At 35.5% G+C, this 57,671-nt stretch carries 65 protein-coding genes, 1 tRNA gene and 1 pseudogene (2 of these 67 running past the window's edge); 54 read left to right on the forward strand and 13 right to left on the reverse strand.

Annotated features, from left to right (window positions below; translation table 11 throughout):
• Positions 1-650: the 3' portion of an RluA family pseudouridine synthase gene (locus M3206_RS12025; RefSeq protein ID WP_251312833.1), read on the forward strand. It extends 247 nt beyond the left edge of the window; the window shows 650 of its 897 coding nt (coding positions 248-897); its start codon lies off the left edge, out of view; the stop codon is at positions 648-650.
• 67 nt (positions 651-717) lie between these two features.
• Here the strand turns inward: M3206_RS12025 and prpE are convergent, their stop codons facing one another.
• Both prpE and M3206_RS12035 read right to left on the reverse strand, forming a co-directional pair.
• Entirely contained in the window at positions 718-1,455 is a 738-nt protein-coding gene (gene prpE / locus M3206_RS12030) for a bis(5'-nucleosyl)-tetraphosphatase PrpE (protein ID WP_251312834.1), read from the reverse strand.
• Between the two features lie 65 nt (positions 1,456-1,520).
• Complete coding sequence (locus M3206_RS12035) at positions 1,521-2,678, reverse strand: FtsW/RodA/SpoVE family cell cycle protein (protein ID WP_251312767.1); 1,158 nt, start codon at positions 2,676-2,678, stop codon at positions 1,521-1,523.
• A gap of 151 nt (positions 2,679-2,829) precedes the next feature.
• Between M3206_RS12035 and M3206_RS12040 the strand changes: the two genes are divergently transcribed.
• The 3 genes from M3206_RS12040 (at position 2,830) to fabI (ending at position 5,798) form a co-directional block, all read left to right on the forward strand.
• Positions 2,830-4,674 (forward strand): monovalent cation:proton antiporter family protein, encoded by a 1,845-nt coding sequence (locus M3206_RS12040; RefSeq protein ID WP_251312768.1) that lies wholly within the window; start codon positions 2,830-2,832, stop codon positions 4,672-4,674.
• Between the two features lie 87 nt (positions 4,675-4,761).
• Positions 4,762-4,908: a hypothetical protein gene (locus M3206_RS12045; RefSeq protein WP_165389301.1), complete on the forward strand. Its 147-nt coding sequence runs from the start codon at positions 4,762-4,764 to the stop codon at positions 4,906-4,908.
• A 110-nt stretch (positions 4,909-5,018) separates the two neighbouring features.
• The gene (gene fabI, locus M3206_RS12050) at positions 5,019-5,798 is read left to right on the forward strand and encodes an enoyl-ACP reductase FabI (RefSeq protein WP_251312769.1); all 780 of its coding nucleotides are present in this window, start codon (positions 5,019-5,021) and stop codon (positions 5,796-5,798) included.
• A 120-nt stretch (positions 5,799-5,918) separates the two neighbouring features.
• Here fabI and M3206_RS12055 read toward each other — a convergent pair whose 3' ends face one another.
• Complete coding sequence (locus M3206_RS12055) at positions 5,919-6,257, reverse strand: hypothetical protein (RefSeq protein WP_251312770.1); 339 nt, start codon at positions 6,255-6,257, stop codon at positions 5,919-5,921.
• A gap of 282 nt (positions 6,258-6,539) precedes the next feature.
• Here M3206_RS12055 and M3206_RS12060 point away from each other — a divergent pair, with 282 nt between their 5' ends.
• The 5 genes from M3206_RS12060 (at position 6,540) to M3206_RS12080 (ending at position 10,342) form a co-directional block, all read left to right on the forward strand.
• Positions 6,540-6,779, forward strand: a complete 240-nt coding sequence (locus tag M3206_RS12060) for a hypothetical protein (protein ID WP_251312771.1) — start codon at positions 6,540-6,542, stop codon at positions 6,777-6,779.
• 108 nt (positions 6,780-6,887) lie between these two features.
• Positions 6,888-7,811, forward strand: coding sequence for a glycosyltransferase (locus tag M3206_RS12065; protein ID WP_251312772.1), 924 nt, complete (start codon positions 6,888-6,890; stop codon positions 7,809-7,811).
• 11 nt (positions 7,812-7,822) lie between these two features.
• Positions 7,823-8,590, forward strand: a complete 768-nt coding sequence (locus M3206_RS12070) for a sulfotransferase domain-containing protein (RefSeq protein ID WP_251312773.1) — start codon at positions 7,823-7,825, stop codon at positions 8,588-8,590.
• A 31-nt stretch (positions 8,591-8,621) separates the two neighbouring features.
• Entirely contained in the window at positions 8,622-9,554 is a 933-nt protein-coding gene (locus M3206_RS19095) for a glycosyltransferase (RefSeq protein WP_251312774.1), read from the forward strand.
• 17 nt (positions 9,555-9,571) lie between these two features.
• A complete protein-coding gene (locus M3206_RS12080) occupies positions 9,572-10,342 on the forward strand; it encodes a sulfotransferase domain-containing protein (RefSeq protein ID WP_251312775.1) in 771 nt (256 codons plus the stop codon).
• Between the two features lie 69 nt (positions 10,343-10,411).
• On the opposite strand, the gene M3206_RS12085 is transcribed toward M3206_RS12080, so the two are convergent.
• Positions 10,412-11,506: a glycosyltransferase family 61 protein gene (locus tag M3206_RS12085; RefSeq protein WP_251312776.1), complete on the reverse strand. Its 1,095-nt coding sequence runs from the start codon at positions 11,504-11,506 to the stop codon at positions 10,412-10,414.
• 207 nt (positions 11,507-11,713) lie between these two features.
• Here M3206_RS12085 and M3206_RS12090 point away from each other — a divergent pair, with 207 nt between their 5' ends.
• The 5 genes from M3206_RS12090 (at position 11,714) to cysC (ending at position 16,546) form a co-directional block, all read left to right on the forward strand.
• Positions 11,714-12,862 (forward strand): NAD-dependent epimerase/dehydratase family protein, encoded by a 1,149-nt coding sequence (locus tag M3206_RS12090; RefSeq protein ID WP_251312777.1) that lies wholly within the window; start codon positions 11,714-11,716, stop codon positions 12,860-12,862.
• Complete coding sequence (locus tag M3206_RS12095) at positions 12,859-13,605, forward strand: sulfotransferase domain-containing protein (RefSeq protein WP_251312778.1); 747 nt, start codon at positions 12,859-12,861, stop codon at positions 13,603-13,605. Before M3206_RS12090 ends, M3206_RS12095 begins: the two co-directional genes overlap by 4 nt.
• A 188-nt stretch (positions 13,606-13,793) precedes the next feature.
• Complete coding sequence (locus M3206_RS12100; protein WP_251312779.1) at positions 13,794-14,780, forward strand: polysaccharide biosynthesis protein; 987 nt, start codon at positions 13,794-13,796, stop codon at positions 14,778-14,780.
• A gap of 39 nt (positions 14,781-14,819) precedes the next feature.
• Positions 14,820-15,956, forward strand: a complete 1,137-nt coding sequence (gene sat, locus M3206_RS12105; RefSeq protein WP_425590735.1) for a sulfate adenylyltransferase — start codon at positions 14,820-14,822, stop codon at positions 15,954-15,956.
• On the forward strand, positions 15,953-16,546 hold the full coding sequence (gene cysC / locus M3206_RS12110) for an adenylyl-sulfate kinase (protein WP_251312781.1): 594 nt from the start codon (positions 15,953-15,955) through the stop codon (positions 16,544-16,546). Before sat ends, cysC begins: the two co-directional genes overlap by 4 nt.
• Before the next feature lie 33 nt (positions 16,547-16,579).
• On the opposite strand, the gene M3206_RS12115 is transcribed toward cysC, so the two are convergent.
• Together M3206_RS12115 and M3206_RS12120 are read right to left on the reverse strand one after the other, a co-directional pair.
• Positions 16,580-16,732 carry a hypothetical protein gene (locus M3206_RS12115; RefSeq protein ID WP_251312782.1) on the reverse strand — a complete coding sequence of 51 codons (153 nt, stop codon included), beginning with the start codon at positions 16,730-16,732 and terminating at the stop codon, positions 16,580-16,582.
• On the reverse strand, positions 16,729-17,739 hold the full coding sequence (locus M3206_RS12120; protein WP_251312783.1) for a hypothetical protein: 1,011 nt from the start codon (positions 17,737-17,739) through the stop codon (positions 16,729-16,731). Before M3206_RS12120 ends, M3206_RS12115 begins: the two co-directional genes overlap by 4 nt.
• Before the next feature lie 117 nt (positions 17,740-17,856).
• Between M3206_RS12120 and M3206_RS12125 the strand changes: the two genes are divergently transcribed.
• The 5 genes from M3206_RS12125 to M3206_RS12145 all read left to right on the forward strand — a co-directional run bounded on the left by M3206_RS12125 (position 17,857) and on the right by M3206_RS12145 (position 21,556).
• Complete coding sequence (locus M3206_RS12125; RefSeq protein ID WP_251312784.1) at positions 17,857-18,957, forward strand: hypothetical protein; 1,101 nt, start codon at positions 17,857-17,859, stop codon at positions 18,955-18,957.
• A 132-nt stretch (positions 18,958-19,089) separates the two neighbouring features.
• Positions 19,090-19,980 carry a hypothetical protein gene (locus tag M3206_RS12130; protein WP_251312785.1) on the forward strand — a complete coding sequence of 297 codons (891 nt, stop codon included), beginning with the start codon at positions 19,090-19,092 and terminating at the stop codon, positions 19,978-19,980.
• A gap of 64 nt (positions 19,981-20,044) precedes the next feature.
• Positions 20,045-20,221 carry a hypothetical protein gene (locus M3206_RS12135; protein ID WP_251312786.1) on the forward strand — a complete coding sequence of 59 codons (177 nt, stop codon included), beginning with the start codon at positions 20,045-20,047 and terminating at the stop codon, positions 20,219-20,221.
• A 115-nt stretch (positions 20,222-20,336) separates the two neighbouring features.
• On the forward strand, positions 20,337-20,567 hold the full coding sequence (locus M3206_RS12140) for a hypothetical protein (RefSeq protein WP_251312787.1): 231 nt from the start codon (positions 20,337-20,339) through the stop codon (positions 20,565-20,567).
• Positions 20,568-20,638: 71 nt separating this feature from the next.
• Positions 20,639-21,556, forward strand: a complete 918-nt coding sequence (locus M3206_RS12145) for an MBL fold metallo-hydrolase (RefSeq protein WP_251312788.1) — start codon at positions 20,639-20,641, stop codon at positions 21,554-21,556.
• Here the strand turns inward: M3206_RS12145 and M3206_RS12150 are convergent.
• The 4 genes from M3206_RS12150 to M3206_RS12165 all read right to left on the reverse strand — a co-directional run bounded on the left by M3206_RS12150 (position 21,525) and on the right by M3206_RS12165 (position 24,060).
• A complete protein-coding gene (locus M3206_RS12150; RefSeq protein WP_251312789.1) occupies positions 21,525-22,223 on the reverse strand; it encodes a DUF421 domain-containing protein in 699 nt (232 codons plus the stop codon). The genes M3206_RS12145 and M3206_RS12150 overlap by 32 nt on opposite strands.
• An 84-nt stretch (positions 22,224-22,307) precedes the next feature.
• The gene (locus M3206_RS12155) at positions 22,308-22,748 is read right to left on the reverse strand and encodes a GNAT family N-acetyltransferase (protein WP_251312790.1); all 441 of its coding nucleotides are present in this window, start codon (positions 22,746-22,748) and stop codon (positions 22,308-22,310) included.
• A 5-nt stretch (positions 22,749-22,753) separates the two neighbouring features.
• Positions 22,754-23,269: a YjcG family protein gene (locus tag M3206_RS12160; protein WP_251312791.1), complete on the reverse strand. Its 516-nt coding sequence runs from the start codon at positions 23,267-23,269 to the stop codon at positions 22,754-22,756.
• 59 nt (positions 23,270-23,328) lie between these two features.
• A complete protein-coding gene (locus tag M3206_RS12165) occupies positions 23,329-24,060 on the reverse strand; it encodes an alpha/beta hydrolase (protein ID WP_251312792.1) in 732 nt (243 codons plus the stop codon).
• Between the two features lie 353 nt (positions 24,061-24,413).
• Here M3206_RS12165 and M3206_RS12170 point away from each other — a divergent pair, with 353 nt between their 5' ends.
• The 23 genes from M3206_RS12170 to M3206_RS12280 all read left to right on the forward strand — a co-directional run bounded on the left by M3206_RS12170 (position 24,414) and on the right by M3206_RS12280 (position 42,023).
• Complete coding sequence (locus M3206_RS12170) at positions 24,414-24,971, forward strand: phosphatidylglycerophosphatase A family protein (RefSeq protein ID WP_251312793.1); 558 nt, start codon at positions 24,414-24,416, stop codon at positions 24,969-24,971.
• A gap of 92 nt (positions 24,972-25,063) precedes the next feature.
• Positions 25,064-25,139, forward strand: a tRNA-Val gene (locus tag M3206_RS12175).
• A 120-nt stretch (positions 25,140-25,259) separates the two neighbouring features.
• Complete coding sequence (locus M3206_RS12180) at positions 25,260-26,177, forward strand: tyrosine-type recombinase/integrase (protein ID WP_251312794.1); 918 nt, start codon at positions 25,260-25,262, stop codon at positions 26,175-26,177.
• A gap of 278 nt (positions 26,178-26,455) precedes the next feature.
• Positions 26,456-27,586, forward strand: a complete 1,131-nt coding sequence (locus tag M3206_RS12185) for a hypothetical protein (protein WP_251312795.1) — start codon at positions 26,456-26,458, stop codon at positions 27,584-27,586.
• Positions 27,587-28,033: 447 nt separating this feature from the next.
• Positions 28,034-28,243, forward strand: coding sequence for a BhlA/UviB family holin-like peptide (locus M3206_RS12190; RefSeq protein ID WP_251312796.1), 210 nt, complete (start codon positions 28,034-28,036; stop codon positions 28,241-28,243).
• 3 nt (positions 28,244-28,246) lie between these two features.
• The gene (locus tag M3206_RS12195) at positions 28,247-28,594 is read left to right on the forward strand and encodes a hypothetical protein (protein WP_251312797.1); all 348 of its coding nucleotides are present in this window, start codon (positions 28,247-28,249) and stop codon (positions 28,592-28,594) included.
• 13 nt (positions 28,595-28,607) lie between these two features.
• Positions 28,608-29,951 carry a glycoside hydrolase family 55 protein gene (locus M3206_RS12200; RefSeq protein WP_251312798.1) on the forward strand — a complete coding sequence of 448 codons (1,344 nt, stop codon included), beginning with the start codon at positions 28,608-28,610 and terminating at the stop codon, positions 29,949-29,951.
• Positions 29,948-30,229 (forward strand): hypothetical protein, encoded by a 282-nt coding sequence (locus M3206_RS12205; RefSeq protein ID WP_251312799.1) that lies wholly within the window; start codon positions 29,948-29,950, stop codon positions 30,227-30,229. Before M3206_RS12200 ends, M3206_RS12205 begins: the two co-directional genes overlap by 4 nt.
• A gap of 17 nt (positions 30,230-30,246) precedes the next feature.
• Positions 30,247-30,675 (forward strand): hypothetical protein, encoded by a 429-nt coding sequence (locus M3206_RS12210; RefSeq protein ID WP_251312800.1) that lies wholly within the window; start codon positions 30,247-30,249, stop codon positions 30,673-30,675.
• Between the two features lie 35 nt (positions 30,676-30,710).
• Positions 30,711-31,580, forward strand: a complete 870-nt coding sequence (locus M3206_RS12215) for an SU10 major capsid protein (protein ID WP_251312801.1) — start codon at positions 30,711-30,713, stop codon at positions 31,578-31,580.
• Between the two features lie 456 nt (positions 31,581-32,036).
• Positions 32,037-32,897, forward strand: a complete 861-nt coding sequence (locus M3206_RS12220; protein ID WP_251312802.1) for a hypothetical protein — start codon at positions 32,037-32,039, stop codon at positions 32,895-32,897.
• Between the two features lie 133 nt (positions 32,898-33,030).
• On the forward strand, positions 33,031-33,210 hold the full coding sequence (locus M3206_RS12225; protein WP_251312803.1) for a DUF5659 domain-containing protein: 180 nt from the start codon (positions 33,031-33,033) through the stop codon (positions 33,208-33,210).
• Positions 33,211-33,255: 45 nt separating this feature from the next.
• Positions 33,256-34,302, forward strand: coding sequence for a hypothetical protein (locus tag M3206_RS12230; RefSeq protein WP_251312804.1), 1,047 nt, complete (start codon positions 33,256-33,258; stop codon positions 34,300-34,302).
• A 262-nt stretch (positions 34,303-34,564) separates the two neighbouring features.
• Positions 34,565-34,816, forward strand: a complete 252-nt coding sequence (locus M3206_RS12235) for a hypothetical protein (protein WP_251312805.1) — start codon at positions 34,565-34,567, stop codon at positions 34,814-34,816.
• Positions 34,816-35,208, forward strand: a complete 393-nt coding sequence (locus tag M3206_RS12240; protein ID WP_251312806.1) for a hypothetical protein — start codon at positions 34,816-34,818, stop codon at positions 35,206-35,208. Before M3206_RS12235 ends, M3206_RS12240 begins: the two co-directional genes overlap by 1 nt.
• Positions 35,209-35,251: 43 nt before the next feature.
• A complete protein-coding gene (locus M3206_RS12245) occupies positions 35,252-36,856 on the forward strand; it encodes a terminase large subunit domain-containing protein (RefSeq protein WP_251312807.1) in 1,605 nt (534 codons plus the stop codon).
• Between the two features lie 49 nt (positions 36,857-36,905).
• Positions 36,906-38,270, forward strand: coding sequence for a phage portal protein (locus tag M3206_RS12250; RefSeq protein WP_251312808.1), 1,365 nt, complete (start codon positions 36,906-36,908; stop codon positions 38,268-38,270).
• 393 nt (positions 38,271-38,663) lie between these two features.
• A complete protein-coding gene (locus M3206_RS12255) occupies positions 38,664-39,119 on the forward strand; it encodes a hypothetical protein (RefSeq protein ID WP_251312809.1) in 456 nt (151 codons plus the stop codon).
• Positions 39,120-39,284: 165 nt separating this feature from the next.
• The gene (locus M3206_RS12260; RefSeq protein WP_251312810.1) at positions 39,285-39,716 is read left to right on the forward strand and encodes a hypothetical protein; all 432 of its coding nucleotides are present in this window, start codon (positions 39,285-39,287) and stop codon (positions 39,714-39,716) included.
• 41 nt (positions 39,717-39,757) lie between these two features.
• The gene (locus M3206_RS12265) at positions 39,758-39,952 is read left to right on the forward strand and encodes a hypothetical protein (protein WP_251312811.1); all 195 of its coding nucleotides are present in this window, start codon (positions 39,758-39,760) and stop codon (positions 39,950-39,952) included.
• Between the two features lie 142 nt (positions 39,953-40,094).
• Positions 40,095-41,048, forward strand: a complete 954-nt coding sequence (locus M3206_RS12270) for a DUF2845 domain-containing protein (protein ID WP_251312812.1) — start codon at positions 40,095-40,097, stop codon at positions 41,046-41,048.
• A 46-nt stretch (positions 41,049-41,094) separates the two neighbouring features.
• Complete coding sequence (locus M3206_RS12275; RefSeq protein WP_251312813.1) at positions 41,095-41,433, forward strand: hypothetical protein; 339 nt, start codon at positions 41,095-41,097, stop codon at positions 41,431-41,433.
• A gap of 14 nt (positions 41,434-41,447) precedes the next feature.
• Entirely contained in the window at positions 41,448-42,023 is a 576-nt protein-coding gene (locus M3206_RS12280; protein WP_251312814.1) for an Ig domain-containing protein, read from the forward strand.
• A 643-nt stretch (positions 42,024-42,666) separates the two neighbouring features.
• Here the strand turns inward: M3206_RS12280 and M3206_RS12285 are convergent.
• The gene (locus M3206_RS12285; protein ID WP_251312815.1) at positions 42,667-43,758 is read right to left on the reverse strand and encodes a GntR family transcriptional regulator; all 1,092 of its coding nucleotides are present in this window, start codon (positions 43,756-43,758) and stop codon (positions 42,667-42,669) included.
• A 310-nt stretch (positions 43,759-44,068) separates the two neighbouring features.
• On the opposite strand from M3206_RS12285, the gene M3206_RS12290 reads away from it, so the two are divergent.
• The 7 genes and pseudogenes from M3206_RS12290 to M3206_RS12320 all read left to right on the forward strand — a co-directional run bounded on the left by M3206_RS12290 (position 44,069) and on the right by M3206_RS12320 (position 52,101).
• The gene (locus tag M3206_RS12290; protein ID WP_251312816.1) at positions 44,069-45,679 is read left to right on the forward strand and encodes a xylulokinase; all 1,611 of its coding nucleotides are present in this window, start codon (positions 44,069-44,071) and stop codon (positions 45,677-45,679) included.
• A gap of 21 nt (positions 45,680-45,700) precedes the next feature.
• Positions 45,701-46,396, forward strand: a complete 696-nt coding sequence (locus M3206_RS12295) for an L-ribulose-5-phosphate 4-epimerase (RefSeq protein WP_251312817.1) — start codon at positions 45,701-45,703, stop codon at positions 46,394-46,396.
• A gap of 30 nt (positions 46,397-46,426) precedes the next feature.
• Positions 46,427-47,851 carry an L-arabinose isomerase gene (araA, locus tag M3206_RS12300; RefSeq protein WP_251312818.1) on the forward strand — a complete coding sequence of 475 codons (1,425 nt, stop codon included), beginning with the start codon at positions 46,427-46,429 and terminating at the stop codon, positions 47,849-47,851.
• 287 nt (positions 47,852-48,138) lie between these two features.
• Positions 48,139-49,533, forward strand: a pseudogene (locus M3206_RS12305) (sugar porter family MFS transporter).
• Between the two features lie 305 nt (positions 49,534-49,838).
• Complete coding sequence (locus M3206_RS12310) at positions 49,839-50,291, forward strand: CotD family spore coat protein (protein ID WP_251312819.1); 453 nt, start codon at positions 49,839-49,841, stop codon at positions 50,289-50,291.
• Positions 50,292-50,390: 99 nt separating this feature from the next.
• Positions 50,391-51,134 (forward strand): SDR family NAD(P)-dependent oxidoreductase, encoded by a 744-nt coding sequence (locus M3206_RS12315; RefSeq protein ID WP_251312820.1) that lies wholly within the window; start codon positions 50,391-50,393, stop codon positions 51,132-51,134.
• Positions 51,135-51,225: 91 nt separating this feature from the next.
• A complete protein-coding gene (locus M3206_RS12320; RefSeq protein WP_251312821.1) occupies positions 51,226-52,101 on the forward strand; it encodes a cation diffusion facilitator family transporter in 876 nt (291 codons plus the stop codon).
• A 6-nt stretch (positions 52,102-52,107) separates the two neighbouring features.
• Here M3206_RS12320 and M3206_RS12325 read toward each other — a convergent pair whose 3' ends face one another.
• Positions 52,108-52,467 (reverse strand): VOC family protein, encoded by a 360-nt coding sequence (locus tag M3206_RS12325; RefSeq protein ID WP_251312822.1) that lies wholly within the window; start codon positions 52,465-52,467, stop codon positions 52,108-52,110.
• Positions 52,468-52,472: 5 nt separating this feature from the next.
• Complete coding sequence (locus M3206_RS12330) at positions 52,473-53,204, reverse strand: sulfite exporter TauE/SafE family protein (RefSeq protein ID WP_251312823.1); 732 nt, start codon at positions 53,202-53,204, stop codon at positions 52,473-52,475.
• A 122-nt stretch (positions 53,205-53,326) separates the two neighbouring features.
• Here M3206_RS12330 and M3206_RS12335 point away from each other — a divergent pair, with 122 nt between their 5' ends.
• The 5 genes from M3206_RS12335 to M3206_RS12355 all read left to right on the forward strand — a co-directional run.
• The gene (locus tag M3206_RS12335; RefSeq protein WP_251312824.1) at positions 53,327-54,202 is read left to right on the forward strand and encodes a LysR family transcriptional regulator; all 876 of its coding nucleotides are present in this window, start codon (positions 53,327-53,329) and stop codon (positions 54,200-54,202) included.
• Between the two features lie 62 nt (positions 54,203-54,264).
• Complete coding sequence (gene dapD, locus M3206_RS12340) at positions 54,265-54,981, forward strand: 2,3,4,5-tetrahydropyridine-2,6-dicarboxylate N-acetyltransferase (protein ID WP_251312825.1); 717 nt, start codon at positions 54,265-54,267, stop codon at positions 54,979-54,981.
• 23 nt (positions 54,982-55,004) lie between these two features.
• The gene (locus M3206_RS12345; protein WP_251312826.1) at positions 55,005-56,129 is read left to right on the forward strand and encodes an N-acetyldiaminopimelate deacetylase; all 1,125 of its coding nucleotides are present in this window, start codon (positions 55,005-55,007) and stop codon (positions 56,127-56,129) included.
• A gap of 199 nt (positions 56,130-56,328) precedes the next feature.
• Positions 56,329-56,574: a YkuS family protein gene (locus tag M3206_RS12350; protein WP_251312827.1), complete on the forward strand. Its 246-nt coding sequence runs from the start codon at positions 56,329-56,331 to the stop codon at positions 56,572-56,574.
• A gap of 113 nt (positions 56,575-56,687) precedes the next feature.
• Positions 56,688-57,671, forward strand: the 5' portion of a protein-coding gene (locus M3206_RS12355) for a hemolysin family protein (RefSeq protein ID WP_251312828.1). 339 nt of this gene lie beyond the right edge of the window; the window shows 984 of its 1,323 coding nt (coding positions 1-984); its start codon is at positions 56,688-56,690; the stop codon falls past the right edge of the window.

A 57,671-nucleotide genomic window follows, 5' to 3' on the forward strand; every position in this document is an offset into this window, starting at 1 on the left:
TCGATATCGTTTTTGAAGATGAACACTTTCTGGCAGTAAATAAACCCCCTGGAATGCCTACGATTCCATCTCTTTATCAACCTAAAGGGTCACTAGCTGCAGGTGTTTTATTTTATTATCAGCAACATGGGATTCCGGGAACATTTCATGCTGTGAACAGACTAGACAAAGATACTTCAGGCATCGTCCTTGTGGCAAAACACCGTTATGCTCATTCTTTAATGTCCAAGCAGCAAAGAGAGAAGACAATCCAGCGTGAATACGTGGCACTCGTTCATGGAGATTTAGAACAAAACCGTGGAACGATTACGAGCCCGATAGGAAGAAATCCGGATAGTATCGTAGAACGTATGGTGCGTGAAGATGGACAGTCTTCCATCACTCATTTTGAAAAAGTACGTTATCTTTCTGATCATCTTATTAGTGCTGTCAGACTTAAGCTGGAAACAGGAAGAACTCATCAGATTAGAGTGCATATGGCGTCACTGGGTCATCCTTTAGTTGGTGATGATTTGTATGGGGGAAGCAGAGAACTTATTGGACGTCAGGCACTTCACAGCGAGACCGCAAGATTTGTTCATCCATTCACCGGTAAAGAAATCTTGATAAAGGTTGAACTGCCTGCAGATATGAATAGGTTCATGTCTTAATTATATTCCAAATCAGTTATTAAAGTAAGGAGTGCCGTTTTCAGTTTGAAAACTAGCACTCCTTTTTTTAATCATCAAATGAACGGAATTTTTCTGGAACAAACGGCATCGTGGAAGGTACACTAACCACTTTCATCTCGGGATACCTGAGTGCACTTAGCTTTCCACCAAAAACACATCCTGTATCGATATTCCAAGTGTTTTTAATATGGCGCACGTCTTCTACAGGAGTATGACCATAAACGATAGTTAAGTCACCATGGTGTTCCTTCGCCCAATCTCTTCTCACAGGTGTTCCATCCGGGTTGGTTTCACCGGTTATATCTCCATATAGGACAAACGTTTTTACTTTTTTGTTCGTCTGTCCTATATAATCTGCGCGAATTCCCGCGTGCGCTACAACCAGGTTTCCAAAATCAAGCTCTAAATAAAGAGGAGCGTTTTCATATAACGTACAAAAACGGTCACTTACTTTTTTCCTTCTTGCCTCATCGAGTTCTTTCAGTTCAGCAACAGTCGTCTCTAATCCATGTTTCACTTGAACATTCCTGCCGATCAAATAACGATATAGTTTATTACAGTGATTACCTGGTGTGTAAAGTGCCTGTTTCTGTTCAACGAGGTCACATACATGTTCCATCACTTTTATCGATTCAGGACCTCTGTCCGTAAGATCTCCGAGAAACACAAGTTTTCTGTCTTGTTGTTTAGGTAATCCATCCGTCCAACTGTAACCTAATGCTTCAGTCAGCTCCTGATATTCCTTAAAACAGCCATGAATGTCTCCGATAATATCATACTTCATCATTTTCACCTCATCTCCCTTAGGATACTTCAATGGCATAAGAAAAACACCTGAAAGATCAGGTGTTATTCAAACATATATTTGGTTGTTCTCGATCTAACGTTTAACACGAGGCCAAAAGCGATCATATAGGCTAGGATTGAGCTTCCTCCGTAACTGATGAATGGTAGAGGAATACCGGTAATCGGCATAACTTGAATGTTCATCCCAATATTTTGGAACACTTGGAAGGTAAGCATTCCTATGACGCCTGCACATAAGTAGCTGCCAAAGGCTTCGTTGCTCTCAAGAGCCGTGTTAATCATTCTGTATACCATCAGGAAGAATAAGGAGATTACGATACTTGTTCCTAAAAATCCAAATTCCTCTCCAATAATCGAGAAAATAAAGTCAGTCTGTGCTTCTGGCAGATAGACGGAACCTTCCGTAAAACCTTTACCAAAAAGCATACCGCTGCCGATAGCTAACAAAGCGTTCCGTGTGTGATATCCTGCATCTTTATGTTCATAAGGTTCCAACCAAGCATAGAAGCGATTCAACTGATATTGATCAAGAATATGATCAACGAAAAACTGTGGAAAGGTAAAATATATCCAAACTAGGATTGATATGAACAAAATAAAGGAAAGAATAAGGAATAGAATAATTCTCCATCTCACACCCGATACGAGTAAAAGACTGCCAGTGATCGCCATGAAGACGAGCGTTGTACCTAGATCGGGCTGCATAAGTACCAATAGAGTAGGGAAACCGGCAATTAGTGCTATTTTCCCAAGCAATAAGAGGTCTTCATGCATGGTACGAATAATATACTTTTCATTATGCGTTGCTATTGTATTAGCAAGAGCAATGACAAGCGATACTTTTACAAGTTCCGACGGCTGCAAGGCAAACGGTCCGAACCTGTACCAGCTCTGTGCACCGTTAATATTGGGAACAATGCTTTCTGGTGCTACAATTATACCTAAAAGCAAAAGTATGCCTAGTCCGTACAAATACCAGGAAAGCTTTCTGAACTGATCAAAATCTAATACCATTACTCCAACAACAGCGATACCGCCAATGAAGTACCAAACTAGCTGTTTAATAACAAAGTTGCTTCCGTATTGATCCATCATCTGAGCACTGTAGATGGCAATACAGCTTGTAATGACCATGAGGAACAAAATGAAAAGAAGATTGTAATCAAGCTGTTGCCATGGAGATTTATGGTTATTCTGCATGTGGAATCGACTCCTTAAAGTAAAACAATAACATGTATTATCTTACCTAAAAACAATGGGTTTGCAAATCATTTTAAGCACAATCGTTTGACTTTTCTTTTTGAGGTTAATATAGTAAACCAATAATAATTATGGAATTTACGGAGGTCTTATGGAAGAGCATGCTTCTTTTACTTCATTAGTAGTAGTAATTCTTACTGCATTTTTTATTCCGATCTTACTAAACAAATTTAAATTGCGTATAATTCCTGTTGTGGTAGCGGAAATCATCGCAGGAATTATTCTTGGAAAGAGCGGCTTCGATATCGTCGAGCATGACGCATGGCTGGAGATTCTCTCAGTCTTAGGGTTTATCTTTTTGATGTTTTTAAGCGGCCTTGAGATTGATTTTAGCATCTTTGCAGGAGGCAATAATCAAAAGAAAAATAAAGAAGCGAAAAAAGAACCAAACCGTATTTTTATTTCATCGGTTATCTTTTTGTTTATACTTATCCTTTCATATGGATTATCTCTCTTGTTTGTCTGGGGAGGATTCGCAGACAGTGCATTCTTTATGACTCTTGTTATCTCAACAATTTCACTTGGTGTAGTCGTGCCGACATTGAAAGAAGAAAAGTTATCGAAAACGACCATCGGTCAGATTATCTTATTAGTCGCTGTGATCGCAGATCTCGTTACAATGATTTTGCTTGCTCTTTTTGTATCCTTGGAATCAGGAGATCCGAGCAGAATGTGGCTGCTACTTATTCTATTTGCGGCTGGAATCCTCTTATACTTTGTCGGTAAACAGATGAGACATCAATCTTTTCTGGAAACCATGTCTAAAGGAACCATTCAGTTTGATACAAGAGCTGTATTTACACTGATTATTGTATTAGTAGGTTTATCGGAAACGGTAGGGGCAGAAAATATATTGGGTGCCTTTTTAGCCGGAGTACTTGTCTCGCTGCTTTCACCAAATAAGCATCTTGTACACAAACTTGATTCATTCGGCTATGGGTTCTTAATTCCTATCTTCTTTGTAATGGTAGGTGTTGAGCTAGATATCCGGTCCATTTTTTCAGATCCAAAAGCGCTTGCTTTGATTCCATTACTGCTTGTCGCTTTGTTGATTTCTAAGTTTCTTCCTATATTGTACTTAAGAAAATGGTTTGATTGGAAAACCGTGACTGCAGCAGGATTCTTATTGACCTCAACGCTTTCACTTGTTATCGCAGCCGCTAAAATTGGTGAACGTATCGAGATTATTGATGCAAGAACATCATCTGCCCTTATTTTGACAGCTGTTATAAGTGCGATCATCACGCCTATTTTCTTTAAGAAGTTTTTCCCGCGAAAAGAAGAAGGAGAAGCAGTCAAAGAACAGCTGGTTATTGTTGGGGCAAATCAATTCACCTTGCCAATAACGTCTGAACTTGATAAAACGAGATACGAACAAAGAATCTATCACACCAAACAAGAAGAAAAAGACCAGAAGCAATTAGAAAGCTTCAATATAAAAGAACTTGAAAATTATGAAGAAAATACATTAAAAGAAGCAGGTGTATTTAATACAGATGTTATCATCTGTGCAACAGGTCAGGATGATACGAATGAAAAAATTGCTCTTCTAGCAAAAGGAGAGGGAGTGAAACGAATTATTGCTCGGATAGAAGATCCATCAAAACGTGATGGACTTAAAAATGAAGGGATAGAAGTATACTCTGTTTATTTCTCATCTCAAGTACTATTAAAAGCATTAATTGAAAATCCTTCTGTTGTCGACATTCTCACTACTCAAGATAACAGCCTGAACGAGATCATCGTTCGAAACAGTTCATATCATCGAACGGCGTTAAGAAATTTCCCTTACCTGGGAGACAGTATCATCGTTCGGATCTATAGAGGAAAAGAGTCAATCAATCCTCATGGTGACACAGAGATTTTGCTGGGTGATAAGATGGTTGTGACAGGAAGCAAACAACAAATTCATCAGATGAGAGAGATACTTTCTTAATAAAAAGGTGCTGGTTGATACCAGCGCTTTTTAATTTGTAAAAAATAGAGCATGCTAGTAGTAAAACAATAGAAAGGTGAAGTGAACATGATCCCAATCGTTTATTGTCCGAATTGTGAGGCTCAGCATAATCTTAACGATGAAATCCTTATCGCTCAGTCGAACCAGAATGTGATATACCGCTGTCATGCATGTGGTTTTGAAGTGAAAAATATTGAGACTAGCAAAGGTTAACTAGTGAATATTCCTATCTTATCTGTTATACTAATTAGGACTTGGTACTAATAACAAATACTAAATACATGAATCTAGTGAATAATAACCCATGGGGAGGAGATTTTTTTATGTATCAACTATCATTACAGGATAAAACATTTGTCATTATGGGTGTTGCCAACAAAAGAAGCATTGCCTGGGGAATTGCTCAGTCTTTATCAAAAGCAGGAGCACGTTTAGTATTTACATACGCAGGTGAAAGACTTGAAAAGAATGTACGCGATCTTGCAGAATCACTTGATCGAAACGACTCGATCGTTTTACCATGTGACATTACAAATGATGAAGAGATCAAGAAGACATTTGCTACTTTAAAAGAAGAAGTTGGGATCATCCACGGATTAGCACACTGTATCGCATTTGCGAATACGGAAGAACTTAAAGGCGAATATCTAAACACTACTCGTGAAGGGTTCCTTCTGGCTCATAATATCTCTTCTTATTCACTAACTGCAGTAGTTAAAGAAGCTCGTCCATTAATGAAAGAAGGCGGAAGCATCATTACACTTACTTATCTTGGTGGAGAAAGAGTAGTGTCAAACTACAATGTAATGGGTGTTGCCAAAGCTTCACTAGACGCAAGCGTAAAGTACCTTGCTAGTGATGTAGGAAAAGATGGCATTCGTGTTAATGCAATTTCAGCAGGACCAATTAGAACACTTGCTGCAAAAGGAATTGGAGACTTTAACTCTGTTCTAAAAGAGATCGAAGAGAGATCTCCATTACGTAAAGCTAACACACAAGAAGAAGTAGGAGATGCCGCTCTATTCTTGATGAGTGATTTGGCTCGTGGAATTACAGGTGAAATTCTTCACGTGGATAGTGGCTATAATATCATTGCTCGTTAATTAAGAATATGCAAAAACCCCGAATGCTCACGATGGGATTCGGGGTTTTTTATTTGCATCTAGCTGCCGCTCACGATGGGGGCAGTCCTAGAAAAAGAGGATGTTAGTTTAAGCTAATGGTTAAGCTCCTAGGCAAACTACACCGCAAATGCAACGAGAATCCGTTACATATGTTCTATTAATTGCTGCGCCAGTTCCGTCTACATCAGCATATGTGAACACAGCAGTGTAAGTTTTAGGATCAAAACGAACTAGTGTAAATTCAGTAGGAGTAGTAGTTCCTAATAAATCTACTGGTGTGTTTGTACCTCTGTTCACAAGTAGAACACGACTTTGCTGTCCTAGGGAACAAAGGTTATTATTTGCGTTTGCTAGCTGATTCAACAATTCGCTAACACCGCTAAGTTTGTGGCCTCCTGCTTGTTCACTACCGCAACAGGAGTTGGTAAATAGGCTCATTAAAATTGCCTCCTTCGTTGAATTAGATACATGTACCTGATTCCTCAATCAGGTTAATATACTATATACATTATTAGGTAATAGTGGTACGAGGCATAAACCTATTTCTTTGAAAATATGTAGATGCCTAAAGGGTTTTATCTTTTAAATAGCTGATGGTTTACATTTTTATTTTTTTTTTATTTCTAATGGTATTCGTCCAAACAACATGTCCATCTTTCACATATAAAATAAGAACTAGTATTAATTACTAGGTTGTTAAATGAAAGGGGATTATTTAGTATGCCAATTGTAGACCGTTTAGCAATTAGAGCGCAGCTAGCATTCCTTGCTGCTTCTGGTCAGATCATTAATGAGGTTTATGTTTTAGGTACACAAATTCCAGGGGAACCACTACTCACAGCAGTTACAGTTAAAAAAGTTTCAGGTAATTTTGTTGTGTTTAACCAAGCTGGATCCGGTGGTCTTGGAGATGTTATCATCGTTATCGATAAGATCGTTGGGCTTGACACATTGCTTTAAAAACAAAAATGAAGGTCTCTTTTAAAGAGACCTTTATATGTTTTATGGGAAAGGTGTCTAAACCAAAATCTTGAACTCTCATATAATGCAAAGATAGAAGGTGATTGATTGGAAAAGTTAAAATTACTATTTATTACAAAGGAACGTTCAAATCAGTTAGAACGAAGCAGCTACTATTTAGCCCAAGAATTAACGAAACAAACGGAGCTTTTTATTTGGAAAGCGGATGGAAGCGTACATGATATTCTTTCAAGAATTCCATTTCGTCCAGATTTTATATTATTAAATGATTTTCATCCAGATTATCTGCCTAAAATTACAGGTCTTAGCAGCGTTCAAATACCAAAAGGAATGTTCATGCATGACCTACATTATAAAAAGTTTCACAGAAAAAGGTTTATAGAATCTGAAAATATACAATTGGTGTTTACTCATTACCGCGATGCATTCCTTAAATGGTACCCCGAACTCACTTCGAAAATGGTATGGTTTCCTCATTTTATACATCCCGAAATATTCAAAGATTATGGACAAAGTAAAACAATAAATTACTTAATGATGGGTGCAAATTATCCAAATATCTATCCATTAAGAAATAATTTTATGTATCAGCTAAAAAGAGAACCTGGCTTCATTTTCCATCCTCATCCGGGATATAGAGCATTCAGATCAGAGGAAAAAGGTATATATGCAGGACGACGTTATGCAATGGAAATTAATAAGGCAAAAATTTTTTTAACTTGTGATTCTATTTATAAGTATCCACTTTTAAAATACTTTGAGGTGTTAGCATGTAATACCTTATTAATTGCCAGCCCATCAGAAGAATTAAGAGAATTAGGTTTTATCGATGGAGAAACATTTATAGCCGCAAATCAATCAAATGTACTCTTTAAAGCAAGACATTATCTTAATTATGAAGAGGAAAGAAACCGAATAGCCCTTAATGGTTTTAAGATGGTAATGAAACGCCATACCACGGAAGTTCGTGTAAAAGAATTACTGCTTAAGATAAGAGAATTTATCAAATGAGGAAGTAGATAATGATTTATCGTACAAAGTGTAATCCATTCTATGTAAATACTATACCTAGAAGCGGAACACAATTACTTAGGGAGATACTACTATGTATTCCTAGATTAAAACATGATTGGGAAGACCAGTTTTATTTTGAAGAATTTCAAAAGATGGACTCAAGCTATAAAAAATATAGTGAACGGATAAAGCAATTAGATAATAATGAATTTGCCATCGGTCATTTGTATTTTTCACATTATTGGACTGATCTTTTGAACGAGATTGGTATGAAACGAATCTTTTTATACCGTGATCCAAGAGATGTAGTTGTTTCACTGGTTTACTTTGTTTTGAACCAATGTCGTACCGATCCTTTCTATTCATACTTGACTCAATTCTGTTCAAATCAAAGAGAGCGATATAAAGCAATCATCGAGGGTTTTCAGGAGGATCACTTATTTTTTCCTGGAATCGTTTCAATGTACAGACAATACATGAATTGGAAGAATGACAAAAACACACTAATCATTAGGTTTGAAGATTTACTCAGTAAAAATAGAAGAAATGAAATGGAAAGACTAATCGACTATCTGATTCCTGATCAACAAAAATACAAAGAAGAAATTCTTTCAAAAATGGTGTCCCAGGTTAACCGTACTGACTATATAACTGGGAAATATGGATTAATAGGGTGTTGGAAAGATGAGTTCGATGATGAATTAATGGAACGATTTGATAAGTTGTGCGGTAAAGTTTTAATAGAATTAGGCTATGAACCTTCAATTCATTTATAGAAAGGTCTCTTTTGGAAAGGGGGAAAAGTGTGTGTTAAAGTTATTATTAATTTCAAAAGATACTTCAACCTTTTTGAATAAAAACTACTTTTATTTGGAGAATGAATTATTTAAAAATACTGATCTTATGATATGGAGAGAATCGGGGGATATCGAATATATCTTGAAGCAAGTTCCCAAAATCCCTGATTTCATTTTAATCATTAACGATATAGGAACCGAATTTTATCCAATAATAAGCGGGTTACCCAAAACTCAAATTCCATTTGGGTTGGTTGTGAACGATTCCCACCGTTTTATAGCAGAAAGAAAAAAATATATTTCTCAGAATAACATAAAAAATTTCATTGTTCTTTCCAAGCAAAATTTTTTGAAATACTATCCTGAACAAAGAAATAAACAAATATTCTTTTTCCCGCCATTTGTAAATACCGAGGTTTATAAGGATTATAATCTTGATAAAAATATGGATCTAATGATGTTAGGTGACAAAGTTTCCCCTATTTACCCCTTAAGAAAAGCCATTGACAGATACTACAAAAGTGATCCCAGGTATGTATCAATGCCTCATCCGGGGTGGAAGAACTTCACTAAAGAGCAAGAGCAGAATACGTTGATGGGTAAAAATTACGCCCAATTCATAAATCGAGCGAAATTATTTTTTACTTGTGGTTCCGTTCTTCAAGTGCTTACGTATAAATATTTCGAAATTCCAGCTTGTAAAACGCTATTATTAGCACCTACTTTTCCTGAATTAGAACAAATAGGTTTTGTGCCTGGAAAGCATTTTGTAGATATAAATCTTCAAAATTTCGCCGCTAAAGCAGAATATTATTTAAAGAATACCGTGGAAAGAAATAGAATTACAGAAGAAGGGTTCAAATTTGTTCAGCAGTATCATTCACATATTTATCGAACCGAACAGTTAGTTAAAAAAATGATTGAAATATGCAATCAACAATAATAAGAGGAAGATCATCATTGAATAATAGAAGAAACCCATCGCAAGGAAATCATTTTGATAAAGTATTTCTCGTTTCATTCCCAAAGTCAGGAAATACTTGGATGAGATTTTTGCTTGGTACATTACTGTCTAATGAAAAAGTAGATTGGAAGAATATTAACCAATATGTGTTTGAAATAGGAACTCGACCAATTGCTCCTATTAAACATTTTAATCATGTACAATATTTTAAAAGTCATTCTTATTATGACCCTAGTTTTCAAAAGGTCATATATATGGTAAGGGATGTAAGAGATGTAGTTATCTCTTATTATTATTATTTATTAAAAAGAAATGTACTTATTGATCGAGTAAAACTTAATGAATTCATTCCACAATTTATAAAAGGAGATTTTGATTCCTTTAAATGGGATGAACATGTTAAGAGCTGGTTGAGAAATAGCCATAAAATAGCTAATGGTTTTCACCTAGTAAAATATGAAGATCTACAAAAGCAGCCGATCGTTGAAATGAAAAAAATAATGTCCTTTTTGAATGTCGATGTAAATGATGAAAAAATAATCGATGCTTTAAATTGGAGTTCATTTCGAAACATGAGAGCTTTAGAAATAGAACAGCAAAATTATTCGTACATGTTAAGGAAATCGAATAAAGCTATTCCTTTTATACGAAGTGGAAAAGTTGGGGAATGGAAAACTGAGCTGGATCAAGATCAACAAGAACTTCTGAAACAAGCGTACGGACAAACATTAATTGATTTAGGTTATGAAACTTCATTAGATTGGTAACTCATATAATAATTATAGACATCCGATTGTTCCAACAATTGGATGTCTATTTTTATAAATTAAATGTTTTTAATTAATACCTAAAAGGTCTAATGTATGAATAAGTTTGTTTATATCAATGGTCATGTTATTCAAGACAGGATGTATTCTAGAAATCGGGGGAGCAAGATTACATTTGAAAAAGGAAAAATCTAAATCTAAATAGTTACTTATTTTTATAAATTCATCTGAAGTCGTAGTGAATAATTGGATAATTTTTGTACCAGGCTTACAAAACATAATATTAGACATACCTGCACCATTTGTACCTATTATATATTTCGCAGAATTAAAAATATTAATCTGTTCCTGAACAGACTTGTTTTTTAGAACAACTTTCTTAAATCCTCTTTTTTCTAGTATTTGTATTACACGTTCTTCATTTATTACTTTTCTCCAAGAGGCATCATCACGACTAATATAGATCTTCTCATATTCATCCGAATTTTTTACAGTATTTTCATTTAATAATGAGTTTCTTAAGTAATCAATGGACCATTTTACTGATGTATCGATAGTAAATGGTACGGAAGGGAGAACTAACTTCTTAGCTCTTAAATGCATATTGGGTCTAAGCTGAATGATTTTATCCCTTGGAATCCCGAGCATTTGGAGTGTTTGCCATTGATAAGGATATCGAATAGGGGGCAAGAGATATTTATTGATTTTAATACCGCTAAGTTCTAATAAGTGAAATCTTGCAAGATTGTCATGTAACCAATGCCAATAATTTTTATGCCCTGCCCATGCGATCACGGCGACAGTTTCGTGTGTATAGGTTGCAGTTGGTATTCTTTCCTGATTAAAATATGGCCATAAAAGGTGAAATGTCATATCTCTCAATAGCTTTAATGTTGGAGTCATAACGTAAACCCTGCCGTTTCTTGTCCAATCAAACCAAACACTACCGTTATAAACAGTGGCAACATAAGCATTATCAAACTTTTGATCGATATTGTATGTTAGGGGCTTTACCCAATCTACCCATTGAGGTGGGTCTCCTTTAGGAGGCTTAAACCGAACAATTTGATTTGTATAAAACTCTTGATAAACTTGATTAATATTAGTTTGAGGAGTAACTTCATCTAACCATTCTTTTGTCTTTGCATAATATTTTTTCTCCATATTTCCTCCTTGTAATTTTCTTCTTTTTTATGCAATTTTTCTTCTTTTTTTATTCTATTAAATTAAAAAGAAAATTGTTCTGGTTAATTGTCTCTAATACGGTAAATTCAAAATTAATAAAACTAACCTAGGAGAGACACCCACAACTTGTCTGATAGTTTTCATATAATATAGAACACCATTATTTACGAACAGGGAGGCATCTATTTGAAGAAAATATTAGTTACAGGTTCTTCTGGATTTATTGGTAAAAATTTAATTGAAAGACTTCATCGTGAACCGGATCTAGAAATAATGTCCTTTACGAATGGAGATGGAATGGGAAAATTACGTAGTTATTTGGATCAGGCAGATATTATATTTCATTTAGCGGGAGTCAATCGGCCGAAGAACGAGGACGAATTTGAAAAAACAAACAAAGGACTTACTGATGAAATGGTAAACTACTTAAAAAAAATGAACAAGAAAACAAAAATTATCTTCTCTTCTTCTCTTCAAGCAGAACTAGAAAATCCGTACGGGCTAAGTAAAAAAAGGGCGGAGGATAGTTTGATAGCCTTTAGCAAAGCTACCAATAATGAACTTTCCATCTTTCGACTACCGAACGTATTTGGGAAATGGTGTAAACCTAATTATAATTCTGTAGTTGCTACTTTTTGTCATAATATTTGCAACGACAAAAAGATAACCATCCACGATCCAGACAAAGTTTTAAATCTAGTTTATATAGACGATGTCGTTGAAGGATTGGTTGAATGCATATATGAACAACAAGCAGCAGATGACTATTACCGTCATATTCATCCGGTTTTTCAAGTAAGTGTGGGTACTATTGCAAATAAAATTTATGAATTCAAAGATATTAGAAAATCACTTCTCATCCCCGATTTATCAGATAAGTTTACAAAATACCTCTATACTACCTATCTTTCTTATCTTCCACAAAATCAATTTGGTTATGATCTGCCTGTTCATAAAGATGATAGAGGCAGTTTATTCGAGCTTATAAAATCTCAAAATGCTGGTCAAATTTTTGTTTCCGTTTCTAAGAGTGGGGTTAAAAGAGGTAACCACTATCACAACACAAAAGTAGAAAAGTTTTGCGTTATAAAGGGAAAAGCTGCCATAACATTTAGGCATATTCATTCAGATGAAATCCTTGAATATGTTGTATCTGATCAAAATATTCAAATCATTGATATACCACCAGGTTACACCCATGCGTTGGAAAACCTAATAGATGATGAATTAATTGTTTTGTTCTGGGCTAACGAAGTTTTCGATCAAACGAAACCAGATACGTATTATTTAAATGTTGATAATAAAAAAATAAATAAAAAGGGTGATTCAATATGAGAAAGAGAGATTTTATTAAATTAAAAGAAAGTGATCTTGTAGCTGTAGCCTATCCAAAATCAGGGAATAACTTTCTTTTATTTCTGTTAGGTATGTTGTTGTATAGAAAAAAAATGGATTGGTCCAATAAAGCTAGCATGGTTCAAAATATAGTAGGAGATATCGTTCCAAATTTACCTTCCCCAAGACTTGTTTGGAGTCATGAAGGTTATGATCCGCAATACCCTAAAGTTATATTTCTAGTGAGGGATCCACGAGATGTTGTCATATCCTACTATTTCCACCTTATTAAATATTATTACAAAGGAGATAAAAGCAAACTAAGCTTTGACACTTTCTTTAATAGATTTATGGATGGAAAGTACGGGCCTGGCCAATGGAATAGTTATGTGGAAGGCTGGATAGACAATCAGAAAAATATAAAAAATGGTTTATTGCTAGTAAGGTATGAAGATCTTCTCAAGGATACTGGCAAGGAAGTGGAGAGGATTCTAGAATTCTTAGAACTAAAACGGTCTCAAAAGGAAATTGAAGATGCAATTCAATGGGCATCTTTTGATAATATGAGGGCTTTAGAGCAAAAACAAAAAATGTATTTAAACGGAACAAAAAATGTAGATGAGAAGATGCCATTTGTCAGAAGTGGAAAAGTAAATGGTTGGAAATCATTTTTAAGTGATGAACAGCAAAAAAGAATGGAAAAAGAGTTTAATAAAGCTTTACGAAAACTTGGCTATCTATAATTTTTTATAGATATAGAATGGATAGATATGTTTTTGCTGCGTTCATATTGCCTATTTTAAGTTTGAGGGTTAGTTGTCCATTGCAACAGTAGGTTAAACTCATATATTAAAAATAACCATTGATTAAATTAGATCAGGTTATATAGAAAAATTTATTCTTCTTAAAGATAAATTAGGAGGTCGAATTCTTGTTTAATAGCAAAATATTAATTACAGGTGGGACAGGTTCTTGGGGAAATGAACTTGTAAAACAGCTGTTAGAAAAAAATCCAAAAGAAATCAGGATCTTTTCAAGAAACGAAGCTAGTCAGGTAGCCATGCAAAGAAAATTTAACAACAACGAAAAAATTAAATTTATTATCGGTGATATAAGAGATAAGGATGCTGTATTAAAAGCAAGTGAACAGGTAGATTATATCTACCATTTAGCGGCTCTGAAACACGTACCTATATGTGAATATCAACCAATCGAAACGATTAAAACGAATATTATTGGAACGCAATTTATCATTGAAGCTTCCATTCAAAATAAAGTAAAAAAGGTAATCTATATATCTACGGACAAAGCTGCTAACCCATCAAACTTTTATGGAATGACGAAAGCAATTGGCGAAAAAATGATTATACATGCAAATTTATTAGGATCCGATACAAAATTTGTATGTGTAAGGGGCGGAAACGTCTTAGGTACAAATGGCAGTGTAATCCATGTTTTTAGAGATCATATACACAAATTAGGTGAGATCGGAATTACGGACTATCGGATGACACGATTCTTTTTGACTTTAGAGGAAGCGATTCATCTTTTATTTAAAGCTACCGAAGAAAGTTTAGGCGGAGAGATTTTTGTCATGAAGATGCCTTCTTGTAGGATTAAGGACTTAGCAGAAGTTTTAATCGAAGACTCTGGAAAGAAAGATATAAAGATTATCGAAAAGGGCATCCGCTCTGGCGAGAAAATTGATGAAATTTTACTAACAAATTATGAAAGTCAATCTACTTACCATTATGATGACCAATACTTTGTAATATTGCCAACGATTGATATTAAGGGACTCAAGGAACATTACGCTTCCTATAAGAAGTTCGAATTAGAGACTTATAGCTCTGGAGACAGACTTATGTCAAAAGAAGAAATCAAACAAATGCTAAGAAAAGGCGGATTTATCGCATAATCTTTTTTTTACAACGCCACAAGGTGTTTTCAAAAAAGAATCGTGGAACGAGAGGAGAGAACAATGAATCAAAAAAAGGTTAATGAAATAAATGATCAGAGAAAAATCGAAATGGATGAATGGGCTTTATCCGATTTATACATGTTGGATATAGGAGCCTACAATCCCCTTAAAGGATTTATGAGTGAAGAAGATTACAGAAGCTGTTTAGATAACATGCGTCTAACAAACGGACAAGTATGGAGTCTGCCGATTGTTCTTCCTGCATCTGAGGAAGAAGTAGCTATACTTGCGATCAACCAGAAAGCTGCTCTTACTTTTAAGGAAGAACTTTACGGAGAGATAAAAATAAAAGAAATATATAAGGTTGATCGGAGCGAAGAAGCAGAAAAGGTTTTTCTAACTCGTGATAGCAATCATCCTGGAGTACAGGCAACTCTAAAAAGGAAACCTTACAATATTAGCGGGGAAGTTAATTTCACAAGAAAATATCAATTTCCTTTTAGCCATTATCCTCATACTCCAACTGATACAAAAGAGTTATTTAAGCAAAAAGGCTGGAAAACTGTTGTAGCTTTTCAAACTAGAAATCCTATCCATAGAGCTCATGAGTATATCCAAAAATGTGCTTTAGAAATCACAGATGGATTGTTCATCCATCCATTGGTTGGAAAAACGAAGTCAGATGACGTTCCAGTTGAAGTAAGAATGTCATGTTATGAAACACTCATAAATAACTATTATCCAAGAGACAGAGTGATCCTCGGGGTGTTCCCAGCAAGTATGAGATATGCTGGCCCAAGAGAAGCTTTGTTTCATGCTCTAGTAAGAAGAAATTACGGATGTACCCATTTTATTGTTGGAAGAGATCACGCTGGAGTTGGAAACTATTATGGAACGTATGATTCACAAAAGATTTTTCAGCAGTTTTCGTTTGACGAGTTAGGGATAATTCCTCTCTTTTTTGAGCATAGCTTTTATTGTAAGAAGTGTCAGCAAATTACCTCCTTAAAAACATGTCCTCATCCCCCATCTTCTCATCTCATTTTTTCAGGTACAAAAGTTAGAGAATTATTACGTCAAGGCATCACCCCTCCCGAAGAGTTTTCTAGAAAAGAAGTCGCAGATCTCTTAATTAATGAAATGAAAAAGCGTCAGGATGGAAGTGAAACATGAATCAGCATATATTTTGGCAGCAAACTCATGTTACGAAAAAAGATAGACAACAGAAGAATGGTTATAAAAGCGCTGTATTTTGGCTGACCGGACTATCAGGTTCTGGAAAATCGACGTTAGCGAATCAATTAGAAAAGCATCTGTTTCATTTAAACTATTCTACTTACTTGCTAGATGGCGATAACGTCCGACACGGTTTAAATGCAGATTTGGGATTTTCACAGTCTGATAGAATTGAAAATATAAGAAGGATTGGCGAAGTTTCGAAACTGTTTGTAGACGCTGGATTAGTTGTTGTTACAGCATTCGTTTCTCCATATACAGCAGATAGAAAATTCGTTCGTGATTTATTTAATGCAGATGAATTCTTTGAAATCTATATTGAATGTCCCATTGAAGAATGTGAAAAAAGAGATCCTAAAGGGTTATACAAAAAAGCCCGTGATGGTACCATTAAAGAATTTACAGGTGTTCAATCTCCCTATGAGGTTCCTCCTAGTCCTGACCTTGTTATCAATACCGCTAAAAATGATATAGAAACATGTACCTCTTTACTATTGGATTTTGTGAAGGAAAAACTAAAAAAGTGAGTAATATAAAAAAGCTGCCTTTTCGCAGCTTTTTTACATTGATTTTTTATTAGGTTTCCATGTTACCTTTCCGCAAGAACTGCAGCCCTTTTTAACGGGTGGTTTAATAAGAGAATTATTCCCGATATTTTTTGCTTTCGCTGCTTTAATTTCAGTGTATAGCTTCTGAATTTCTTCCTTATTCACTTTCCATCTCTCCTCTGTCTGAATAGCCTGGCTGTATGTTTAGTATATTCTTGATTACCGGACGGGGTGTTTTGATTTGTATGAAATGGACGGATGACGGATTTTTCATTTTTCTTTATATCCGTATTAAACGGTTTAATCGGATGTCTTTTTGTAGATGCTGATTTAAAAGGATTAATAGGCTGTGCATTTTTTGAAATAAATTGGCCCTGTTCATAAGGTTTTGGAACTGACTTTGTGATTAAAGAACCTGTAGGTGAAAAAGGCCTGATTGGAGGTACTGAAACAGGTTGACGATTAACTGGTGGATCCTCTATCTTTTTTACTGATGGTTCATCGGCGGTTGCGAGTGGTGCGGGATCTTGAGATTCTTTTTTCTCTGTTAAGACGGCTTCAGCTGTCTTCGTCTGGTTTTTAGGCAGTTGTGTCTCTGCAAAACGAGCATTTACGGATTGAAGAACTTTATTAACGCATGTAGTAAACGTTGATTCCGAGACTGAAGCTAACGATTCAAATGAAAAACGCATAAAGGACTGGATGATTAAATAGCATAACCATTCAGGTACTTGTTTTTCGAATTTAGGTTTAATAGCTAAAAAGAGTGGTCCATCTTTTCTTTTTAAAGTGATGCCTTTATGAATGCCTGCTTGAACGGGTAAATGAAAAGTAGTGGCGGGATTCAAGTAATACAACTGTTTGTCAGGCGTGTTTATAGCTAAAGGCATAGGGTGACCTTCATGTAAATTCAAGTAAAATCTTTGATCGCATTTTTTATTGTCATCCGTAGTTACTTTGATGCCCGTATGATGTAAAAGCTCTTCAAGTTCTTTAACATGTTGCTGTGATAACCCTTGTACGCCTATTCGAAAAGTGGAAAGTGCTCCTGAAATGTTCTCTCCCTCTTCATCGATCTGCATTCCCCAATAAGGCAATAAAAGACAAAGAGATTCATATTCTAAAGGTGTTAAATCACACACTTTATTATTGTTATACCGGATTGACTTCATCTTGTTCCTCCTTTAGCTCATCTATAAAAATAGGCTATTGTTCTTGTGTCATAACCTACTCTATTCCCATAGTATGTATGGAATCTTCAGAACATGATGAGGAAAGGAAGGGAAACGATGGGAAACAATCATAATCAATTGCAGGATGAGTGTATCCGCGTCCAGAAAGTTTACGACTGGGTGACCGGTGCGCTAGACGTAAGAAAAACAGTAACTCTCACTCCAGAACAAATCGAAGCTATCGAAGAAGCACTCGATGATCCTTCACGTCGCCCGTTGAGGTTCGTAGCTAAAGTTCCTAAAACAAATAACGAAGCAAATGAAGCATGTGAAGAACTCTATTTATGCGAACAAGTAGGAGATAAGAGAGATGTTACAGCTATGCTTAGTGGGGGGCAGCTCACAGAAGCTCAGCTGGTAGAACTATTGTTTACAACAGATGTAAGGGTGCAGGTTGTAGACAGAGCAGGTGACGTAGTAACAGAGTTGATGGTGAATGCATCTGTATTCGAATCCTTTGTTCTGTGTTATCCGGATGGAACAGATCTATACTGCCGCATCACTAAGATCTTTGCCAAAATTCCATCAGGTACTGTGTTGCTGAACAGTCCAGCACCTACCTCTATTGCTTTAGACATTACATTCTGCATCGACATTCAAGTTGAGGCTGAAGTAAAACTTGAGGTGCTTGCTAAGTTAAGTGCACCTCGTGAAAATGATTTAAGTCCAGTTGAAGGCGAGGGAGAAATGTGTCCACCGGTGTCGTTTCCACAACAATGCCCAGACATATATCCCAGGCCAGGCTGCCTGTGTGGAGCCGTTGGAAATGCAAGCGGAGTAGCAGTATGTGGTGAGGAAGGTGCAACGGAATCTGGCCGTGCTACGATCTTCCTCAATCTCAACAACTATCAGCTTGCAAAAAGTTCGTTTAAGCTAAACTTTAGAAAGTCAGCAGAAGATGAATTCACTTTCACAGCTACTGAAGTAAAACAAGACACTCTTTGTTGTGACGAATATAACGGCGGACACAGGATAACTGTCTCCGGAAGAGGGTCAGTTGAATCTGGAGAGCAGTTTGACTTTAATCTCGCAGTAGTAGAAACAGAAGAGGGCACTCTTTTTGAAGTCGAATTAATAAATTCTGAATCCTTCTCTACAGGAACAATTAAAGCAGATAGTGGAAGAATTACAATCCAGCAAGCACTGCAGCACACATAAACAAAAAGACCGATTGGCTTAAAGGCCAGTTGGTCTTTTTTGTTGTTTGAACCTTTGCTTAAAAAAGAGTGAAGGAATAAGAAAGGCGTACATACAATAGGATAAGAGCCTAATTCTGCAGGGGGGATATGGATGGGGACAAAAGACAAAATAAGCTATGAACGGCTCATAACAAGAGTTGAATATTATAAAGAAAAAGCACTCGATTTAGAAAAAAAGTTAGTGTTTGCTGAAGAAACTATTGAACGACTTGAAAATGATACAAACAAGGTGAATTACCAAAGTCTCATTGAAGAAAAGGAAGAAGAGGTTGTCGAACTAAAAAAACAAATTGAAACACTTAATAAGCGCTTAAACCGGGCAGAAGTACATGAAATGGAAAAAAGAATTCAAAGCTACGAAGACTTATTAGAAACAATACAAGAGGAATTAAATGATAAAAATCAGCAGATCGAGCTTTATCAGCAACGTGTGAAGAGTATGGAGAAGAGGTTAAACATTAATCGTACATCAGAGCCTATATTAGAAGGTGCTGAATCGGATGAAGAACTGAAGGCAAATGTCGCCTTAAAAGATAAAAGCTGCATGAGTTACTTTGATTATTCCGTTATTTTTCCAAAAGAGAAAACCGGCTTTGTCAGAGGGTCTTTCTATTTAGAAAATACGGGAACAGAAACACTAGATAACCCCTTTATATGTTTTCGTTTTCAGCCAGCTGAGTCAGCTGCATTAAAAGGAAAAATCGTTTCTTTAATCGCTTCACCCACCAAAGAAGAAATGAACCAATCTCAATGGATGTTTATGGATAACGAATGGGCTGAAGAAGCAAAGGAACGAGGGGAGTTATGGATCTGCCCATTAAGGGAAACGAAATTAAAAACGGGTGACAAACTCACATTAAATGACTTTCAGATTCCGATAAAAAGTAAAATCGATAACAATATCATCATTGAAGCGTTCGTATATTTCCATAAGCAAAACTATCGGGTCAAGGCAGTTAACCATATTGCGATAAACTTTTAGGAATCAGCCTAAGCCAACTCGTTGTTCATGAATAAGATGTACTAAACGAGGAGGTTGAATGAGGATGGATAAGAATAATAAGAAGTACAAGGAAATTTATGCAGATACAGTAATTATTAAAGCAGGCAAAGTTATTATCCATGAAGATGAAAATCATTCAGTATCTTATAGCTCAAGCTCTTACAAGCATGAATCTTCATCTAGCTCTAGTTCAAGTTCATATTATGATCCATGGGAATAAGCGATTCACATGTTTTTAAGAGTGCCACTAAGGTGCTCTTTCTTTATTTAATAGACTTATATTAGAAGGAATAGGGAAAAGAAAGGAGAAAGAGATAATAAAGGAGATGTTGCAGATGGGTTATATGATTTCTTATATGCCAATCCAAAGCATGCAGTATGCCAGCCGTATGGAAAAAAGTGAAGCGGGTCTTCCAGTAGTTCCACGCATTTCTCCTATTCGTAACGAGAAGTTTCCGATTCCCTTAAATTTAAAAAGTAGTTATGCATTTAAGGAGAAAAAGAGATTTCATCAAGTCTTAGCAGAAATTGAAGGAAAAGGGTTGATTATTAACGAAACCATTTAATAGGTTTCTTTTTTTTGATTTTTTTCAAAAGATACGATAAAAAACGAGTGACTAACAACTGAGGTGATCGTATGGAATTTATTGAAATAAAGGATGGATGCTATTATTTTAAAAGTGCCGTCAATATAGGCTATATACTTAGCGGGGATCGAAGTATGGGTATGTTGATCGACGCAGGTCTCGAGGCTTCTGCTGCAAAAAAAGCGTTGAAGACCTTGCAGGAAGAGAGACTTCCTGTAACTCATTTGTTCATTACCCATGCTCATGCTGATCATTTTGGAGGAGCACAATATGTACAAAAAAACGTGGACGTTCACACGATAGCCCCTGCACTGGAAGAAGCTATTATGAGATATCCCACACTCGAACCGATGTACTTATTTCATGGAAACGTTCCTTTAAAAGAGATGCGAAACAAATTTTTAGAGGCGCCTCCTATTTCTATCGATGAAATCTGTGAGCCTGGAATCTGGAAAAAGGATTCTTTCGAAGTAACATTCATGGCTTTTCCTGGACATAGTTATAATCAATTCGGGGTTTTATACAAAAATATTCTCTATGCCGCTGACTCGTTTCTTGGTAAGGAAGTCCTTGAGAAACATAAGATTCCTTTTATAGTAGACTCCGCCTCAAATTTCTCTACACTTCAAGATCTCCTGAAAGCAGAGGTTTCCGGAATGCTTCCAGGACACGGTTCGTTTTTGGAACGATATGAAGATACGATCAAAGCAAATATCGAAGTTCATCAAAGAGTATTAAGTCAAGTGAATAACTTTCTAATCGCATCCGGTGACCGTGGTCTTTCTCTTGAAGATCTTATTTCAAAGATGCTTCTAAAACATGAAATCGAACCTGCAAATCTGGGTTCGTATTCCTTATTTAGAACAGCTGTTACATCCTATTTGATTCAGCTGATCGAAGAACGCAAAGCAGTTTATACGATAAAAGAGGGCAGGCCTATGGTTTTTTCGGGTCAGTCATCGGCATGAATAACAGCTCGCCTTCTGATAGTTCTGCATAAAGTACTTCTTTAACTGTCTTATAGCCATGTTCATGAACCTTATTGATAAGCTCTTTCTTTGAAATGCCTGCTGTAGATAGATTATCCATATTGATTTCTCCATCAAGAATTAAAGTAACAGGAAGCCCGGGTTGTTGGTCGGTATGCATGTTCAAATCTTGCCGATTTGGAGATCCATACTGATATTTCGGCATGATGCTTAATGAGCCGTTCGTTTCTAGGATGGCATATTCCACTTCACGAAGACTGAAATAACCTTTTTGCCGAACTAAATTTTGAAGCTGGTTGATATCTAACTTGCACTTTTTAAGTTGACGACGGTCTAAATATCCTTTGCGAATCACAATTGTCGGTGCACCTTCAAGCAATTTTCGTGTACCCTTATATTTTTGAGTAATATACTCTACTATATAGACAAGAGAGCCCCATATGGTAATGGCATACAGAATAACAAAAATAGAAGTGTCATCATCATACATCGCGTTTCCTACTAGTTCCCCTAAAAAAATGGATGAAACAAAATCAAAAGGTGTAATCTGTGATATTTGTGTTTTTCCCAATATTTTTGTCAGAACAAAAAGAGCTACAAATCCTACTGTCAACTCTAACGTTAACTGCCCAACATGTATGTTCATTCAGCCATATCTCCTCGTAATAACATATTACCTTTCAGTTTTGACGAGATAGGGGATTTATAAACTAAAAAAGTATTGATTCCGTCACTCTGACGAATTCAATACTTTTTTCATGGCTACATGCGGTATATTAGCATCCAAAAATGGCTCAGATGATATGGTTTCATACCCTAATTTTTTATAAAAGTCTTCTGCCTGAATTTGTGCATATAATATAAGGCTCGGTAAAGATTGATCATTAGCAGTATGTTCCATAGCTCTCATCAACTTTTCGCCTAATCCTTTATTTCGATGGGAAGAAAGGATACACACTCGTTCGACTTTTCCTTCACCTTTAACTTCACGTAGTCTGGACGCTCCAACAGGTTTGAGATTTTCATCGTAGAGCACAAAATGAACAGCTGAATCTTCGAACTCATCGATCTCTTCACTTTCGTCGATTTGCTGTTCACGTACGAAAACATCTCTTCGAACTTCTAATGCATCTTTATAGCCTTGTTCTTTAGAGGTGTACTTTTTAATCAAACTGATTATACTCCCTTTCCAAGACGAAACGTTTCATAAACGGTCCAGTATCCATTTTCTAGTTGGTAGAGCAACTGGAAACGATCAATTCGTTCTTCGTGTTCAATATCAATCATTCGAAGACGTTCTAATACATCTGAATGCTCTTCGTCTGAAAGTTTTTGTCCCAATGTAATGTGCGGAACAAAATTATATGGCTGCTGCTGTTCAAGAGGACCTGAATACAGCTGATCGTGCAGTGCCTGTAATTCTTCAGCTGCGTTTACTTTAAGATAGATAACATTATTAACAGGGTGGAAGGAGCCCACTTTGTTAATCATTATGGAAAATGGATCAATGTTCTGAGCGACAGATGAGATATATGAAATCTGATCCTGAAGCTCCTCTTCAGTTGCCTCAAATGGTTCTTTTAAAGTAATGTGAGGCGCGATAAGGGCATAATGGGGATCATACCTTTTTCGGTAAGAATTTACTTTATCTTGTAGATTTTTTGATGGAAAAATAGCAATACCGTATTTCATAATTCTTCCTCCCTCATCTTTTGAAATAGTATACCAAATATTCTTTTTATTTCCCACAGTTAGTGGGTATTGTAAAGAAACGTTAATGCTGGTATTAAGTCTTTTTGCCAGTTTACCCATAGGTGATTACCTTGAAACTCTGAGTATTCATAATCCAGCGCAAAATTACTCAATAACTTGTTCATTTTTCGATTCGGATTTAAGAAATCTTTTGTTATACCTTCTGGGTTCGTGAATTGATGTTCTTCATCACCGATGGAATGATAGATTGTCAATGTTTGCATCTGTTCGATAGATTCAACAGTTTGCAGCAGTTCATCTGGAATGTAAGGTGATTGAACTATTACTTTTCCAAAGGTATTCGGATATAGCAAACTCAGCTTCAAAGCAACATATCCGCCAAGTGAATCTCCAATTAGTCCCATTCCTGCACCAAGCTGTAATGTATTGAACTTCTCATTCAAATAAGCTGTTAATTCATAGGCCATAAACCGTATATAATTCTCGTGTTTTTCACCTGTGGAATCATATTTAGCTTTTCTGTCTTGAATTCCCTTATGGTTCACACCAATAACAATACAATCTTCCATCTGATCTTCTTCCATTAAGCGATCAGCGGTTTTTGCCAGCTTTCCTAATTGAAAGTAATCCCTGCCATCCTGGGCGATTAGAATAGGGTATTTAACTAATGGAGTGAATCGTGAAGGAAGATAGATCAGTAAGTCTATCGTTTCATCTAAATAGTTGCTATGGATTTTATCGTCTGTAATGGAACCTTTAAGAATGGCCATAAACGGACCTCCTTTGCTGACAACATAGTTTGTAGGTTGTTTTCGAAAAAAATAGTAGTTATAAGCGAGTTGATTTCCGCTCCAGGTTGCTCGGTTTCCTCAGGTTGTGCGGTCAGCCTCTTGCCGCTCTGCGTCTAAGAGTCTCACCTGTCCAACTCATCCTGCAGGAGACTCGCACCTTCCTCTCCAATTAACTAGCAAGGTAGATACATGTGCAAAGCAATAACCTTTTTAAAAATAGCTAGTATGTAAAAGCGTTTTCATCCAACTCGTATAATTGTAACATAAAATGCTATAATTAAAGAATCAATACGGCCATGATCATCAGTGAACATTTAAATGAGGTGAAGTCTGTGAAAAATAGAGTGCATAGCAGGGAAGTTGAGGCGGCGGCAAGAAGGCTGCTGAATGAAAGAGGTGTCACTATTCCTGAGATTGCCGAAATCGTTTATGAGATGCAGATTCCTTTTTCACCAGGACTGACAAAAGAAGAATGCATTGAGAGCGTTGATGCAGTCTTAATGAAACGAGAGATTCAACATGCAATTTTAGTAGGTGTTGAACTTGATATTTTAGCTGAACAAAAAAAGCTTTCAGAACCTTTACAGAGTATCGTAGAACAAGACGAGGGATTGTTTGGAGTAGATGAAACGATCGCCCTAGGTGCTGTATTTGGTTACGGAAGCATCGCGGTTACGACGTTTGGCCACTTAGATAAATTTAAGATGGGCATTATTCAAAAACTCGATACGAAAATAGCAAATGGAAAGGTTCATACTTTCTTAGATGACTTGGTTGCAAGTATAGCAGCTAACGCCTCAAGTCGGCTTGCACATCGACTTCGTGATAAACAGGAGAAGCTGACAGACGAAGAAATTGAACAGCTTGAAAACGAAGAAAAAATAGGTTGATTGAAGAGCCTCCGCGATGGCGGAGGTTTTGTAATTTTTTATTGACAGACTTAACGCTCTGTCGTATATTTTAAATTGTTCCAAAAAAAAGAGATCCGATAGCTCAGCTGGGAGAGCGCTACCTTGACAGGGTAGAGGTCGGGGGTTCGAACCCCTCTCGGGTCACCATTGTTGTAATATCAAGGTTTGTAGCCTTTTATAAGTACATAAAAATGTTATGGTCGTAGCAGAACCTTGTTACAACCATCTAAGACCACTTCACAAAATCCAATGTGAGGTGGTTTTTTTATGTTAATCAAATTTGCGGTACAGGATTTTTATGAGGATCGAGAGTTTAAAAACTTATCACCTAAGACGATTACAGCCTACAAAGACATTCTTAGTCAGTTTTTTAATTTCTGTAATGAGCAGGAAGTATTGAACGTTGAAGATGTGTCAGTAAACACCATTAAGAAATACTTAATGTATTGTCAAAAACGTGGTAATAATGCCACTACTACAAACTCAAAACTTCAACGTATTCGTGCTTTTCTTAATTACATGATTGAATGTGAAGTTATCGAAAAGAATCCTGCTAAGAAGATTCAGAAGGCAAGAGAAGATATTAGGATTGATGTATTTAATGACCACCACATTAAGCAGATGTTGAACTATTACAGACGATTGAAGAATAGGGAACATGTATTCCATGCTTATAGAGATTATTCAATCATAATTACTCTTCTAGGTACTGGCTTACGTTTATCTGAACTGTGTTCAATTAAGTGGTCTGATATAAATTTTGTTCAACAAACAATGTCTGTATTTGGGAAGAATAGAAGAAAAGAATCAATACCAGTAGCGGAGAAATGTATTAAAGAATTGTCGGCTTACAAAGTGTACTGTGAACAATTCTTTGGACAAGAGAATCTAAACGATTATGTATTTACAAATAGAGAGAATAAACCTTTAACACCTAATGCAGTACAAAATGTATTTAAACGTCTAGCCAAGATAATGAATTTTCGTGATGTACGTTTATCTAGTCACACGTTTAGGCATACGTTTTGTCAAAAGTGTATACATGCAGGAATGTCTACATTTGCAATCCAAAAACTTATGCGACATTCTTCAATTGCGGTTACAGAAAAGTATGCTGCAATGTGGGGTAATGATCTTAGAGAACAGAACGAGAAATATAATCCTCTTAACCATATAGATATTTGATAAGCAGGGGTTAATCCTTGCTTTTTTTATACAACAAAAATAGTCCCAAAGACCTATTGGAACTATAGCGAGTTTATAGTATTATTAAAGGGACACCTTTCTGAAAAAAAGTGTATAGTATCCCACTATCAGTATTACCTAACTTAATTAATACTATACAGGTGCTATTTATTGGTGTCAACAAAAATATTTTGGAGGTGGTTTTATTGAGGGATCAATAACCAATGTACATATGTGGCTGTGTTTATTAAATCGAAAAATAAAATGGAGGCAATAAAATGAAAGATTTAAAATCCTATATTGTAAGTTATCGGAATGGGAGTACCGATTCATTAAATCACTTAATCGGAATTAGAAAAGTTAAGGAAACGAACGCTAAAGGTGAAGTAGATGTAATACCTAGAATTAAATATAACGATAAAGCCTTAAACACCATTTATTTTGAAATCACAAAAAAATATTACAAGGTTGATAACAAAGACATTGAAGAATGGTTTTTAAATGGTTTATGTGAGGTTATTTTTGAGAAGGCTGACATAAATAGAACACCACAGGAAATTATCTCTTGGACTGCAAAAACACTTGATGGATACATACATAATAAAACTATCTTTGAAAGAAAAGACGACAAACATACAGAGCCAGAACAGAAAAAGATTAAAGTACATAACCATGAAGATGATGAAAACCTAGATGATTCTAATTCGTTATATGATTCAGCAGTCTATAAAAATTATATAGAAGTTGAAAGTAGTAAAGGATACATAGAGTTTATTGATTTTATAGGAGGGGTTAAAAATATCCTTACTCCGACACAATACAAGTTGTACAAACTAATGCAAGATGTTCATAAGAAACAAAAAGACCTTGCAAAAGAATTGGGTTGCACTCCTGAAAATATCAGTAAACAAGTTAAACAAATACATAGAAAAATCAAAGAAAATTGGATTTATTTTAAGTCTGTAAAGTCATTAACCCAAACAGGATTATATGAAAACATAAGTAAATTTGTAGAGCAGTACAAAACCATAGAAGAAATTGATACTGACAGAAACTTTGATTACTTTGCATTGTTGGTTAAGTATCTTAAAACGAATTATAAGAAAGGTGAGCAAACACCTGGATTTAAAGATTTACATAAAAATAAAGTACAATATCATCTTTCAGTTTTTGACATCTTAGTTGATAGTTTGTCTGCTAAATCATGCAAAGTTTTGTACGAAATCTTAGAATCTGATATACATAATGTTGGGATAAGAAAAAGAGATAAGATTAGAATTGCAGAACAAAGTTTTAAAGTGTTTAGAGATTACATAGAACAATGCAATGTGGCTTTATTTAAAGTGAGTGGATTGATAGCGAAACAAAAAGAAATTGAGTTTAACAACATACATAATAAAATATCTTAGAATATCATAAGTTGTACATAATATTACATAATTTGGTTATTTTTTAGTTGATATATAGGTGAAGGGGTAATAACCTCTTCATCTTTTTATTTCTCAATCAAACCCTCATTTTATAGAGATTTAAGAAAAGTGATTTTTTGACGTTTTTGACCTTATATAATCCGATGCTTATATAATTTCGGTTTTTGCACCTGAAATTGTTCGATAAAAGGAAGGGGGAGAATTTAAGATAAATTTCATTGATTACCTATTCAAATTAGGTCATGAATGAAGGGTGTCTTACTCTTCACTCCTAATATTATTGTTTAATTTTTAATTAGACGATAGCCATAATATTTCTTTCATTTTTAACCTCCACTTGAGAGCAAGGGATCATCCTTGCTCTATTTCTTTTTTTAAAATATTTACTCATATTTATAACAATTTATATATGGAGGTGTTTGACAAATGGAGTTTTCTATTCCTGTTGAAATGGTCGCTTCACAAGGAATCTTCGCATGTTTATTTGTTTATCTACTCTTAGATACACGTAAAGAATCAAAGCAACGTGAGGAGAAATTAACAGTACAGATTGAGAAACAAAATGAAAGCATGGATAGAATCGTTCAATCAATTGAGCGATTAGAAGAGAAAGTATCAAATATAAAGGGGGCTTAATATATGGCAGAAATTAATACAGCAGGGTATCAATCAATTAGAGATTATATCCAAGCGAATTGGAAGTACATTGAACTAAGAAATGGTTCAACTCCAATTGTACGTTTATCACCATCTGATAGTAGAGTTACATGGACACATCAAACAGGTGAACAAACATTAAAGTTACAAATCATTGTAAAAGGTTCTGATAGTGATATTCCAGTACCACAAACATTTTCATCTTCCGCTATTTATTCAGTAGCAACAGGTGGAAGTGCTTATTCAGTTGAATCATTTACATCTTTCACAATGGAATCAGATCAAGATGAATTAACGGTTACTCATTCAATTCAAGTGCCACAAGTTTAGGGGTTGATGTTCTATGTTAGGTTCTGGAACACAATCGAATCCTTTTATTATTCAAACACCAAATGATTTAGATTCAATGCGTAACAATGTAGCCAGAAATGTCTTTTGGGAATTAGGTAATGACATTGATATGAGTAGTTGGGGTAATTGGACACCAATTGCTTATTATGATGGCGTATCATGGAAAAATGCCTTTGAAGGTAACTTTGATGGTAAGGGATTTAAAATAACAAACCTTACAATCAATATTACTAATACAGATGGTATTTATCTCGGTTTGTTTGGTCAGTATCATTATGGTACTTGTCAGAATATTGGTTTGGAAAACTTTCAGATCAATACTAATGCAAGTATGGGTTGTAGATATTCAGGTTCATTAATTGGATACACTTACGGTGCAACTATTCGTAATTGTTATGCAAAAGGTGGAAATGTAAAAGGTCAGGATGAAACTGGAGGATTAATTGGTAAGGCTCAAGGTGGAATACTTGAAAACTGTTATTCTACTAATAATGTAACAATTACCACTTCTTATTGGGGTGGTGGATTATTAGGTACAGCCGATACTGGACAAATCATAAATAATTGTTTTGCAGCAAGTAATGTTTCTTATACAACTTCTGCACAACATAATGGTTATAGTGGTTTTGTTGGTTATGTTCGTGATGGATCAATACCGTTTTCTAATTGCTTTTGGGATACACAAACTAGTGGTCAAGCAAATCCACCTAAACATGGGTACAATCCATTTACAGGTAACGTTTCAGGTGTGACTGGTAAAACAACAGCCGAAATGAAAACTCAATCCACTTTTACAAACTGGGACTTTACAAATACATGGTTGATAAGTAATGACTATCCAGCATTAAAAGTATTTGGTGTACCTTTACCACCTGCTAAAATACAAACAATTTCAGTTGTTTCATTTGCTGATAATATTTTCACAGTAGCGGGAAAAGTTTCTAAAGTTACTAAGAATACAGAATCAATTCTAAGCCGTTTAAACGCTTATGTAGATAGAAAACTATCAACTCAACGTAACACTTCGAGTTACACGATACCTATTAATACAAGCGTTCAGAAGTCTACTAGAATCGTAAGAAGTAGCACACAAAATGTAATTACATTTATTAACCCAGTTCATACATTTATAGAACGAAAGACAAATACATTTAGACACTTATTATCTTTTATGGATCACTTAGATACTTCTGTAAGTGTTAAATATCCAATTCAAAATAAAGGTGCAAATGTTTATGTCTCATACGTTCAGAATCCCTCTGTGTGCCATTTTGAGGTAAATATGACTAATGCCTATCCTATTGTAAATCCTTCCATTAGTGAGGTGATAGAATGATTCTACAAGGCGATACTGTCAGGTTGAAATGCCACTTTAAAACCTTTAATGGTAATGCGGTTGATCCAACTGATATTAAATTATTTATTTATGACGAAATGGAAATATTAACTGAAGAAATAGCATTAAACGACACTCACAGAGAATCTGTGGGTGTTTTTTATGTGGACTATTTACCTGCCATTGGATTGAACGAATTTATTTTCGAGTTCTCTGGCAGTTATAACAACAAACCTATCCTTTCAAGAGGAAAGGTGAAAATTCAATTCACAAAATAATCTAGGAGGTTAGAAGTATGTCAAAAGAAATTAGTTTTTCGCAAGAACAGTTAGATGAAGCAGTCACTAATGCAAAGACACAATGGGAAACAGAAGTATTAAATCCTATTCAATCTGAACGTGATGAATTGCTTCAATACAAACCAATGGAATTAAGTGAGGATGAAGTTAAACTTCAAACAAAGCAGCAAGAGTTATTCAGTAAAGAAGTTGCTCTCACACTTAAAGAGAATGGTTTAGAAAAATTCGCTTCAATTGTAAAAGTATCAAATGAAGATGAGTTAAAAGAAGTGGTTGAAGAACTTACATCTGTGGTTAATGACTATAAAGTCGAGATGGGTTATAAACCTACAGACCATAAACAGAATGATAAGTACAGCCAATTCGAGAAGAACAAAGATACAAAGAACATGATCGGCTCTAAGTTAGCCAATTTATTTAAGTAAACTATAAAACCAAATTATAAGGAGAATGATTATTTATGTTTAAATCTACTAATTTTACAAACGCTGAACAAATTTCACTTGCTAAGGAAATTGCACTTATTGGAGTACAGTCTACACCGCTAACATCAATGTTAATGGCAAAAGGAAACATTGAAAAAGCACTTTCTACAGTTTACACATGGAGAGAAAAGCAATTATCACATGATGAGGATTTGTCAGCAGTTGAAGGTGCAGACACTACAGAATTTTTTGAATCTGCTCGTGCTGAACTTAACAACATTTTGGAAATCTTCAAGAAGGGTGCTAGTGTTTCTGGAACTGCAATTGCAATGAAATCTAACCAACTTGCAGAGGAAGTAAATGACCGCCTTCTTGAATTGAAAATTAACATGGAAAAGAAATTCATCAACGGTATCAAGAAAGATGGTTCTGTAACACCATTCAAACGTCAACTTTCAGGTCTAATTGAAATGGCTGATCCATTAAATGCAGTAGCAGTAACAGGTGCTATTACAGAAGATAAGATTAAAGAAGTTATGCGTAATCTTTGGAATCAAGATTTAGCAGAAGGTACTTATTACGCTCTAGTAAATGCTGATATTAAAGAAGATGTAGATGGTATCTACAAAGATCGTTACAACTATGAGCATGTAACTACTAACTTTGGTTTACTTGTTGATTCTGTATCAACTAACTATGGAACTGTACACTTTGTACTTTCTAAGCATGTTCCAGCAGATAAGATGGTTGTATTCAACGATTCTTACCTTGACCTTGTGTACTTACGTGAGCCACACTTTGAAGCATTGTCTAAGACAGGCGATAGTGTTAAGGGTCATGTAATTGCTGAAGCAACACTTAAAGCAGGTTCTAAGAAAGCAGTAGCAGTTGTAACTGTTTCCTAATACATAATTATTGAAAAGAGGATATTCCTTAATTGGATTGTCCTCTTTTTTAAACTCATATTTTTGAAAGGGGTGAATTAAATGCCATGAATCTTAGAGAAGAATATTTATTAAAACGCAGAAGAAAACGAATTACCATGATTGAACTTGCAGCCTTTGTTGGTTGTTCACAGAGTTTAATCAGTCGTTATGAAACCCACAACTGTGGAATGTCAAAAACAAAACTAGACCTATATAGAGAGTTTATAGACCAATACGAATCAAAAATATAATCAAGTGGAAAGTGTAGGTGAAAAAATGAAAGAAAATAAAAATTCGTCATAACCACTCCTTCTTTTAATCATCTCGGTATCAAATGATACTGAAATTTTTCAAAGGATTAAAAGGAGGAAGTCAACAAGTGTTTTTTACTTGTTGATGGTTATAGACGACACGTTACTTAATGTTGTCTGAAGGATGTTTTACCAATCAAGAGGGAAGTGGGAGAATTTTATTCTTTCACGAATTATGAAGAAAGAACTTAAAGGAAAGTTTCCAGAATGGTGTAATGATTTTACACAAGGTCAGCACACAACAATTTTACAAGGTGATTTAGATAGTTTAATGGGATGTGCCATTGAAAGTAAAGTTAAAGGAAATAAAATCAATTACTTCTATGAGTTTGATAATTTGTATGTGGCTGATAAAACCGATAAAAGAAAAGCAATAGGAATTGATTTAGCATTAGCAAGAGGGAAATCTTTCTGCAATCACGTTGTAAAAATTAATAGAAATGATGAAGTAAACCCACAAACAGCAAACATAAACGTAATTAATAACATACATAGTGGAAATTACACACAAAAATACGCTATGTCTACCGCTTTAATGATGTGGAGTTATTATGGATTACCTTTACCAAAGAGTAAGGAAGGTAAAATGATTCTTCTGGCAATTGATAGTGGTTATTTAGGACATTATAGCGATAACTTTAAAAGAACACATAATACATACTTAGAACAATTAGGATTTACAGAATTAATTGATCTGCTCAATGAAAGCAGCAGAGAACATTTCAATAAAATACACAGTACATACAAAACAAAAAGTGAAATTCATCTAAATGAAGATGGATATTTATATACAAATTTAGCCCTTGCAGAAATGCAGGGGTTTTTTGATGTGGATTTAACATTACCAACGCAACAATTCACATTAAGAAATCAATTCAAATCACATAAGGCTAGTACATATAATATTCAATCAAAAGGTCAGATTGATAACTTAATAAGTTTTGCTTTAACAAGAAAAAATGAAATGAAATACACAGTTGCTTAAAGGTATTGCTAAATACCTTTTTCTGTAAAACGATTTACGAACGTTCGTATTTTTGATATTATAAAAATAGACTAAAACACGAACGTTTAATAAAATTAATTACTATATAATTCGTTTTTAGGAGGGAAATATAATGTTAAAGAAGGATTTCTTCTTCGTTTATAATAAAAAAGTTTCAGATTTTCTTAAAGAAAGGGGTCATGAAGTAATCACAATTGCACAGGATTTGAAAAGTAAGAAGGTGTTCTCGCTTTTTCAAATTACACCTGAACTTCAACAAGCATTAACCGAATATAAAGCACTTAAAAAATAAATCGTAAGACCAATATTAAATCAATTTTAAATCGGAGGTAATTCAATGAATTACGAGGAAATTAGTAAACTATTACAATACAATGAATACAAAGGGTCTGAAAGTAAAATTTTTATGCCAAATGAAATATTTGAGGATTTAATTAAAAGTTTGAACGAAGAACTACCTCAAAAAGAACAATCAAAAGTTGAATACATAACTGAAAAGAATAAAGTTAGAAAGAAACGTGGATTAAATAAAGGTGTAAGTACGAATCATATTGCATTTGCTTACTCTTACATATATCTTGTGACATGGTTGTATAGATACACTAAGTACACAGTATTAAAAAGTGGGATAAGTAACAGTACGATCAAAGAAATTTTAGGATACAAACCAGAAACACGAACGGTAAACTATCTCATTATTAAGAATGGTTTACTTGATAAAATAGGCTATTTGGAAACTCATAAAGATTTCCCTGTCTGGTGGTCACAGTCACAATATGAAGCATTAGATTTTCAAATGTATTCAGAGGAAAAGGATTCATTTCCCTATCACACCATTCCAAAAAACTTCACAATAAAATATCCAATAAAGGGATTTTATAGAGAAGTAAATGACGATGGAACAGTTGAAATAGAAGGAACATTTAATGAGGTAGATAATACTCACTGTGTTCCATTTGAAGTATTCATGTATTGCATGAGTAAAGATGATATTGGTTGTACAGGATTCTATTTGTACAGTTACCTATTACACAAGAATGATATTTATGGTGATTATGATGTTTCTCTTGAGGATTTATCTAAACAGACAGGAATTGCAGACAGGACACTAGATAAATATTTAGGAATATTGAAGGCTTATAGAATGATTGACTTCAAAATTAATCAAGAGTTTTTTGCTATTGGATTAAGAGAAGAGGATAGAATGGCAAATACATACTCTATAAATGAATATGGAGAGTTTTCAAACGAACCCATTCCATATGACAAGATTAATATTGTGAAGAAGAAAGACTATTTTCAAATGCTTGAAGATAAGAAACAGATGGATAGAGAAATTTGGGGTGGAATTTTAGATATTCCGCTTGAAAGCCTACCTTATTAAAAGTTGATTTTTTAACAATGTACTTTTTTGCGGTACATTTAAGACACAGTGAAACGATTGTCCCAAATGGAAAGTTATCAATTTTCTCAATTTAATATTTATCATTTTCAAATTTACCAATCAATCAATTTTCAAATAATGTATACCGCAAATAAATACATTGTTAGAAATGTGAAAAGTATAGGTAAAAAATGTAAGTTGAGAGGTCATGAAATTGTGACCTCTTTTTCTAATTCAATTATAAAATCGGAGGAATATAAAAATGAAATTATTTAATCGTGTATTCAAAAAGGTAATCGTGAAAGATGAAGTTGATGGGAATAAAGATGGATTTGAGAGTATGGATCAGAACATTAACAAAATGCAATCACATATTTCTAGTATGCTTCGGAGTATTGACAGGATTTCTGAAATTAATAAAGAAAAGACGAAAATTACTTATGAAATGTTAGAACTTCTCAATGGGGTACATGAACACTTTGACAAGAAAATTAAACGTGATGAGGTGGTTTAATGAATATCTATGAAGCGTTAGATCAACTACCTAATTTAAAGAAACAATATTTCCAATGGAAACATGATATTAGATTTAAGCGTGATTTACCCAAAAAGTCAGAAGAGGACTTTCTAAGAGAAGTAGGAAGGAAATCACTTGATGGTTTCATTAAGTGGGAACGAACAAGTGAATATAAGAATCTTCTCATGTTGTTACTGGATAGTCGTATTGCAGATGATTTCGAGGAAATATATAAAGTAGTAATTAAGAAGGCAAAAGAAGGTGACGAGAAATCTATTCGTATCTTCTTATCATTTCAAAAGGAAATTCAAGCGAATACGAAACTTGCAGCCAAGACTTTTAAGGTTGTTGAGGAAGATACACAAGAGGATGATGAGTTAGAGATTTAGGGGTGTCTATTATGACACTCCTTTTTATATTGGGGGTGAGAAATTGGCAAAGAAAATGACAACAAATGATAAGTTAAAGTTGGTTATGAGTGATTTTAAATTGTTCGCTAAGAATTTCATTAAAATAATTGATAATAATGGTGATAGTGTTCCTTTTGTATTGAATCCTGAGCAGGAACAATTCACTCAAGAAATGACTAAATATAATATTATCCTCAAAGGTCGTCAGATTGGATTTACAACTTTTTCATTAGCATACATGATTTATTCTGCAATTGTTAAACCAGATACATCTTACATGATAATGACCCAACATAATAAGGTTACTCAATCGTTGTTAAGGAAAATCAAGAAGATGTATAAGTCATTACCACATGAAAAGTACCCTAAATTGTTTCCTAAACTAGAAATATCAAATAGAGATGAAATCTATATGAGTAATGGTTCAAGAATCATGGTTGCAACAGCAGGTGGAGAAGATAGTATTTCAGGAAATACATTTGAACTTATACACTTTTCTGAAATGGGTAAGTATCCAAATGAAGCACAAGAGGAAATCATTGCTACAGCCATTCCAGCACTTGCTAAGAATCCTTACAGTAAGATTATTATAGAATCTACTGCAATGGGTTATAACACTTATCAAGAAATGTTTACGAAAGCATTTAGAGGTAAGGAATCAGTATGGAAAGCACACTTCTTTTCATGGTTAGCAAAGGCTTATAGTAGTCAGTTTCGTCATAGTTTTGATGAAGCCGAAAATTGGTTTAAACTACATAATCAAGGTAGAAGAATGTCAAAGAAAGACCTGGAACATGATGAAAGAGAACTTCAGGAAAAGTACGGTGCTACATTTAGACAATTGATGTTTAGACGTTATTACATAGAAACAAACTCATTAGAGAAGTTTCAACGTGAATTTCCTACAACTCCTGATGAAGCGTTCCAAACAACAAATGTATCTGTATTTGATACAAGAAAGATTGTTGAACGATTACAATATGTACTTGATCCACTCCAATCAAAAGAAGTGTATGAAATTCTTCCAGACATATTAAAGCCTTACATAAACAAGTATCTATTCATTTATCATCTACCTAAGAAAAGTATAAGAATGTACGGAGGTTGTGACGTTGCTTCGGGAACGGGAAAAGACTTTTCTACATTCACAATATTTAATGCAGAAGGTCAACAAATGGCTGCATGGTATTCAAATGACATTCCTGTCTACAAATTCGCTGAAATAGTGAATGAGTTGGGCAGGTTTTTTAATTATGCGTTTATTTGTGTCGAGCGTAACAGTTATGGATTACCTATGTTGGAAAAGTTGCGTAAAGAATACAACTACATGAATCTTCTTAAACAAAAAGTATTCGATCAAAAAGGGAAGAAGAAACTTCAGTTAGGATTTATGACTACTAATACAACTAAGCCAATCATCATAGGTGACATGAAAGAATCATTTGAATTGAGTTTCATCAACATTGAATGTGTAAGAACGTTAGAAGAAATGAAGATTTATCAAGACAACAATGGAAAGACAGGTAATAAAAAAGGTGAAAACTTACATGATGATATGGTAATTTCCGTTGCTATGAGTGTTCAGGCAATGAAACAAGCCAAATATTATGTAGATATTGCAGGGTAAGGGAGTGAATCCTTTGCCCTTTTTATTATTCCTAGAAAGGGGAAATACAATGAAAAGTGAATTACAAGCCAAGTTAGATTTGTATGTAAAGGAGTATCATGACAATCAATCTGAATGGTTTATTGAAGAAACTGAAACAGTAGCCAATCAGCAGCGTGTATTAGACGTTGAGAACATGAAGGAATATCTGAATGGGAATCATGCCATTACTCAAAGACCTAATGAAATGTATAACGGTAAAGAGTTTGTTCCTAGAAAGATTATTCTTCAATATGCTAAGACGTTATTAAACTTCCAGACCGCTTATCTACTACAGAATCCAATTACTTTAACTGGTAACGAGAAGGTTGTAAAAGAATATCAGAATGTAAACAAGAAGGGTAAATACGACAGAATCAACACAAAGATTCTTGATAAGGTTAATAAATATGGATTGTGTGCAGAGTATGTCTATTTAGATAAGGGTGTAATCAAGAGTAAGTTAATTGATCCATCTACTTCTTTTCCTATCTATGACCATGAGAATACTTTGATAGCATTTATTGAAGGTTATATCAATCAAGCGGTTAGTTATTATACTGTATTTACGGATGAGGTAGTTTATAAGTATGACAATAACGGTGGAGAGTTAAGGCTTGCTGGTCAGTATCCTAACCTTAGTGGATTACCTATTGTATATCATAATCAGAATGAATTGAGTGATACTGAAGGTCGTAGTGATCTATTAGATTACATAAGCATATTAGATTCAATGGAGGACTTATTAAGTAAGTATACAGATGGTTTCTATAAGTTTATGAATCCGATTCCTGTTGCTATTGGTCAGCAATTAAAAGGTGATGGGTTGCCTGTTCAGGTTGTTGGTGGAGGTATTACATTAGATGATGGTTCAGACTTCAAGTTAGTTAGTAATGGATTAGATTACAAGTCATTTGAAACTATTTATAAGACTTTGCTTCAATCATTATTAGATGTGTCACAAACTCCTGCTGTAAGTATGAATAAGACAGATATAAGTAACTTGTCAGAGGTTAGTATTAAGTTATTGTTCTCATTGGCTAATATCAAAGCAGGTATGAATGAACAGTTTATGCGTGATGGTATTGAGCAGCGTTTCGAGAAGATTAGAAAGTTAATGGAATACAGAGGTGTAAGTTTTTCAGATATGGAGTTTGAGAGTTTAGATGTTGTGTTCCAGTATGCAATGCCAAGCAATGATAAAGAGATCATTGAGAATCTAAAGGTATTACGTGAATTGAGTGGTATCAGTTTAGAGAGTTTGTTAGAACATTCACCGTTTACAAAAGATGTCCAGATGGAGATGAAAAGGTTAGATGGTGAGGGGAATGTAAAGGATAAGAAGAAACTTGCAACTCGTAAGAAGAAGGAACAGGATGATAAGGCAGTAAGTTAATGGAAATGTAGTAGTGTCAAGGGTTCATGAGTGATAGGGATATATTGAGTTTCTCGCACCTGTTATGTATAGATAGGTTTGGCTGATAATAAATAGGTTGATAAATTGAACAGAAATAAGTACATACGTTCGTATATTCCTGTCTTTTTCTCTCATGACCACAACATATACTATATTGAGGTCTTAAATTAGTGATTATTGCTATCTTGTACCGAACGAATATTAGCAAGGCATTAGAAAGGGATAAAACGTTGATTTTATGCAGTTTTTAGCCTACTGAATACCCCTAGTTGAGTAAAATTATCGCCTAGCATGTCACTTTACACACCCATGAAATTAATTTATAACAATCGTTAAATAATGTATAATTTTAGGTATTAAGGAGGTTTTTGGATGAATATTAATCGAGAACATGTAGAGTTTCATCATAATGGTAAAGAATTAACTGCAAGATTAGATATATATTCAAGAAAAGGAATTGAGTATGGCTATGTTATAAATTTCTCTTATAAAGATATTAATGTAAGTGTTACATTTGATAATGATGAAACAACATACTGGCATGTAGCAAAAAGAGAATGTGAGATAATAGATGAAGTTGGAGAACAAAAGTATAAAAAATACGACCAATATAGAAGCAAAATTAATTCAATAGAAAAAGATTATATTATTGCTGGAAATAATGTTTACTCTTATTACCTTAATGATGAATTGCGAAGTGGAGAAAACATTTATTATCTTATGGGAATAAAAATGGCTGATGGTACTTCTTTGGATGGATCATCTCCAAGTAAATTCTTTTATGAAGAAGATAGAAAAAACAAGAAACGCACTTTTGAAAACTTATAAAAAAAAGTAAAACAATACAATGTATTACCTAGTGAAAATTGTTTATTAGAAGATAAAACAAAAGATTATCGAAAAATGAAGGAATGGATAAAAACAAATATTACCATATAAAAGGAAATGTCTCCCTTTTTGTCGTATTTAGTAGATAGGAAGGGAGGTGGGAAAATGCAACTTAACACTTATAAATCTTTTGGTGATCTAGTTAATACTGGTCATCTATCAAGTGATGTAAACTATTACTTTTCAACTGCATTAAGAACATTAGACGATTTACTTGTAGAAGAAGAAATAAAGCATTTTTATGTTAAAAATCCATTTAGTTCAGAATTAAATAATATGGAAATGATTATCTTTTTAGATCAAACAATTTTTATTATAAATTTGACTAAAGATAGTACAAATATTACTTCTGTAAAATTAAATAAAGTTGATAAAGTTGAACTTTGTGTAAAAGAAACGGAATTTAGAGAAGTAGTACTTACAATTCATATAAATGGTGAGAAACCTCTTATATTGAATAGTTTAGAAGACAGTAATCATAATCGGAACCCTAAATATGCAGAAAACATAAAAAAGATATTTAAATTTTTATCGTAAGCACTCCCTTTTATAGTGCTTGATTCCCTTTAGGAGGATTAATGGATTTCATTACTCGTGTATTCTCAAATTACGTTCATCATAAAATGACTAAAGAAGAATCGAAAGCGTTGATTCTTGGAACATTTGCAATTCTGACAGATGACTATAGATCAGATGAACAAAAAATAAAGATGATTGAGAATGTTTATAAAAAAGTATTTCTTAGTCAAGATAACAAAGAACACTCTAACTAGGGTGTTTTTTATTTTTGTCTAAATTGTGCTTGTACTTACTATTATCAAAATTATAGGTAAAATTTAATATTTGTAATAAAAGGAAAAAACTTCCTAAGCGTCAAATATACTGGGTATAAAGATGTATAGGAGGATTCATAAGTTGACATTAAAAAAGGTAGTAACTATCTTTGCATTTGTTTTACTTATAGGTTGTTCATCTCAAGAATCTAAAAATCAAGAGGTCTCACAGGAAGTATTAGATAAGATAGGTGAATCATTAGAAAATAGTGATAAGAATGATGAAATTGTAAAAACACTTCAAAAGTTAATGGACAACAAAAATTACACAGATGTGATGAAAACTTTCCAACAAAAATACAACGAAGTAACAGATGAAGAACAGAAAACAACTGCTAAAAATTTATATAAGGAATCAATTGTTCAGTTGCTTGAACATGATAACCTAGTAATTGTTGAAAAATTACTTGAAAGTCCTAATGCACATAAAGAAGTCCTCTCTACTGATATATTAGACAGAATAAAGAGTGATCGTGAAGGGATGGAAACAGCACATAAGGAATCAGCAAGTGCTGAAAACGTAGATAGGATATTAGAATTACTTGATAGTAAAGACTACATGACAATTTACCAATATGATAATGATGAAGCAACCGAAACTGTGCGTACTTTAATTAAATATGCTAGAGCATTAGATCATCTTGCAGTAATGAAAGATACCCAAGATATTTGGTTTAAAAGGTATATTGGGTGGATTGATCCAAAATATAACGGTGTCAGAAGTAAAGAAATAATTGCCTTTGCAAATAAATATCTTACTAAAGACGAGTGGCAACAGTTATATGCAGAAGAAAGAAAGTGGGATCAAAGATTTGCAAGAGCAAATGCTCGTTCTGAACAAGAAAAGAAAAACCAAGCAAGTAAACCTTTACCTACTATTGGTATGACTACAGATGAAGTTTTAAATTCACAATGGGGAGAACCCGAAGATATTAATAAAACTATAACTGCCTATGGTACTGATGAACAATGGGTTTATCCAAACTTTAAGTACCTTTACTTTGAAGATGGAATTTTAGTAACTATACAAGAATAGGAGAGCCAAAAGGCTCTTTTTTTTATTTTAGAGAGGAAGATGATTAATGACTAACCTACAACGATTAGAGTTAGAAATTAAAGGTATCACACTATCACAAGATGAATTGTCTGTATACCTTATGGAATGTGATTTAACTCCACATTCTGAATACTTACCAACGTCAGCCACGAACAAACGTAATATTTATCGTGCTGCATTATCTATACTTGAATCAATTGCAAATAGTCCTGCCACAATGAAGAACTACAAACAAGATGATATGACTGTAAGTGACTTTGCAGACAATCTACAATCACGTATAGATCAACTAGAACGTAAAATTAGAACTATGCCTATAGATGAACAGGATGGAAACAACTTTTTCATGTTGTTTAATGCGTAAGAAAGGAGTTTGACATGATAAATTTATTCGAAAGTAACAATGAGGATTTGCAATACATAGTTGATAACTTTGGTCATGAAGTGTCTGTAAACAATACACCTGTATTAGCAATCATTACAAATAACGTTGTTTCAGAATATGAGGATAGATTTATTTCTTCTATTCAACCTATTGAACGTGGAGATTTAGTTAAAGATGGTACGTTTAATTATCTAGTCATTACTGAATCAGTTTCGAAGAGATATTCAAAGTTTAAAGCCATTATGAGACATTGTAATTATGAAATTGAGATAAAAAATTACATAAAAAAACTAATTGGTTATAACGATTTTGGAGCACCTGTGTATGAAAATCAATATGTAGATTCAACTTACATACATGCGATTATTGATAATAAATCTTTCTCTGTTTATGAAAGTTCAATAAGATTACCAGACAATCAAATTCTAGTAACCCTTCAAGAAAATGAATACAATAAAGGGAAATTTACTATAAATGATGACTTTAATGTGATGGATAAATCATGGAGTATTATAAATGTTGATCTAACAAAGAAAGGTTTAATGATTTTGACTTGTGAAATCGCATAACCACTATACAAATTTTGGTGACCACCTTATAATAGAAAGTGTAATATCATATTGTGAAGTGGTCGGTACTTTTAAAAGTAGACACACTCCTTGATACAATTGACTTTGACTTTTCTAACCTTGACAGGGTAGAGGTCGGGGGTTCGAACCCCTCTCGGGTCACCATACATAAATTGATTTGATTTTAATGCCTGTAATCCTTGTGTATCAAGGGGTACAGGCTTTTAGTTTGGTGAAGCGATTTTTCTTTTGAGCCTCTCTTAAAGTAATTTGCTAACTTTTTGTTAACGAGACTCCTCAATTGGCGTCATTATATAAATCTGGTACTTCTTTGTACTCATTCGGCATTAGATAAGCATACTAATCTAAAGTTGATGTAGAACTTATCCTGTTCATCACTCTTAATACTTTCTGGAGATTTTGTATTGTGCCTGTCTACTGTACAACAAATACTAAGTTTGATCTGACTGTCTTTAAAGTTGTTAATTCATATCCTTTTTTTGGAGGATGTAGGCGAGTGATCTCCTCACGTGAACACTTTTTTTTAATTCGATATCGCTCCATTGTATATCAAATTATTACTAGAATACCAAGAGCATCTATCTACAATAAAAGATGAGATAGATGCTCAGGCACAACATAATTATTGTGTTTTTAATTCTTTAACCGTTTCACCTTTAATTAACTCTGGCTGATAATAAGTTTTATTAGGTAAATCCTTCCTTCCTTGTAATTTTTTAATTACCCAATCAGCTGCATCACGTCCCATTTTTTCTTGGGGGTGTGTTAATGTAGTAAGTTTTATATTTGCATTTTTGGCAATATAAGAATTGTCCTGACCAATAATTGATAGGTTTTCCGGAACGGAAATACCAAGTTGTCTGCAAACATTAGCGACTTCTAACCCTACCTCATCGTTATAACAAACAATTGCAGTTAACACTTCTCTATTCTCATTTAGGAACTTTTTTAAGTTAGTGGATAAGTCCGGCTTCGTCTCTGTCGTGAAGGAAAGGACTTGCTCCGGATGAAATCGCAATTTGGCTTCTCCCAGAGCTTTTATATACCCCTTCATTCGAAACTTCCCTTGTAAATCATCATTTTTCGAAATAAGTCCAATTTGTGTATGTCCCTTTGAAATCAATTCTCTTGTTGCGATATAGCTAGATTTCACGTCATCGAGACACAAAAAAGGAACTTCCAATTCTTCATAATAAGCATTGATCATGATGAAGGGAGCATTCTGTTCTTTGAACAATAGGTAGTAAGCAATATTGGGATTGTACAGATTGCTTTTGGTCGGTTCAACGATTAAACCATCCACGCCATAAGACAACATCATTTCTAATGCCTTTTTTTCTTGTTCTACATCGTTATTTGTACTGGCTAACAGCAATGAATAATTATCCTCATTCAATCTTCCTTCAATTCCGCGAATAATGGAAGGGAAAATGTAATCAGAAATGTAGGTTGTGATTACCCCAATTGTTTTATGAGCGGAATTCCCACCGATTTTTGAATGGTATTTGTTACTGACATAAGTGCCCGATCCTTTTTCACTTCTTAGAAACCCCTCATTTGCCAGCTCTAAAATGGCCTTTCGAACGGTGTGTCGACTAACATTGTACTTTACTTGCAGGTCGGATTCAGTTGGGATTTTTTCGCCTAAGCTGTAATCTCCTGAAAGAATTTTTCTTTTAATATCATCAATTATGACCTGATATTTTGTTTTCATTTCTCTCACTTCTCCCAAAGTTCACATGATAATTGATTATCTCAGTAAATTTGTATGGACATATTCTAGCATAGTTTTAAATGAACAAAATAACAATATCCTTATTTTAATAAAGTTTTATTCACAAGAATATAGTGCACATAAGTAAGAATAAGAAAGTATCTTTCTGTTTAATTTGTACGCACTTTTGTTATTTATTATTGACAAATGTACGCACAATAAATATACTGATTTGTAAATAAGTTAGCAAAAGGGAAATCGTCTCCTCATTACAGTCGATTTTGAAAGCGCTATTAGAAAGGGGAATAACGTGAATACGAATCGCGCAAACGTTAAACAAGCGATTATCAAAGGAGAAACTTCACTTGGAATCGAATTTGGATCCACACGTATTAAAGCGGTGCTGATTGATAATCGTTTTGAAACAATTGCTTCTGGAAGTTACGAGTGGGAAAATCGCTTGGAAAATGGATTTTGGACGTACAACTTAGTCGATATTATTACTGGGTTGCAAACAGCTTATAGTGAAATGAAACAAGTAGTTGAAAGAAATTATGGGATTACCATTCGAACAATTGGGTCTATAGGGTTTTCTGCAATGATGCACGGTTATATGGCTTTCGATCACACAGGTGAGCTACTTGTTCCGTTTCGGACCTGGCGCAATGCAACAACTGTATCTGCAGCAAAAGAATTAACAGATCTATTTCATTTTAATATCCCTGAACGGTGGAGTATTGCCCACCTTTATCAAGCAATATTAAATGAGGAAAAACATTTACCACGAATTGATTTTATTACCACTTTAGCTGGATATATTCATTGGTTACTAACAGGTAAGAAGGTAATTGGCATTGGGGATGCTTCGGGCATGTTTCCAATTGATGAATTGACAAAGGATTACAATGAATTGATGGTAGAGCAGTTTGACGAACGAATTGCACCTAATGGTTATAGATGGAAATTAAAGGATGTTCTTCCGAAAGTTTGTATTTCGGGCGAAAAAGCAGGGACATTAACCCAAGTTGGAGCAAAGATTCTGGATAAATCCCATAATTTACAACCTGGCATTCCTTTTTGTCCTCCGGAAGGTGATGCAGGAACAGGGATGGTTGCAACAAACAGTGTGAGGAAACGAACCGGAAACGTTTCAGTCGGAACTTCGGTTTTTGCCATGATTGTATTAGAGAAAGAACTTTCCAAGGTATATCCTGAAATTGATTTGGTAACGACACCAAGCGGCAGTCCGGTGGCAATGGTTCATGCGAATAATTGTTCAAGTGATCTCAATGCTTGGCTTGGCTTGTTCCGTGAATTTTTTGAGGCAATGGGACAAAAGATTGAAACAAATAAATTATATGAAGTGATGTTGAATAAAGCATTGGAAGCCGACTCAGACGGTGGTGGGCTTTTAAGCTACGGTTATTTCTCAGGTGAAAATATTACAGGATTAGAAAAAGGACGGCCGCTATTTGTCCGAACACCTGAGAGTCAATTTAATTTAGCGAACTTCATGCGGACTCATCTTTTTACGGCTTTTGGAGCTTTGAAAATCGGAATGGATATTTTAACAAAAGATGAAAGCGTTACCATTGATAGCATACTAGCCCACGGAGGGTTATTTAAAACCCCTGTTGTTGGACAAAAAATTGTAGCCGCTGCAATGAATACACCAGTTTCGGTTATGGCAACAGCCGGGGAAGGCGGAGCATGGGGAATGGCGATTCTTGCTTCTTACATGATGAACAAAGTTAAAAAAGAGAGTTTAGAAGAATTCCTGGATAACAAAGTCTTTGAAGAGGTTGACAAGCTTGAAATTTATCCTGATGGATTTGATGTTAAAGGATTTGAAGCATTTATCGAACGATACAAAAAAGGTTTAGTTATTGAGCAGACTGCAGTAGAAACATTGTTAGTATGATTTAAATACGGAGGTATTAACGTGTTAGAACAACTAAAAGAAAAAGTATTTCAAGCAAATTTGGACTTGCCTAAGCATGGACTTGTGAAATACACGTGGGGAAATGCAAGTGGTGTTGATCGCGAAAGCGGTTTATTCGTTATCAAACCAAGCGGTGTTGATTATGAAAAGATGAAACCGAGTGATATGGTAGTTGTTGATTTAGATGGCAATGTTGTTGAAGGAGAGTTGAACCCTTCATCAGATACACCGACTCATGCAGTACTATATAAGCGTTATACGGAAATCGGAGGCATTGTGCACACTCATTCAACTTGGGCGACCATTTGGGCTCAAGCAGGTCTAGATGTTCCTGCGATGGGGACCACTCATGCAGATACATTCTATGGTCCCGTTCCATGTGCCCGCTTTTTGACACAAGAGGAAATTGATCGTGGTTATGAAGTAGAAACCGGCAAAGTCATCATCGAAACTTTTGAAAAGCGTGGTTTGGATATTTTGGACGTTCCCGGTGTTCTACTTCATGGTCATGCTCCATTTACGTGGGGCATAGATGTAGAAACTGCTGTAATGAATAGCGTGGTGTTAGAGGAAGTTTCGAAAATGAATTTATTTGCGAGAGAATTAAATCACTTTGCTGAAGTATTGCCGCAACGTATTTTAGATAAACATTATCTGAGAAAACATGGAAAAAGTGCCTATTACGGGCAAAGATAAACAAACTACAACTAAGAAAAGAGGATGATTATGATAACAACAGAAAAGAAAGAATTTTGGTTTGTAGTAGGTTCACAACATCTTTATGGGGAAGAAGCATTGGCAGAAGTTAAAGCACATGCACAAACAATGACGGATGCATTAAATGAAAGCGGTGCCTTACCTTATCCACTTGTATTGCAAGATTTAGCTGTAAGTGCTGGTAAAATCACAAGCATCATGAAAGAAGTCAACTATCGTGACGAAGTTGTCGGTGTCATCACTTGGATGCATACTTTTTCTCCTGCAAAAATGTGGATTCGCGGAACAAAATTATTGCAAAAACCTCTGCTTCATTTAGCAACACAATTTAATGAAAGTATACCTTGGTCCACGTTTGACATGGACTTCATGAACCTGAACCAATCTGCTCATGGTGACCGTGAGTATGGTTTTATCAATGCCCGTTTAAAAAAACAAAATAAAGTTGTCGTAGGTTATTGGGAGCGCCCTGAAGTACAACAACAAATTGCAGATTGGATGGACGTAGCCGTTGCATATAACGAAAGCTTCGACATCAAAGTCGCTCGCTTTGGTGACAACATGCGTAACGTTGCAGTGACCGAAGGGGATAAGGTTGAGGCACAAATCCAATTTGGCTGGACAGTTGACTACTTTGGTATTGGAGATCTTGTTCAATATGTAGATGCAGTTACGGACGAAGAAATTAATGATTTATTTGCAGAATACGCAGATCTTTATGAATTTGAATATAGTAATTACAGTCAGGAAGACTGGGAGAAGAGCGTAAAAGTACAAGCAAGCTATGAAATCGCTATCAATCGTTTCCTTAATGATGGTGGTTACACGGCTTTCACATCTAACTTCGAAGATCTATATGGAATGAAACAGCTTCCTGGTCTTGCAGTCCAACGTTTGATGGCACAAGGATATGGCTTTGCGGGTGAAGGAGATTGGAAGACAGCAGCACTCAATCGTTTACTGAAAGTAATGAGTCACAACAAATCGACTGGTTTTATGGAAGACTACACATACGAATTAGCTACTGGTCAAGAATCAATCCTTCAATCACATATGCTTGAAGTAGACCCATCTTTAGCAAGTAACAAACCAAAAATTGTTGTATCTCCATTAGGTATTGGTAATCGTGAAGACGCGGCACGTTTAGTATTCGACGGAAAAGCAGGAGATGGAGTGGTAGTTTCAATGGTTGACTTTGGTACATATTATAAGCTGTTGATTAATGAAGTTTCTGCATTTGAGCCACCTGTTCCAGCCCCAAATCTTCCAGTAGCCCGTGTACTTTGGAAAGTGAAGCCAAACTTCCAAGACGGAGTGAAAGCATGGGTTGAGAATGGAGGCGGTCACCACACAGTTGTTTCATTAAATTTAACAACAGACCAAATCATCACCTATGCAAAGCTTGTTGACCTGGAATACGTAGTTATTAATTAAAACCTCTAACCTCCGAGGATGTTTGCTTCCTTGGAGGTTAAAAATAGGTATTTCAGAAGTTGCAGAATGAAAATGGGAACCTTTAGAAAATATTCATATTTCATTAATTTGTAAGCGCATTCATTGTTGTGAGGCAAAATTGAAATCGTTTATACAGTGAAATAGAAATATGGGATTTATAGGAAATAGTTTTAAAACACATTTGATATTTCATAAATAGTCATCTGATTTTTTTAAGTGGTTGGATTTTAACAATATAATTTTAAAACCTTGAGGAGGGAACTTTAATGGTTAATGAAAAGAAAATCTCAAGTGCCTTTATTTATTTTTTTGGTGCTTTTGCCGGCATTCTCTTCGGCTATGATATTGGTGTTATGACGGGCGCTTTGCCTTTTCTGCAACATGACTGGAACCTGCAAAACGACGCTGGAGCTATTGGCTGGATCACCTCTTCGGTCATGCTAGGAGCTATTTTTGGAGGTGTGCTAGCCGGACAACTTTCTGATCGTCTAGGACGACGCAAAATGATTTTACTGTCTGCTATAATTTTTGTTGTTGGATCCGTCTTGTCAGGAATAGCTCCACATAATGGGATACTTTTTTAAATAGTTGCTAGGACTTTATTGGGAATGGCCGTTGGTGCTGCTTCTGCGTTGGTCCCAGCCTATATGTCGGAAATGGCTCCTGCTCGTTTACGTGGACGTCTGTCAGGAATTAATCAAACAATGATTGTTTTTGGAATGTTGCTTTCGTACATTGTTGATTATCTATTGAAGGATTTACCAGGAACAATGTCATGGCGGTCGATGCTTGGTTTGGCTGCCGTCCCTGCTTTAATCTTATTTTTTGGAATGTTAAAGTTACCAGAATCACCCCGTTTTCTAATTAAGAACAATAAACTTGATGAAGCTCGTAAGGTGTTGGGCTATATTCGCTCTAACAAAGAAGAAATTGATTCTGAAATAAAACAAATTCAAGAAACTGCTACAGAGGAAGCAAAGGTAATTCAAAAAGCATCATGGGGTACACTCTTCAGTAAAAAATACCGTTATTTATTAATTGCTGGTGTGGGTGTTGCTGCCTTTCAACAATTCCAGGGCGCAAACGCAATTTTTTATTATATTCCTTTGATTGTAGAAAACGCAACAGGGCATGCTGCTAGTTCTGCGTTGATGTGGCCAATTATTCAAGGAGTAATTCTCGTATTAGGTTCATTAATTTTTCTGATGATTGCTGATAAATTTAATCGACGCACTTTATTAACAGTAGGCGGAACGATTATGGGACTATCCTTTATTTTGCCGGCAATATTGAATGTACTAATTCCTAATGCAGATCCGATGATGATGGTTATTTTTTTAAGTATATATGTAGCGCTATATTCATTCACATGGGCCCCTTTAACTTGGGTTATAGTTGGAGAAATTTTCCCTCTTGCAATTCGCGGGCGTGCGACAGGATTAGCTTCTTCATTTAACTGGATTGGTTCTTTCTTGGTTGGATTGCTATTTCCTATCATGACCGTTTCGATGACTCAAGAAGCTGTTTTTGCAATCTTCGGTGTTATTTGTTTTCTTGGAGTTTTATTTATCCGGACACGCGTTCTTGAAACTCGCGGTCGTAGTTTAGAAGAAATAGAAAAAATTGGAGAAAATAGAGAGAATAAGGGGAAAATTGCATAAATAGATATTTCATAGGAATCCATACTAAAGGCCGGAGTTGCTACTTCGGCCTTACTAAAATATTCTAGTGACTATATAAAAGCGAAATTACCATCAGTGTTACAAACAAACCCTTTCATCGTCTCCACTCCCAAACATTATTCATTCGAAATAAATAGCCTATTTTCCCGCTTTATATAAAAGAGCCATATTCTTTAGATCTTTTTTTAAGAGAGAAATTGGTTGTTTTTTGGACGAACTTTTTTAGTCATCCCACATAAAATATAGTGAAAGTGATTTAGGATTTTTTGAAAGGAGAAGTCTTTTTGTTTAAACGCCCTCGAATTTTCCCTAAGAAGGGAATGGGAATGCCTACCGCTGCTGCTGGTGCGATGGGAATGGGTCCAACAATGGGTGCCATGGGTATGGGACCAGTTATGGGAGCTATGTCGCCTCAAATGGGTGGTACCGGTTATCCGGCAGTCTCACCATCTCAGTATTATCCTCCGCAAGTTTTACCTGCACAATATACTCCTACTAAACAACAACTGCAATACAACCAACAAGACGTGTATGTGCCAATAATCCATCCTACTCAAAACACACAGGTAAATCAGACAAACTATAAATATGTTCACTATTTCCCACAAAACACAAACGTTGTGAACCAATCAACACAGCAGAATGTGCTTGGAACAACCCAGCCAATAGCGCCAAATCCTTGCCCGCCACCGTGTGTGCCATGTCCTCCGCCACCATGCGGCTGGAGAAAGAAGTAAAGAAAGAGCTGCCTGTCATAGGCGGCTTTTTTGTTGATTCTATACTGATCAAATAGGGAAAAGGTAGTAGTGTGAAAAAAATGAGCGGAGGGATTAACTGTGGATCATACGGAAAAAATTGTAATGATTACAGGGGCGGCTCAAGGAATTGGAAAACAATTAGCCATGGATTTTGCAAAAGCAGGGTGGATTCCTTCTCTGATTGATTCGAATCAGAGAGAGCTTGAGATAACACTTGCTGAAGTTAGGCGAAATGAGCCAAAAAGTATTATGATCCATGCCGATGTAAAAAATCCTGAAGAGGTAATAAAAGCAGTATCGGAAACAAATGATAAATTAGGCAGAATACATTGTGTGATTAATAACGCAGGAATTACCAAGTGGAAATCTCCATATAAATTGTCCGTAGATGAATGGGACGAAATCATACAGACCAACCTAAGGAGCGTTTTTCTATTTTCGAGAGAAGCAGCGAGGTATATGAAGATATCAGGAGGCGGGTCAATTATTAACATGGCTTCAACACGTGCTTTTATGTCAGAACCCGATTCAGAAGCTTATGCTGCGTCAAAAGGAGGTATCGTAGCCTTAACACATGCTCTTGCTGCCTCATTTTCAGAAGATCGAATAACCGTAAATTCCATCAGTCCCGGTTGGATCCACGCGGGAGATGATGAGTTACGAAAAATCGATTATGATCAGCATCTTTCAAAAAGAGTTGGAAAACCTTCTGATATCTCGAGGGCTTGTTTGTTTCTTTCAGAGCCTGATAATAATTTTATTACTGGTGAAAATCTAACAATCGACGGTGGAATGACGAAAAAAATGATCTATGAACATTAAAAGTTTCCTATAGGGAAAAAGGTTGCTCTAGACCCACCCGGAAACCATTCTTTATGATTAAAAAGGTATTACAGGAGAAGGAGAAAAAAACATGCAAGCTGATCAACAAAAAAGAGTGGAACGCGGTGTTTATTATAGTTTAGGAGCATATATTTTTCTTTCCATCGTTAAACTAGTGTCAGGGTTTATTTATAGTTCTGATGCACTTATTGCAGATGGATTAAATAACTCAACTGATATTATCGCATCTATTGCCGTTTTAATCGGTTTAAAAATATCAAGGAAACCAGCAGATGAAGACCATCCCTATGGACATCTCCGTGCTGAAACCATCGCTTCGATGGTAGCATCGTTCATTATGGTTGTAATCGGAATAGAGGTATTGATTTCTTCCATAAAAAAAATGTTTAGGGGTGTCGAAACCGAGCCATCTCTAACAGCAGCTGTCATTGCTTTATTTGGGGCAGGTGTTATGCTGGGTGTATATTTTTACAACATGAAAGTTGCCAGAGAAACGGATAGCCAAGGTTTAAAAGCTGCGGCACTCGATAACCGCTCTGATGCATTTGTGAGTATAGGAGCTGCAGTAGGTATTTTTGGTGCTCAAGTTGGTTTGGCTTGGCTTGATCCTGCAGCAGCAGTATTAGTCGGTTTCATTATTATAAAAACAGGATGGGATATCTTTACCGAAACCTCTCATAATCTTTCTGATGGGTTCGATTACGAAGAAGGTAAGGAGATGGAGCACAAGATTTTAGATGTAGATGGTGTAGAAAACGTTGGTGACCTGAAGGCCAGAAAGCATGGGAACCGTGCAATCATCGATGTAACCATTAAAGTCGATCCTTCTCTGAACGTAGTGGAGAGTCATGAGATCACAGAAAAAATAGAGGATACGATTAAAGAAGCATACAATGTTGAAAGTATTCAAGTCCACGTTGAACCTGAAGACGGAAAGAATAAATAATGATGTTTATTCCGGTTCAATAAACTCGATTCTGTTTCCGAAAGGATCACGAATGGAAAACCGTATATACCCAGGGATCTGCACTTCATTTTGAACTTTTACTTCATGAACGATCAAATGATCTCTTAACTCATAGAGCCCCTGAACAAGAAAGGCAGGATGGTGTTTTCCTTTAAAAGATTGGTCTTCAACACCAATGTGGAGTTCTTGGCTGCCGATCTGAAACCACATGCCTCCGTTTTTTTGAAGAGCTTTCGGTTTAGGAATCTCTTTTAAGCCAAGCACCTCTTTATAGAATTTCATTGCTTCTAATTCTTTGTCTGCAGGGATACATAACTGCACATGATGAATTCCTGAAATTTTCATAGACATTACCCCCATTGAATGATTAATTGAAGAATGAGCATAACGGTTACAGTCCTCATAAGGATTGTAACTTGTTTTGTTTTTAGCTTTGGTGCAAGTTTAACAGCAACTTGTGCACCGCAAATACTCCCGAACATAAGAGGTATAGCAACATTCCACATATAATGACCCGCAAAATAGTAAGTAACAACGGCCCCTGTACAACTTAAGAACGTGTTGAACCTTGTAAATGAGACGGTTCGCATGTAAGAAAGGCCATTTCTCAAAAAAAGCTGCATCTGCATCGTACCTTGGCCAGGGCCGAACATACCGTCATACGCACCTATACCAAATAAAAAAGGGTATTTTCGTACAGGAAGCTGTTTTACCTCATCTTCAAAACTGCTTTCTCTCTTTGTTTTTATAAAAGTAAGAATTAATGCTCCTGTTAATAAGAATAAAGCGATAATTGTTAGGTTTTCTCTAGAAATGGATGAGGCGATCAATCCACCGCTTATTCCTCCTATTAAACTGATTGCTCCAGACAAAAAGTATAGTTTAAGTGTGGTGTCATTTTTTCTTAAGAGTACATAAAAACTTGAAAACGAACTGAACATGTTGGCAAATTTGTTAGCAGCAATTGCGGAGTGGACGGGAACACCTAATAAAAGCATCATCGGAAAGTTGATCATGCCTCCGCTGCCAGAGAGTGTCCCGATAAATGTGGCAACAAAACCGACAACGATTAAAATATACACGGCTACACATCCTTTCATTTGTGTTTACATATATATCCTATGTTACGGTATACTTAAATTAAATTACATAAATCGGACTAAGTTCTATAAGAAAAACTTATTGATCGAAAGAAGGTTTTAACATGCAATTATCTGAGTTTCGCATTTTACATGTATTAGCGGAAGAGTTAAATATGAGAAAGGCATCTGAGAGGCTATATGTATCTCAACCCGCTTTAAGCCAGCGGCTGCAATCCATCGAGAACAGTTGGGGTACGATGATTTTTATCAGATCACAAAAAGGATTGACACTAACTCCTGCTGGAGAAAAGATCATATCGTATGTAAATGAAGTGCTGCAAAAAGAGGAAGCGGTGAAAGAAGAACTGCAATCCCTCTCAGAGCATGTCCATGGAACACTGAAACTAGCAGTAGCTTCGATCATCGGACAATATTGGCTGCCGCATGTCTTAAAGGAATATGTGAACCTATATCCCCATGTAAATATATCGCTTATAACAGGATGGAGTTCTGAGATTATTAAGCATCTCTATGAGGATCGTATACACTTAGGAATTGTGCGCGGTAATCCTGAGTGGCGCGGAAGTAAAGAGCATATTTTATCTGACCATCTCTATTTGGTGGATACATCGATCTCCTCTATTGAAGAGTTATCAGAGACTTCCAAGCCTTTTATCCAATTTAGAAGTCATTCAACGTACTATCAGGAGATACAGGATTGGTGGCACAGTCACTTTAAGACCACTCCACAAAAGACGATCGTAGTAGACCAGATTGAGACGTGCAAACAGATGGCATTGAACGGAATTGGTTATGCGATTTTACCTTCGATCAGTCTTCGGCCAGAGGATGAGGTATTTAAAATTCCTCTTTCTGATAAAAAGGGAAATGTTCTTAAACGAGATACTTGGCTTATTCACCAAGGAATGGGTACTGAACTAAAACAGGTTAATGTGTTTATGGATTTGATTCAAAAACGAACAAAGAATAACGTTTGAATGTTTCGATGTTTAGTGGTTTAATACAATACAGAATGACTTTTAAGGAGGACATAGCAATTATGAAACAGATGGATGCAAACGAGATTATTTCATTTATTCAAAACAGCACTAAATCTACACCTGTAAAAGTTTATGTTAAAGGAAATCTTGACAATATCGATTTCGGAAACGAAACAAAAGTATTTCCTTCAGGCAATACAGCAGTATTGTTTGGTGAGTGGAAAGACATCGAAGCTGCCATACGCGAAAACGAGAGCAGCATTGAGGATTATGTTGTTGAGAATGACCGACGCAATTCTGCGATTCCTTTATTAGATCTAAAGAACATTAAAGCTCGTATAGAGCCAGGTGCTATTATCCGTGACCAAGTTGAAATCGGTGATAACGCAGTTATTATGATGGGTGCTTCTATTAATATCGGTTCAGTAATCGGAGAAGGCACAATGATCGATATGAACGTTGTTCTTGGCGGACGAGCTACAGTAGGAAAGAACTGTCACATTGGTGCAGGTACGGTTCTAGCAGGAGTGATCGAGCCTCCATCTGCTAAGCCAGTTGTGGTAGAGGACGATGTAGTAATCGGAGCAAATGCAGTTGTACTTGAAGGTGTTACAGTTGGGAAAGGTGCAGTTGTTGCTGCAGGTGCTATTGTTATTGAGGATGTTGAACCTTATACAGTTGTTGGAGGTACACCAGCACGTGTCCTTAAGAAAATTGATGAAAAAACGAAATCTAAAACAGAAATCAGAAAAGAACTTCGTCAGTTAAACGATTAATAAAATTTAGGGGATGAGTAAAGATGAAACCATTGATTGAGATCAGAAAAGACCTGCATCGTATACCGGAGCTTGGCTTTCAAGAATTTAAGACTCAAAGGTATCTGCTTGATCTCATCTCCACTTTTCCTCAGGAGAATTTAGAAATCCATACGTGGGAAACGGGGATTTTTGTAAAAGTAAAAGGTGAAAACCCCGAAAAAATGCTTGCTTATCGTACTGATATGGATGGACTTCCGATCTTTGAAGAGACTGGTTATGAATTTGCGTCTATACATGATGGACTCATGCATGCTTGTGGACACGATCTTCACATGACGATTGCCCTTGGTCTGTTGTACCGTTTTGCAGCGGAGCCGCTAGATGATGATCTGCTGTTTATTTTTCAACCAGCAGAGGAAGGACCCGGTGGAGCATTGCCGATGCGAGAGAGTGAGCTTTTTCAAAAGCTTAAGCCGGATCAGATCACCGCGCTTCATATCGCTCCCGAGTATCCAGTTGGAACAATTGCAGTCAAAGAAGGGTTGCTGTTTGCAAATACCTCAGAATTGTTTATTGATCTAACAGGAAAAGGCGGACATGCTGCTTATCCACATTTAAGTAACGACATGGTAGTTGCAGCAAGCCATCTTGTGACACAGATGCAGTCGATCATCTCGCGTAATATTGATCCGTTAGATTCAGCCGTTGTAACGATAGGGAAAATCACGGGTGGAACCAAACAAAATATCATCGCCGAAAAAGCAAGACTTGAAGGGACGATCCGAACATTGTCACCTGAAGCGATGGATAAAGTGAAAAAGCGGATTGAAGCTCTTGTAGAAGGGATCACAAGTGGTTTCGACTGTGAGGCTGTGATTGATTATGGTTCTAATTATCGTCAAGTTGATAATGAACCGAATCTGACGAGAGAGTTCATGGCATTTGCTAAACAGCAAGAAACAGTGAAGGTAATTGAATGTAAAGAAGCCATGACAGGGGAAGATTATGGCTATTTTCTAGAGAAAATTCCTGGATTCATGTTCTGGCTTGGTGTTGATACGCCATTCGGTTTGCATCATTCAAAATTACAGCCGCGAGAAGAAGCCATTCAGTATGCGGTAGATCTTTTAACTCAATATTTCACCTTTAAAGGGAAACGAAATTAAAACGGCCATTACGGCCGTTTTTTGTTTTTGTATCAGGTTTGTTTTTGATAGTAGTTGATTTCCGCTCCAGATGCTTCTTTTAGGGAAATAAGATCTAAGCATCCAAGTAGGTAACTTATCTAAGGCATATTGTGAAAAGCCTTCGTTACATATTACCTCCCTGAGTTGGAAACATTAACATAAGTAAGGAGGTGGGAATATGGCTAGAATTGGTGTTGAACAATCCTTAACGAATGTTTCTGAAGCTCTTAGAGCAGCTGGGCATGAAGTAGTGGAACTTCGACAGGAACAAGATGCAAACGGCTGTGATTGCTGTGTAATTTCCGGACAGGATGAGAATGTAATGGGCATGCAGAACGCGGTGACTCAAGGCTCTGTCTTGAACGCTCATGGTATGTCAGCAGATGAAGTGTGTCAGGCTGTTGAAAGCAGACTGCACCAATAAGCATTCCCGGGGACAGCCATGCTGCCCCTTTATTTCTGTTTAGCGATTGATTGAAAAGGGAACTAGTTGAGCATTCTTAATAAAATTTTGTAAACAAAGATGGGGAGGATCTTATGCCAATCTTAAATGTACTTATGATCATTTTACTCATCATTTTAACAGCATTTTTTGTAGTCACTGAATTTGCAATCGTTAAAGTCCGCAAAACGCGGATTGATCATTTGGCTTCAGAAGGTAACAGCAAGGCTATAGCCGCACAGAAGGTACTGGAAAACCTGGATGGGTATCTTTCAGCCTGTCAGCTTGGTATCACGATTACGGCTTTAGGCTTGGGTTGGCTAGGGGAGCCGACGGTTGAGATCTTTTTAAGACCGCTATTAGAGAACGCTGGACTATCTGAAGCGTTAACCCACACTTTATCATTTTCCATTGCCTTTTTTCTCATCACCTTTTTACATGTTGTTTTAGGTGAGCTTGCTCCAAAAACAGTAGCGATTCAAAAGGCTGAAGCCATCAGTCTTGCAACTGCTAAACCGATTATCATCTTTTACAAAGTCATGTATCCGTTTATTTTTTTATTGAATGGTTCTGCTAACTTATTAACACGTATATTTGGTATAAGTCCAGCCAGCGAACATGAGGTTGTACATACAGAGGAAGAACTGCGGCTCATTCTTTCTGAAAGCCTTCAGGGCGGAGAAATCAACCAGTCTGAATACCGTTACGTGAACCGGATCTTTGAGTTTGATGATCGAATCGCGAAAGAAATTATGATTCCGAGAACAGAGATGGTCTGTTTGTTTAAAGAAAATACATGGGAAGAAAACTTAGCCATCATGCGTGAAGAAAAATTCACAAGGTATCCTGTAGGAAAGGATGACAAAGATCACATTGTCGGACTTGTAAATATTAAGGAATTTTTTAATGAACATTTTATCAATCAGCAATTTGATCTTGATGATTTTATTCGTCCTGTCATCACAGTGCATGAGACGATCCCTATTCAAAAATTACTTGTCAAAATGCAAAAAGAGCAAACGCATATGGCTGTCTTAGTTGATGAATACGGCGGTACTGCCGGTATCGTAACAGTGGAA

The organism is Fictibacillus phosphorivorans (assembly GCF_023715845.1).
GTDB lineage: Bacteria > Bacillota > Bacilli > Bacillales > Fictibacillaceae > Fictibacillus > Fictibacillus phosphorivorans_D.

Bases quoted from the DNA above. Each gene is read 5' to 3' on its own strand.
- prpE (WP_251312834.1), bottom strand. From the start codon at position 1,455: ATGAAGTATGATATTATCGGAGACATTCATGGCTGTTTTAAGGAATAT.
- M3206_RS12035 (WP_251312767.1), bottom strand. From the start codon at position 2,678: ATGCAGAATAACCATAAATCTCCATGGCAACAGCTTGATTACAATCTT.
- M3206_RS12040 (WP_251312768.1), top strand. From the start codon at position 2,830: ATGGAAGAGCATGCTTCTTTTACTTCATTAGTAGTAGTAATTCTTACT.
- M3206_RS12045 (WP_165389301.1), top strand. From the start codon at position 4,762: ATGATCCCAATCGTTTATTGTCCGAATTGTGAGGCTCAGCATAATCTT.
- fabI (WP_251312769.1), top strand. From the start codon at position 5,019: ATGTATCAACTATCATTACAGGATAAAACATTTGTCATTATGGGTGTT.
- M3206_RS12055 (WP_251312770.1), bottom strand. From the start codon at position 6,257: ATGAGCCTATTTACCAACTCCTGTTGCGGTAGTGAACAAGCAGGAGGC.
- M3206_RS12060 (WP_251312771.1), top strand. From the start codon at position 6,540: ATGCCAATTGTAGACCGTTTAGCAATTAGAGCGCAGCTAGCATTCCTT.
- M3206_RS12070 (WP_251312773.1), top strand. From the start codon at position 7,823: ATGATTTATCGTACAAAGTGTAATCCATTCTATGTAAATACTATACCT.
- M3206_RS12085 (WP_251312776.1), bottom strand. From the start codon at position 11,506: ATGGAGAAAAAATATTATGCAAAGACAAAAGAATGGTTAGATGAAGTT.
- M3206_RS12095 (WP_251312778.1), top strand. From the start codon at position 12,859: ATGAGAAAGAGAGATTTTATTAAATTAAAAGAAAGTGATCTTGTAGCT.
- cysC (WP_251312781.1), top strand. From the start codon at position 15,953: ATGAATCAGCATATATTTTGGCAGCAAACTCATGTTACGAAAAAAGAT.
- M3206_RS12120 (WP_251312783.1), bottom strand. From the start codon at position 17,739: ATGAAGTCAATCCGGTATAACAATAATAAAGTGTGTGATTTAACACCT.
- M3206_RS12125 (WP_251312784.1), top strand. From the start codon at position 17,857: ATGGGAAACAATCATAATCAATTGCAGGATGAGTGTATCCGCGTCCAG.
- M3206_RS12130 (WP_251312785.1), top strand. From the start codon at position 19,090: ATGGGGACAAAAGACAAAATAAGCTATGAACGGCTCATAACAAGAGTT.
- M3206_RS12135 (WP_251312786.1), top strand. From the start codon at position 20,045: ATGGATAAGAATAATAAGAAGTACAAGGAAATTTATGCAGATACAGTA.
- M3206_RS12140 (WP_251312787.1), top strand. From the start codon at position 20,337: ATGGGTTATATGATTTCTTATATGCCAATCCAAAGCATGCAGTATGCC.
- M3206_RS12145 (WP_251312788.1), top strand. From the start codon at position 20,639: ATGGAATTTATTGAAATAAAGGATGGATGCTATTATTTTAAAAGTGCC.
- M3206_RS12150 (WP_251312789.1), bottom strand. From the start codon at position 22,223: ATGAACATACATGTTGGGCAGTTAACGTTAGAGTTGACAGTAGGATTT.
- M3206_RS12160 (WP_251312791.1), bottom strand. From the start codon at position 23,269: ATGAAATACGGTATTGCTATTTTTCCATCAAAAAATCTACAAGATAAA.
- M3206_RS12165 (WP_251312792.1), bottom strand. From the start codon at position 24,060: ATGGCCATTCTTAAAGGTTCCATTACAGACGATAAAATCCATAGCAAC.
- M3206_RS12180 (WP_251312794.1), top strand. From the start codon at position 25,260: ATGTTAATCAAATTTGCGGTACAGGATTTTTATGAGGATCGAGAGTTT.
- M3206_RS12185 (WP_251312795.1), top strand. From the start codon at position 26,456: ATGAAAGATTTAAAATCCTATATTGTAAGTTATCGGAATGGGAGTACC.
- M3206_RS12190 (WP_251312796.1), top strand. From the start codon at position 28,034: ATGGAGTTTTCTATTCCTGTTGAAATGGTCGCTTCACAAGGAATCTTC.
- M3206_RS12195 (WP_251312797.1), top strand. From the start codon at position 28,247: ATGGCAGAAATTAATACAGCAGGGTATCAATCAATTAGAGATTATATC.
- M3206_RS12200 (WP_251312798.1), top strand. From the start codon at position 28,608: ATGTTAGGTTCTGGAACACAATCGAATCCTTTTATTATTCAAACACCA.
- M3206_RS12205 (WP_251312799.1), top strand. From the start codon at position 29,948: ATGATTCTACAAGGCGATACTGTCAGGTTGAAATGCCACTTTAAAACC.
- M3206_RS12210 (WP_251312800.1), top strand. From the start codon at position 30,247: ATGTCAAAAGAAATTAGTTTTTCGCAAGAACAGTTAGATGAAGCAGTC.
- M3206_RS12215 (WP_251312801.1), top strand. From the start codon at position 30,711: ATGTTTAAATCTACTAATTTTACAAACGCTGAACAAATTTCACTTGCT.
- M3206_RS12220 (WP_251312802.1), top strand. From the start codon at position 32,037: ATGTTTTACCAATCAAGAGGGAAGTGGGAGAATTTTATTCTTTCACGA.
- M3206_RS12225 (WP_251312803.1), top strand. From the start codon at position 33,031: ATGTTAAAGAAGGATTTCTTCTTCGTTTATAATAAAAAAGTTTCAGAT.
- M3206_RS12230 (WP_251312804.1), top strand. From the start codon at position 33,256: ATGAATTACGAGGAAATTAGTAAACTATTACAATACAATGAATACAAA.
- M3206_RS12235 (WP_251312805.1), top strand. From the start codon at position 34,565: ATGAAATTATTTAATCGTGTATTCAAAAAGGTAATCGTGAAAGATGAA.
- M3206_RS12240 (WP_251312806.1), top strand. From the start codon at position 34,816: ATGAATATCTATGAAGCGTTAGATCAACTACCTAATTTAAAGAAACAA.
- M3206_RS12250 (WP_251312808.1), top strand. From the start codon at position 36,906: ATGAAAAGTGAATTACAAGCCAAGTTAGATTTGTATGTAAAGGAGTAT.
- M3206_RS12255 (WP_251312809.1), top strand. From the start codon at position 38,664: ATGAATATTAATCGAGAACATGTAGAGTTTCATCATAATGGTAAAGAA.
- M3206_RS12260 (WP_251312810.1), top strand. From the start codon at position 39,285: ATGCAACTTAACACTTATAAATCTTTTGGTGATCTAGTTAATACTGGT.
- M3206_RS12265 (WP_251312811.1), top strand. From the start codon at position 39,758: ATGGATTTCATTACTCGTGTATTCTCAAATTACGTTCATCATAAAATG.
- M3206_RS12275 (WP_251312813.1), top strand. From the start codon at position 41,095: ATGACTAACCTACAACGATTAGAGTTAGAAATTAAAGGTATCACACTA.
- M3206_RS12280 (WP_251312814.1), top strand. From the start codon at position 41,448: ATGATAAATTTATTCGAAAGTAACAATGAGGATTTGCAATACATAGTT.
- M3206_RS12285 (WP_251312815.1), bottom strand. From the start codon at position 43,758: ATGAAAACAAAATATCAGGTCATAATTGATGATATTAAAAGAAAAATT.
- araA (WP_251312818.1), top strand. From the start codon at position 46,427: ATGATAACAACAGAAAAGAAAGAATTTTGGTTTGTAGTAGGTTCACAA.
- M3206_RS12320 (WP_251312821.1), top strand. From the start codon at position 51,226: ATGCAAGCTGATCAACAAAAAAGAGTGGAACGCGGTGTTTATTATAGT.
- M3206_RS12325 (WP_251312822.1), bottom strand. From the start codon at position 52,467: ATGAAAATTTCAGGAATTCATCATGTGCAGTTATGTATCCCTGCAGAC.
- M3206_RS12335 (WP_251312824.1), top strand. From the start codon at position 53,327: ATGCAATTATCTGAGTTTCGCATTTTACATGTATTAGCGGAAGAGTTA.
- dapD (WP_251312825.1), top strand. From the start codon at position 54,265: ATGAAACAGATGGATGCAAACGAGATTATTTCATTTATTCAAAACAGC.
- M3206_RS12345 (WP_251312826.1), top strand. From the start codon at position 55,005: ATGAAACCATTGATTGAGATCAGAAAAGACCTGCATCGTATACCGGAG.
- M3206_RS12350 (WP_251312827.1), top strand. From the start codon at position 56,329: ATGGCTAGAATTGGTGTTGAACAATCCTTAACGAATGTTTCTGAAGCT.